This window comes from Streptomyces sp. GbtcB7 (assembly GCF_019091445.1).
Lineage (GTDB): Bacteria > Actinomycetota > Actinomycetes > Streptomycetales > Streptomycetaceae > Streptomyces > Streptomyces mirabilis.
This window is the reverse complement of the sequence record NZ_JAGXJM010000010.1, coordinates 114,088-171,758: the sequence shown is the minus strand read 5'-3', so window position 1 is coordinate 171,758 and position 57,671 is coordinate 114,088. Positions and strand designations below refer to the sequence as shown.

Here is a 57,671-nt window from a genome sequence, read left to right as displayed (position 1 = left end):
TCATCGACGCGGCCTACGCGGAGGACCACGCCGACGACGACCCGGGCGTGCCCGTCGCACCGGACCAACTCGCCTACATCTACTTCACTTCCGGCTCCACGGGTGAGCCGAAGGGCGCGATGTGCGAGCACGCGGGGATGCTCAACCACCTCTACGCCAAGATCGACGACCTGGAGCTCGGCGAGGGACAGGTGGTCGCGCAGACCGCGCCCCAGTGCTTCGACATCTCGCTGTGGCAACTGGTGTCCGGGCTCCTGGTCGGCGGGCAGACCCTGCTGGTGGAGCAGGAGGTGATCCTCGACGTCCAGCGGTTCGTCGACAAGATCGTCGAAGGCCGGGTCGCCGTCCTCCAGGTCGTGCCCTCGTACCTGGACGTCGTCGTGTCCTGTCTGCGGCAGCACCCCCGCGAGCTGCCGGACCTGCGATGTGTGTCGGTCACCGGCGAGGCGTTGAAGAAGGAGCTCACGCAACGCTGGTTCGCCGTCCAGCCCGGGATCAAGCTGGTCAACGCCTACGGGCTGACCGAGACCTCGGACGACACCAACCACGAGGTCATGGACCGGGCGCCGGACCGCATCCTGCTCGGCCGCGCGGTCAACAACGTGCGCGTCCACGTCGTCGACGAACACCTCACCCCGGTGCCGCTCGGCGCCCCCGGTCTGATCGTGTTCTCCGGCGTCTGCGTCGGCCGCGGCTACATCAACGACCCCGAGCGCACCCGGCAGGCCTATCTGGCCGATCCGCACCATGAGGGCGCCCGGCTCTACCGGGGCGGCGACTACGGCCGCTGGCAGCCCGGGGGCAAGCTGGAGTTCCTCGGCCGCCGGGACACCCAGGTCAAGATCCGTGGCTTCCGGATCGAGATCGGCGAGATCGAGAACACCCTGTTGCGGGTGCCGGGGGTGCGCGACGGCGCGGTGGTCGTCGCCGAGCGGACCGATCAGAGCAAGCACCTGGTGGCGTTCTACTCGGGCCCGCGGGCCCTCGACGACGACGTCCTGCCGGCCCGGCTCGCCGAGTCGCTGCCCGAGTACATGGTCCCGTCGGCCTTCCACTGGCGCGAAAGCCTGCCGCTGACCGCCAACAGCAAGATCGACAGGAAGACCCTGCAGGCGCTCGCCGGAGAACTCGACGTCGTCCAGGACGACTACCACGCGCCGAACACACCGACCGAACACCGGCTGGCGGCCGCCTGGGCGAAGGTCCTCGGCGTCCCGCAGGACCGGATCGGACGCCGCGACCACTTCTTCGACCGCGGCGGCACCTCCCTCTCGGCGGTGAAGCTCGCCATCACCCTGGACCGTGCGGTGTCCCTCAAGGACGTCACGCGTCACCCGGTCCTCGCCGACCTGGCCGCGCTGGTCGACGGCAGGTCCGAGCGGCGCCCCGGGCTGCTGCACCCGCTGTCGGAATCGGACGACGCGCGGGGCGGGGCCCTGGTGTGCTTCCCGTACGCCGGCGGCAACGCGGTGAACTTCCAGCCGCTGGCCAGGGCGCTGCCACCCGGCGGGCCCGCCGTCTACGCCGTCGAGCTGCCCGGTCACGACGTCGCCGCCGACCGCGAACCGTTCGCACCGATGACACACGTGGTCGAACAGGTCGTCGACGAGATCGTCCGGCGTGGCCTGACCAGGATCCTGCTGTGGGGCCACTCCTCGGGCGCCGCGCCGGCCGTGGAGACGGCCAGAAGGCTCCAGGAGCGCGGGGTGGACGTCCAGCGGGTGTTCCTCGGCGCGCAACTGCTCGGCGACGCCGCCCGGCGGCGCGCCGCCATCGACGAGCTGACGGAACTGAGCGACGCCGAGATCGCCGCAAAGCTGAGCGCGGCCGGCGGCTACACCGAACTCGGCGAGCTGGACGCGCGGCACGCCGAGCACGTGGGCGCCGCCTACCGGCACGACTGCGTGTCCGCACACCGCTGTTTCGCCGACCTCCTGGACAACCCGCCGACGCCGAAGCTGTCCGCTCCGGTCACCGTGGTCGTCGCCGCCGACGACCCGAGCACGGCGGACCACCCGCACCGCTACCGCGACTGGCAGCTCCTGGCCGAACAGGTCGACCTGCACGAGCTCGCCGACGGCGGCCACTACTTCCCGCGCACCCGTCCGGCCGAAGCGGCACAGGCCGTTCTGCGCGCCGCCGAACTGTTCGCTCCTTCCTGAGCGACAACTGACCAGTGACAACCGACGACTGACAACTGACAACTGACGGATGACAACCAACGAATGACAACCGACGAGTGACCGACCCGAGTGACAACCGACTGAGTGGCTACGGAAAGGAAATCGAGATGTCGTCCACTTCCACGGCGTCGATGGTCGACGTGGAACTGCAGCCCGGCAGACCTCCGCTCCTGCGGCCCGAGGTCACCGGTGGCGCGGCGGGCTGGGCAGCCGCGCACCGGGACGCGCTGCGCGCCGTCGTCGCCGAGCACGGCTGCGTCCTGGTCCGCGGTCTCGGGCTGCGTGACGCGGCCGAGACCGGTGCCGTCTTCTCGAAACTCGGCACCGGCCTGATGACCGAGAAAGAGGTCTTCGCACCCCGACGGACCTACTCCGACGGCGTGTACTCCTCGACGAAGTGGCCGCCGAACCAGCCGATGTGCATGCACCACGAACTGAGCTACACGCTCGAGTTCCCCGGCCTGATGATGTTCGCCTGTCTGAGCGCGCCCACCGACGGCGGGGCGACCGCGGTGGCCGACGCGCCGACCGTGCTCGACGCGCTGCCCGCCGAGTTGACCGAGCGGTTCGAGCGCGAGGGCTGGCTGCTCACCCGCAGCTACAACGACGAGATCGGGGCGTCCGTGGCCGAGGCGTTCGGCACCGAGGACCGTGGTGCCGTCGAGAGCTATTGCCGCGCCAACGCGATCGCGTTCGAGTGGGAGCCGGACGGTGGGCTGCGCACCCGACAGCGCCGCAGCGCCGTGGTGCGCCACCCGGTCACCGGCCGCCGCTGCTGGTTCAACCAGATCGCGTTCCTCAACGAGTGGACGATGGCCCCCGAGGTGCGTGAGTACCTGATGGACGTCTACGGGGCCGACGGGCTGCCGTTCAACACCCGCTTCGGCAACGGCGACCCGATCGGCGAGGACGTCGTGGAGCTGCTCAACAGCGTCTACGAGGCCCACACCGCACGCGAGCCGTGGCAGGCCGGCGACCTGATGCTCGTCGACAACATCCGCACCGCGCACAGCAGGGAGCCCTTCGAGGGACCACGCGAAGTGCTCGTGGCCCTGGCCGACCCGGTGCGTCTGACCGACTGCTCCCCGACCGTCGAGGTGACCGCGTCATGACCACCACCCGTTCCACCACGTCGGAATCCGCACCGGAATCCGCACCGAAGTCCACTCCGGCCGCGCCGATCACCGTGCCGCCGTTCGCGGTGATCCCCGGCTCCCAGGTCCAGCGCGCGCTGCGCGGACGCGAGAAGCAGATCGTGGAGTTGGTCGAGGCCACCTACCGGGTGCACGGCGCCGGTGACTCGGTGAACCCGCCGTCGTACTTCCTGCGGTTCCCCGACCGCACCTCCTCCCGGATCATCGCGCTGCCCGCCTCGATCGGCGGGGAGGTGCGGGTGGACGGCCTGAAGTGGGTCTCCAGTTTCCCGGAGAACGTGCGCGCCGGTATCCCGAGGGCCTCGGCCGTACTGATCCTCAACGACCATGTCACCGGCTACCCGTTCGCCTGCCTGGAGAGCTCGATCATCAGCGCCACCAGGACGGCCGCGTCGGCCGCCGCGGCCGCCGACCGGCTCAGCCGCGACCGGTCGCGACCGACGCGGGTCGGCTTCTTCGGGGTAGGCCTGATCGCCCGGTACATCCACACGTTCCTGGCCGCCACCGGCTGGTCGTTCGACGAGATCGGCGTGCACGACCTGTCCGCGGACAGCGCGGCGGGCTTCCGGTGCTACCTGGAACAGTCGGGCGGCACCGGCCGGATCACCGTGCACGACAACGCCGAGCAGCTGATCCGGGGCAGCGACCTGGTGGTCTTCGCCACGGTCGCCGGGCAGCCGCACGTCGGCGATTTGTCCTGGTTCGAACACAATCCTGTGGTACTGCATGTGTCGCTGCGCGACCTCGCGCCGGAGATCCTGCTCGCCTCGACCAACATCGTCGACGACATCGAGCACTGCCTGAAGGCCGACACCTCGCCGCATCTGGCCGAGCAGCTCACGGGCAACCGGGACTTCGTGCACGGCACGTTGGACGACGTGATGGCCGGGCGGGTGACCGTGCCGGCGGACCGGCCGGTGGTGTTCTCACCCTTCGGCCTCGGGGTGCTCGACCTCGCGGTCGGCAAGTACGTCTACGACGAAGTGGCCCGCTGCGGCGAACTGCACGTCGTCGACGACTTCTTCCACGAACTGAGCCGGTACGGATGAGCCGGCCTCGACCCCGGGCCGCAGAGAACAGCGGCCCCTGACGCAGGGCCCTGTCCGACCCGGATGGACACGGCCTCCCGCCCGAAAAAGCGAAGAAGCCCGCCCACGGTCGGACGGACATTCCGAAAGTGCTCTGCTCCAGATTGAGGAGACCGTCGTGCCCGTCATTTCCGTTCCCCAGGCCTTCAACGAAGAGGATCTCTATGTCGACCTCCGGGCGATCATCGGGCACTCGCTCTTCCTGAAGTGCGAGGGCTTCAACTTCGCCGGCTCCATCAAGATGAAGGCCGCCCTCGAGATGGTGGAGGCCGCCGAGCGGGACGGAGTTCTGAAGCCGGATTCGATCCTGGTCGAGTCCTCGTCCGGGAACCTCGGCGTGGCGCTGAGCATGATCGCGGCGAGCAAGGGTTACCGGTTCCTGTGCGTGACGGACTCCCGCGGCAACCTGTCGACCAGGATGATGATGGAGGCCCTGGGCAGCCAGGTGCACATGATCGCCGGCCAGCAGGAGAGCAACGGCGGCTATCTCGGCGCGCGGATCGAGTACGTGCGTGCGCTGTGCGCCTCCGACGACCGGTATGTGTGGCTCAGTCAGTACACCAACCCGAGCAACTGGAAGGCGCACTACCGCAGGACGGCGCCGGAGATCGCCCGTCAGTTCCCGCAGCTGGACGTGCTGTTCGTCGGGGCCGGCACCACCGGCACCCTGATGGGCTGCGCGCGCTACTTCCGGGAGTGGCACCGGCCGGTGCGGGTCGTCGCGGTGGACAGCGTGGGCTCGGTGTCCTTCGGCGGTCCGCCCGGCCGCCGAATGATTCCGGGCCTCGGGATGAGCATGCGCCCGCCGTTGCTCGACGAGTCCTACGTGGACGAAGTGATACGAGTCGAGGAGAGGGACACCGTCCGTACCTGCCACCGGCTGGCCAGGAGCGGGTTCGTGTTCGGCGGCTCCACCGGCACGGTGGTCAGCGGCGCGACGGACTGGTTGAGCCGGCACGACGCACGCGAACTCACCGCCGTGGCCATCGGTCCGGACCTCGGCGAGCGCTACCTCGACACCATCTACCAGGCCAGCTGGCTGCGGGATCTCTACGGCGACGACGTGCTCAACTCCGAAGAGATCGCCGCCGATTCCTGGGCGCCCTCCCCCACGCCACCGACACGGTGGGGCCGGGCGGTCGACCTCCAGAACGGCGAGCGCAACAAGAACCAACGCCCTCAACTCCAGGACCGTAAGAGCTAGGGCCTGTCTTCGCGGGTGGGCGGGGTCCGGTACGTGCCGGGCCCCGCGGCCCGGGCCGCCCACACCGGTGCGGTACTTCGACGAACTCGGCGGCCACGGGATTCGGTTGTCCGACCAGGGGAGGTATTGGAGGTACGGGAGCGAAATACTGATCACTGTTTTCGGTGACGTTGCCCACTATGTGATGGGGACATCTAGGCAATTCCTACTTTGTCACCGAAAGTTGGGGACGGAAATCCCCACAGAAAGCAATCGCTCCCCATGCGCCGTTCGTCCGACGTTCCCGTACAGCCCCACGCCGTCACCGTCGCCGAAGTGATCCCCGGTGATCTGGTCGCCCTGTCCGAACAGGATGTGGCGGAGAACACCTGGTACGTGGTGATGCACACCCTGCCCGAGACTCCTCACACCATTCGCCTGACATTGCGGCCGCCACTCGGCGGAATTGATCACGACGAGGTATTCGAACGCGGCCACCAAGTGACCACGGCCTGCCGCCGAATGGATGTCGGGGCAATTCCCGAGATCACCTCCACCGACCTCGGCCCGGTGGAATTCCGGGACGGCGACCGCATCACCTCACTGCGCGCCGTGGACCCCCGGGCCGTCGAGGAGTCGTACACCCGCAGATGGGGTCACTGGCACCGGGACCTGGACCGCCGGGCCGAGGATCCCGTCCCCGACGAGGAACTGCGGAACCTGGCCGAACAAATCACCCAAAAGGGGCATATCGTACGGCATTACCCGCGTCCGCGGCGGGCCGCCGAGGCGTACGCACCCCGCCGGGTGGTCGTCACCGGGCTCGGTGCCGTGACGCCGCTCGGTGTCGGGGTCGAGGAGCTGTGGCGGGGCCTGGTCGAGGGCCGGTGCGGGATAAGCGAGTTGGAGGGCGAGGAGTTCGCCGAACTGCCCGTGCGGGTCGCGGGCAGCGTGCCCGTGGACCCCGTCGGACTGCTGCCCCGGCCGCAGGCGCGGCGGATGAACCGGTCCGCCCAGTTCGCGGTGCTCGCCGCCCGGGAGGCCTGGCAGGACGCCGGGCTGGACCCGGCCGGCACGACGGAGAGCGGGCTGGCGCCCGAGCGGGTCGGCGTCTCGGTCGGGGCCATCCTCGGTGACGCCTCCGTGCTCGTCGGCGCCGACCGCAAGCTGCGGGACAAGGGTCCGCGCGCGGTCTCCCCGCTCACCACTCCGATGACCGTGCCCTCGCAGGCCGCCTCCCAGGTGTCGCTCGCGCTGCACATCACCGGCGAGGCCCGCACCGTGACCAGCGCGTGCGCCTCCGGCACCGAGGCCATCGGACAGGCCATCGACCGCATCCGCTACGGCCGGGTGGACGTCGCCCTCGCCGGGGGCGCCGAAGCCGTCGTCACCCCCGCGATCATGGCCTCGTTCGCCGCCATGCGCGCGCTCTCCACCCACGAGCTCGGATCCACCAGCCCCTCCCGGCCGTTCGCCAGCGACCGCGACGGCTTCGTGAACGGCGAGGGCGCGGGCTTCCTGCTCCTGGAGGCCGAGGAGCACGCCCGGGCACGCGGCGCGCGCATCTACTGCGAGGCCGCGGGCTGGGGACTGTCCGCCGACGCCCACCACATGGCCGCGCCCGACCCGTCCGGCAGCGGCGTGGCGCTGGCACTGCGCCGGGCCGTCCACGACGCCGGTGCCCATGTCGTGGACGTCGTCCACGTCAACGCCCATGCCACCGCCACCGTCGACGGCGACCTCGCCGAGGCGAGCGCGCTGCGCGCCGTGCTCGGCGGGAGCGTGCCCGTGACCGCGCTGAAGGGCCACCTCGGCCATCTCCAGGGAGCCGCGGGCGGTGTGGAGGCCGTCGCCACGGTGCTCACCCTCCACCACGGCCTCATCCCGCCCACCATCGGCTGCGACGACCAGGACGACGCGATCGACCTGGACGTGGTGACCAAGCGCCCCCGCCGGCTGCCCGCGCTCGGCGACCTCGCCCTGAGCAACTCGTTCGGGTTCGGCGGGCACAATGCGGTGCTGGCCCTGCGGCGTACGGGGTGAGCCGGACGGGGTGACCCGTACGAGGTGAGCCGTACGAGGTGACGGGGCTCCGGGGCCCGCGGGTGCCCCGGGGCGGTCAGGCCGAGGCGCGCCCCCGCGGGGTGGCCTTCTTCGCGGCCGTCTTCTTCCCCGTCGCCTTCTTGGCGGTCGTCTTCTTGGCCGCTGCCTTCTTCGCGGTGGACTTGGTGGCCGCCGCCTTGCCGGCCGCCTGGCCCGTCGACTTCGCCGTGGACTTCGCGACCGTCTTCTTCGCCGCCGTCTTCCTCGCGGTCGACGTGGACTTCTTCCCGCCGACCTCCTTGGGTGCCGTACGGGCCGACCTGCGGGAGGGCAGCGGGGTGACCTCGGCGGATTCGCCGGTCCGCGCCCCGGCTTCCTCGCCCTCCTCCTCGCCCGTCTCCTCGCCCCGGGACACCTTGGCCGCGCGCACACTCTTCTCCAGGGCGGCCATCAGGTCGAGCACCTTGCCGCCGGCCCGCTCCCCGGCGGGGGGCGCGGCCGGGAGTTCGCCGGACGCCTTGGCGGCGATGAGTTCCTCGACGGCCTCGCGGTAGTCGTCGTGCAGTTCGGTGAGCTCGACCTCGCCGAGGGTGTCCATGAGGGCGTCGGCCAGGTCGAGTTCCTTGTCCCGTACGGTCACACTCGCGTCCGGGGCGACCTCCTCCGTGGACCGGATCTCGTCCGGCCACAGCAGCCCGTGCATGGCGATCACGTCGTCCACCACGCGCAGCATGCCGAGCCGCTCCCGCCCGCGCAGTGCGAACTTCGCGACGGCGACCTTCTGGCTGCGCTTGAGCGCCTCGCGCAGCAGGACGTACGGCTTGGTGGCGGGGACGCCGTTCGCGGCCAGGTAGTACGCCGTGTCCATCTGGAGCGGGTCGATCCGCTCGGCCGGCACGAACGCCACGATCTCGATCGTCCTCGCGGTGGGGATCGGCAGCGCGGCCAGCTCCTCGTCCGTGACGGGGATCAGCGTGCCGTCCGCGTCCTCGTACGCCTTGCCGATCTCACCGGTGGTGACCTCGCGGTCCTCCAGTTCGCAGAACTTGCGGTACCGGATGCGGCCGCCGTCGTCCAGGTGGACCTGACGGAAGGAGATCGAATGGCTCTCCGTCGCGTTCACGACCTTGATCGGGATGCTGACCAGACCGAAGGAGATGGCGCCGTTCCAGATGGATCGCACGTGCGGCACCTTCCTGGTGGTTCTTGCTGACGCGGGTTCTCGGTGACACGGGTTCTTGCTGACACGGGCTCGCGGGGTGCGGTTGAAAGCCAGGCTAGACGGGTGTGCGCGACCTCACATCCGCAAGGGAGCGGCGGGGCGATCTGGGCGCCTTGATGGCGATTTCATGCGACTCTCGTCGTATGACGCCGATCACGGAAGTGGAGGGACGGCGGCTCGCGCTCACCAATCTGGACAAGGTGCTGTACCCCGCGACGGGCTTCACCAAGGGTGAGGTCCTGCACTACTACGCGACGGTCGCGGAACCCCTGCTGGCGCACCTCCACGACCGGCCGGTCTCCTTCCTCCGCTACCCCGACGGGCCGGACGGACAGGTCTTCTTCACCAAGAACGTGCCGCCCGGCACCCCCGACTGGGTCCGGACCGCCGAGGTCCCCCGGACGGAGGGCCCCGCCCGGATGGTGCTGGTCCAGGACCTCCCCTCGCTGATGTGGGCGGCGAACCTCGTCACCGAGTTCCACACGCCGCAGTGGCAGGTGGACGCGCCCGGTCTGGCCGACCGGCTCGTGTTCGACCTCGACCCGGGGGCGCCGGCGACGGTCGTCGAGTGCTGCGAGGTCGCGTTGTGGCTGCGGGAGCGGCTGGCTGTGGACGGGATCGAGGCGTATGCGAAGACGTCCGGGTCGAAGGGGCTGCATCTGCTGGCGACGGTGGTGCGGATGCCGTCCTCGGATGTCAGCGCGTATGCGAAGGAGCTGGCCGTGGAGGCGGAGCGGGCGTTGCCCGCGCTCGTCACGCACCGGATGACCAAGAGTCTGCGGCCCGGGAAGGTGTTCGTCGACCACAGTCAGAACGCCGCGCGCAAGACGACGGCCACGCCGTACACGCTGCGTGCGCGGTCCGCGCCCACCGTGTCCGCCCCCGTCACCTGGGACGAGGTCGCGTCCTGCGGGGACCCGTCCCGGCTCGTGTTCCACGCCGACGACATCGCTCCGCGCCTCCACCGACACGGCGACCTCCTCTCCCCCCTCCTCACCCCGTCCCCCTGACCCAACCAGTCCCTCGCCCCCGCCGCCCCTACCCGTCCCATCCCCCAGGGGCTCCGCCCCTTCAACCCCGCCAGCGGCGCTGCGCCCCCTGGCCCCCCGCAGGGGGGTCCTCAGGGGCGCGAGGAACTGCGCGACAAGCCCCCACCCACCCGCAGCCAAACAGATACCGGCACGCAGCGATCCAGGGCTACGGAGTCACGTTCGTAGCCATGTGTGGCGGTCGCGGGCCATCGCGTGCAGGGCCTCCACGTCCGCCGGCTTCAGGACACCCCCGAGGCGGGCCAGCGAGGACAGGTCGGTGTCCTGCAGGACGCGGACCTCGCGGAGGGGGGCGAGGACATCGAGGTCGGCGGGGCCGGCCACCGCCAGGAGGGCGTGGACCTCGGCGGTCAGCGCGTACGAGGCCCGGTCGGCGTCGGCTCGGACCCGGCGCAGAAGCGGATACGGCTCCCGGCGGCCGACGGTCACCATGGGGTCGGCGACGAGAACCCGCTGCTTGCGGGCGTACAGGGAGCGCAGGGCGAAGATGCCGCCGGGGCCGATCAGCAAGTGGTGGACGCGGTCGCCGCCAGGGAGCGGGATGGAGTGGAGGGTGTGCCAGCCCGCGCCCTCCAGATGGTCCAGGGCCTCCCCGACCGCCTGCTCGGCGGCGAGCGCGCGGCGCCGCGGGTCGGGCCGCAGGCGGCGCGCCGGTCCCGGGTCGCGGTCGAGGTCGATCATCAGCGCCTCGCCGGGCCGGTTCGGCGCGAGGTCGTCGTCCGGGTGGAGGGTCAGTCGGGCCAGTTCCGCGGGGGTCGGGACCGGTGGGGGCCCCACCGTCACCGGGCCGGTCAGGAACGGGCCGAGCGCATCGAGCACGTCCTCCCGCCGCTCCTCGCTGAGCAGATTGACGCGGGCTGCGTCACGGTCGTACCAGGCGACGTTCCTCCCGTCGGTCAGGCACACGTACAGGCGCTCCTGCCCGTGGCGCCAGGTCGGTATGACGCGCAGTCCGTTCATGCACCATCACCCCATGACCATGGGAACAGGCGGGGTGCTCCAGGGGCAAGAACCCGGTTACCTTTGTGAGCAGTTGGGGGAGTTGTGGGAGGCGCTGTTGCGGACTCGCAGAAAGCAACCCGATGTGCCCGCTCCGGACAGCCCGTGGAGCGAGATCGTGCCTGGCCTGTGGATGGGCGGACACGCGTTCGCGGGGCGTGCCGGCGAGCCGGAATTCGCGGTCGTGAGGGATGAGTTCGACCTGGTCCTGACGCTGCTGCGGCTGCCGGGGCACGGCCCCGACCCGGGCGTCGAGCACCATGTGTGGCCGATTCCGGACGGTCCCCTGGACGGGACACAGCTCGCTGGGGTGATCCGGCTCGCGCGGGCCGCGGACGACGCGCTGGAGGACGGGCGCCGGGTCCTGGTGCGCTGCTACCACGGCTACAACCGCTCGGGGCTCGTGGTCGCGCACGCGCTGGTCCTCGCGGGGCACACCTCCGACGAGGCGATCCGCCTGATCCGCAGCCGCCGCTCGCCCTGGGCCCTGCACAACGAACTGTTCGTGGAGTACCTGCGCGCCGGTCTGCCCACGGCCCGCCTCCTGGAGGAACTGGCGGAGTAGCCCCCGGCCCCTGGGCCCCCGGCCCCTGGACCCCCGGCCCCTGGACCTCCGGCCTCCGCCGCCCGCACGTCCGGCACCTCACGGCCTCACGCCGTCGCACCCTCACGGCCTCACGCCTCCACGCCGTCACGCCCTCACCAGCCCCACCGACCCCACCCGCGAACAAAAAGGACTTCCCTACGAATATGGTGTAGGGCGTCGGTTTCGTCGATTTCACGCCGACCTCGCGCACCGAGCCGTCCCCCTGGCCCCGGATCGAGGCCGGCCCGGACGCAGGAGCGCAGTGACCCCCACCCGGCCCAGCCGTCTCGTGCTCGCAGCCCTCGTCGCCCTGCTGGCGGCGGCCGTGGCGGGCTGTGGCGACTCCGGTGCCCTGCGGGGCGCGGGGGCGACGCCCACCGCCGTCGGCCCGGCCCGGCTCTGGCCCGAGCTGCCGCCCGCGTCGACGGCCGCCCTCGACTACGGCGAGGCGGACACCGAGACGGTGACGGGCATCACGGCGCCGGGCGACGACATCCACAAGGTGGACCCGATCGCCGTGTTCCGTGCCGAGGTCGGCCGCCACCCGGACGAGTACAGCGCCGTCCACGCCCCGTACCGTGAGACGGCCCAGCAGCTCAAGTACTGCACAGGCAAGGACACGCTCGGCGGGAAGTGCCCGATCCTCCAGGCGTACTACCGTGATCTCACGGGTGACCGGAAGGACGACCTGGTGCTCGGCATCCGCTTTCCGCAGAACCAGCTGGCGGTGCGTGTGTACACCTTCGAGCACCACAAGCTGGTCCAGATCATGGGCACCGCGGACAGCACGATCAGCGTCGAGGTCGCGGGCCGTGACGTGATCATCCGCTCGCCCTCGACCCTGCCGGGCTACGAGTACCGCACGGTGTGGACCTGGGACCCGCACCAGCACGCGATGCTGGCGACCCGGGACGAGATCCTCCGGGTGGGCACGCCCAGCCCCACCAGGCGCGGCACCATCGCACCCGTCCCCTCGGCACCCCCCGCCCCACCGGTCTCGCCCTCAGCCTCTCCCGCGGCCTCTCCGTCGGCCTCACACTTCGTCTCCCCCTCCGCCTCCCCCGCGCCGTCGTCCGCCGCGAGCACCCCATGAGGCTGCCCTCGCGCCGCGTCCGGCCGCCCCGCCGTCTCCCCCACTGGGCCGCCACCCTCACCTGGAAGGCCGCCGCCTTCATCACGGTGATGTGCTGCGGTCTGGCCGCCCTGCTCGGCGTCCTCGTGCATGTCTCGGTGACCAACCAGACCGTCGGCGAGGCCCGCGGCCGGGCGCTCGACCGGCTGGCGGAGGTGACGGCGGACTACGAGGCGGGCGACCGGCTGCCGCCGGGCGCGGGGCTGGATCTCCCGGGCCTTCCGGCGCCGCTGCGCGAGCTGGCGACGGACGGGCACCGCGGCACGATGGTCGGGGACAACGACCCGCACCCCACCATGTGGGCGGCCGGACCCGCGAGCGGCGGGCGGGCGCTCGCCGTGCAGTTCGACTACTCGCAGGGCGCGCACGCCATCGACGCCCTGGACCGGTCGATCGTGTGGTCCTCGGCGCTGGCGATCGGCGCGACCCTGCTGGTGGGAGTGTTCGCGGTGACGCGGGTGACCCGTCGGCTGCACGCGACGGCACAGGTGGCCCGGCGGATCAGCGCGGGCGACCTGGACGCGCGCGTCAACGATCCCCGTACGGCCGTGGCCCCCCGTGCGCGGTACCCGGCCGGCCCCCAGGACGAGGTAGCGGCGGTCGCCGGGGCCCTCGACACGATGGCGTCCTCGCTGCAGAGCAAGCTGATGAGCGAGCAGCGCTTCACCGCGGACGTGGCGCACGAACTGCGCACCCCGCTGACCGGGCTGCACGCGGCGGCGGAGTTGCTGCCGCCGGGCCGGCCGACGGAGCTGGTCCGCGACCGGGTGGCCACGCTGCGGACGCTCACCGAGGACCTGCTGGAGATCTCCCGACTGGACGCCGGGTGGGAGTTGCTGGAGCTGGACTCGGAGCCGCTGGCCCCGCTGGCCGAGCGGGTGGTGCGGGCGTCGGGCACCGAGACCGAGGTGCGGGTCGTGGGTGACGTCCGGGTGGAGACCGACCGGCGCCGTCTGGAGCGGGTGCTCGGCAATCTGGTGGCCAACGCGCACAAGCACGGGGCGGGCCCGGTGGTGCTGACCGTCGACGGCCCGGTGGTGACGGTGCGGGACCACGGCGGCGGCTATCCGGAGTACCTGCTGGAGCACGGGCCGCAGCGGTTCCGAACGGAGGGCGGCTCGAAGGGCCACGGGCTGGGGCTGACGATCGCGCTCGGCCAGGCGGAGGTGCTGGGCGCGCGGTTGGTCTTCGCCAACGCTCCCGAGGGCGGTGCGATCGCGACACTGACGCTTCCTCAGGACGAGCGGGGCGCGCCCGGACCGACCGGTGGGGAAGGGCCGACCGGGGCACGCTGAGCGTCCTGGCGTCCCCGATGGCTCAGTGCGGCCTGCGCGTGCCCGAGCTCGCTCCTAATGTGGCGATTAGTCAGATTTACCACCTTTCCGGAGGAGCCCCCATGTCCCTGCGCCACACCCTTGCCCGCACCGGGATGGTGCTCGCCGCCGGCACGCTCATCGCGGCCGCGGGCGCCGGACCCGCCCTCGCCGCCGGCAAGCCCACCGCGACCACAGGCACCGGACCCGGCATCATCGACGAGTCCGGGACCTTCGCCCGCGACTGGGACAGCCGCGACTGGGACAACGGCGACTGGGACAACGGCGAGGACCCCTACTTCGACGACGACGGTCTGGGCGACAGCTTCGACGACCCGTACTTCGACGGACGGTTCGATGACCACCGCCGCTTCGAGGGCCGGATCATCTCCCGCAACGGCCTCGCGCTGCACAACCGACCCGACCGTCGCAGCCGGATCATCCGTATCGCGCCGTTCGGCGAGCGGGTCCACATCTACTGCAAGACCAGGGGCGAGCGCGTCGGCGGCAACCCGATCTGGTACCTGATCACCGACGGCACCTGGTCCTGGGGCTCGGCGCAGCACATCGACAACATCGGCCCGTCCCCGCGCTGGTGCTGACGCCGGGTCGCGCCCACCGGATCCGCCCGTGTGTCATCACCTAACGGGACATCAGGTTCGGCGCTTGCTACGTTCCGGACATGATTCAGCCCGGATTGCCCGGAATTCCCGGTACGCGGGGAACGACCGTGGCAGCGGACCCGCCCACCTCCGCTGTCCGCCTGCCCCGGCGCCGTGGCATCGAGTTCACCCTGATCGTCATGGCCGTACTGCTGTCCGTGTTCGGCTACTGCGCGGTCGGATACGCCCGGCACAGCACCCTCCCGCCCGGCGCCGCGGTCTACGGCGCCGGGCTCGGCGTGCTCGCACTCCTCGCGCATGTCGCGGTGCGGCTGCGGGCGCCGTACGCCGATCCGCTGCTGCTGCCCATCGCCGTCCTGCTCAACGGCCTGGGCCTGGTGCTGATCTACCGCCTGGACCTGGAGACCCCGGGCGACCGGGCCGCCCCTATCCAGCTCATCTGGTCGACGCTCGGCGTCGCGCTCTTCATCGCGGCCGTCCTCTTCCTGCGCGACCACCGCGTCCTGCAGCGCTACACCTACGTCTCGGTCGTCACGGCGCTGGGCCTGCTGGTCCTGCCCATCCTCTTCCCCGCCGTGAACGGCGCCCGGATCTGGATCCGGATCGCCGGGTTCTCCATCCAGCCGGGCGAGTTCGCGAAGGTGCTGCTCGCGGTCTTCTTCGCCGGCTACCTCGCGGCCAACCGCAACGCGCTCGCCTACGCGGGCCGCCCCGTCTGGCGGTTCAAGCGGCTCCAGCTCCCCACCGGCCGGGTCCTCGGCCCGATCGTCGCGATCTGGCTGCTGAGCGTGCTGGTCCTGGTCCTGGAGCGGGACCTCGGCACCTCGTTGCTGTTCTTCGGCCTCTTCGTGATCATGTTGTACGTCGCCACCGGCCGCACCGGGTGGATCGCCGTGGGCCTGCTGCTCGCCTGTGTGGGCGCGGTCGCCGTCGGCTGGCTGGAACCGCACGTCCACAGCCGGGTGCAGGACTGGCTGCACCCCTTCGCGACGATCGAGGCGGGCCAGGGGCCGAACCAGCTCGCCCAGTCCCTGTTCGCGTTCGCCGCGGGCGGGATGCTGGGCACCGGCCTCGGGCTCGGCCACTCCATCCTCATCGGATTCGCCGCCAAGTCGGACTTCATCCTGGCCACCGCGGGCGAGGAACTGGGTCTCTTCGGACTCTGTGCGATCTTCCTCCTCTACGGCCTCCTCGTGGAACGCGGCTACCGCGCCGGCCTCGCCCTGCGCGACCCCTTCGGACGGCTCCTCTCCATCGGCCTCGCCTCGATCGTGGCGCTCCAGGTCTTCGTGATCGCGGGTGGCGTGACCGGTCTGATCCCGCTGACCGGGATGGCGATGCCGTTCCTCGCCCAGGGCGGCTCCTCGGTCGTCACCAACTGGATCATCGTGGCGCTGCTGATCCGCGTCAGTGACTCGGCACGCAGCCAGTACGACGGGACGGCGGCGCCATGACCAAGTACATCCGCCGGGCCGCCGCGCTCTGCGCCGTGCTGCTGCTGGCGCTCCTCGTCAACGCCACCCGTGTCCAGGTCTTCCAGGCCGGGGCGTACGACGACAACCCGGCCAACCGCCGCCAGACGATCGCCCGTTACGGCCAGCCGCGCGGTGACATCCTCGTCGGGGGCCGGCCGGTCACCGGCTCCAGGGACAGCGGCCAGCAGCTCCGCTACGAACGGACCTACACGGACGGCCCGTTGTACGCGCCCGTGACCGGCTTCGCCTCGCAGGTGTACGGGACGACGTTCCTGGAGAACTCCGAGGACGGCATCCTCTCCGGCAGCGACCCGCTGCTCTCGCCGTTCCCCCTGTGGAACGACGCCACCCGCGCCCAGAACCCCGCCGGCAAGGTGGTCACGACGATCGACCCCGCCGCACAGCGCGCCGCGTACCGGGGTCTCGGTTCACGGCGCGGGGCGGTGGCCGCCATCGAGCCCTCCACCGGCAGGATCCTCGCGCTGGTCTCCACCCCGTCGTACGACCCCGGGGAGCTGTCCGGGACGGGCAAGGCGGTCACCCACGCCTGGGAGCGGCTGAACGGCGCGGCGGACAAACCGATGCTCAACCGGGCGATCCGGCAGACCTATCCGCCCGGGTCGACGTTCAAGGTGGTGACGGCCGCGGCGGCCCTCGACGCGGGGGTGGTGACGGACCTCGACACGTCGACCACCTCCCCGGACCCGTACCGGCTGCCCGGCACCACGACCCGGCTGACGAACGAGCTCGAGGGCTGCGAGGACGCCTCGCTGCGGTACGCCTTCGAGTGGTCCTGCAACACGGTCTTCGCCAAGCTGGGCGTGGACGTGGGACTGAGCGACATGACCCGCACGGCGGCGGACTTCGGTTTCAACGACCGCCTGCGGATCCCCTACTCCGTCGCCCCCAGCAACTTCGACACGACGCTCGACAAGGCGCAGCTCGCGCTCTCCTCCATCGGTCAGTTCAACACCCGGGCCACTCCCCTCCAGATGGCGATGATCTCGGCGGCCGTCGCGGGCGGCGGGTCCGTCAAAACGCCCTATCTGGTGGAGAAGACGACCACCCGGAGCGACAGCACGGTGTCGACGACCGGTCCACGCACGCTCCACCAGGCGATGAACCCGGCGACCGCCATGCGGATGCGCGAGCTGATGACGGACGTGGTGACGGAGGGCACCGGCAGCAACGCCGCGATTCCCGGAGCGACGGTCGGCGGCAAGACCGGGACCGCCCAGCACGGGATCGACAACCTGGGGATGCCGTACGCCTGGTTCATCTCCTGGGCCCAGGCGGACGGCGCGATGGAGCCCGCGGTGGCGGTCGCGGTCGTCGTCGAGGACGCGGCGGCCGACCGCGGGGACATCAGCGGGGGCGGGGACGCGGCGCCGATCGCGAAGGCGGTGATGGAGGCGGTACTCAGGTTCTGAGACGGAAGTCGGGGCGCCCTGCGGGAATGAACACCCCCGCCTGAACGCACGTACCCATACGGGCGTATTTATGGGGAGGGGAACCCACCCACGAGATTCCAGCCCGTGCCCTGCCGGAGGTACCTCGCCCGTGAGCATCACCAAAGCGGCCCCGCCCGGGGCCGACCACCGCGACGCGGACGCACCGGACGGTCCACGGGAACAGACGGACGCACCGGACGGTCCGAGGGAGCAGGCGGCCGCATCCCACGGCTGGCAGTTCAACTCGCCGCTCGTCCTGGTCATGCTGCTGCTCGTCCTGGTGGTGGCGCAGGGGCCGATCCGCCGGGCGCTGTCGGCGCCGGTGATGCAGAGCTGGATGACCGTGTTCGTCGCGGTGGTCTGCCAGGCGCTGCCCTTCCTCGTCCTCGGTGTGCTGCTGTCGGCGGTCATCGCGGTGTTCGTGCCGCCGGCGTTCTTCGCCCGGGCGCTGCCGAAACGGCCCGCGCTGGCCGTGCCGGTCGCCGGGATGGCCGGGGCGGTGCTGCCCGGCTGCGAGTGCGCGTCGGTACCGGTGGCGGGAGCGCTGGTACGACGGGGGGTCACGCCCGCGGCGGCACTGGCGTTCCTGCTGTCGGCGCCCGCGATCAACCCGATCGTGCTGACGGCCACCGCCGTCGCGTTCCCCCGCAACCCCGAGATGGTCCTCGCCCGGTTCGTGGCGAGCCTGCTCGTGGCCTGCGTGATGGGGTGGCTGTGGCAGCGGCTGGGGCGGGCGGACTGGATGCGGCCACCGGCCCGGCCCTCGCACGAGGGGCTCGGCAAGGGCGCCGCGTTCTGGGATTCCGTACGGCACGACGTGATGCACGCCGGCGGGTTCCTCGTCATCGGGGCGATGGCGGCGGCCACGCTGAAGGCCGTCGTCCCGGCGACCTGGCTGCACGCCGCGGCCGCCAACCCGGTGGTGGCGATCCTCGCCCTCGCGGTCCTCGCCGTGCTGCTGTCCATCTGCTCCGAGGCCGACGCGTTCGTCGTCTCCTCGCTGACCCAGTTCTCGCTGACCGCGCGGCTGGCCTTCCTCGTGGTGGGACCGATGATCGACCTGAAACTCTTCGCCATGCAGGCGGGCACGTTCGGCCGCGGGTTCGCCCTGCGGTTCGCGCCCGCCACCTTCGCCCTTGCCATCCTCGGCTCGGTCCTCGTCGGGACGGTGCTGCTGTGAACCGGCAGGCACAGGCGGCGGTCCTGTTCCTCGTCGGCGCGGCGGTCCTGCACGCCGGACTCACCGACCTCTACCTGCGCTACGTCAAGGCGGGGTTGCGGCCGTTGCTGCTGGCCGCCGGGGTCGTGCTGATCATGGCGGCGGTGGCGACGGTCTGGTACGAGCGACGGGGCCGGGGTGAAACCGGCGACGGCGACGGGCACGGGCACGTCCACCGCGAACCCCGGGTCGCCTGGCTCCTCGTCCTCCCCCTCCTCGCCCTGATCCTGGTCTCCCCGCCCGCGCTGGGCTCCTACAGCGCCATGCACGCCGGTACGGCCCTGCAGGCGCCCCTCGCCTACCCGTCCCTGCCGGCCACCGACCCGCTCCCGCTCGGCGTCGTCGACTACGCGGGCCGCGCCGCCTACGACCACGGCCGCACCCTGGCCCACCGGCGGGTCGAAGTCACCGGCTTCGTCGCCCTCGCCCAGGACGGCACCCCGTACCTGGTCCGGATGGCCCTCAACTGCTGTGCCGCCGACGCCCAACCGGTCAAGATCGGCCTGACCGGCCACATCCCGCCCGTCCTTCAGCCCGACACCTGGCTCCAGGTCACCGGCACCTACACCGCCAAGCAGACCAAGGACCCCGTCAACGACGGCCGCATCCCGTTCCTCGACGTCACCGCGGCCAAACCGGTCCCGACCCCGCACGACCCGTACGACGAGAGCTGGAACAACTGAGGCGGACCCGGGCGGCCTAGCCGGCGCCGGGTACCGCCTCGCGGCGACTCAGCCATTCCTCGGGTACGTGCCCCACTCCCGTACGGGCGCCCACGATGCCGCCCGTGATGGCGCAGGTCGTGTCGACGTCGCCGAAGCCCTCCGCCGTGCTCCACAGGGCCGAGGTCAGGTCGTCGGGATGGCGGGCGGCGCACCAGACGGCGAAGGGGACGGTGTCGTCGGCGCGGACGCTCCCCCAAGCTCTCGGCTTCGCTCGAGCAGGGGGGACCCCCATCCGTTGCCGAGGCTGCCCTCGCCGTCGAAGAGTCCGCGTGCCAGTTCCGCCCAGCGGTCCGGCTCCTGGAGGAGGCGCGGGAGCAGTTGGTGCATGCCGTAGCCGTAGCCCCGGGTCGGCGTCGTAGCCGAGGGCGAAGGCCTGGGCCAGTTCCGGTTGCCGGATCTCGCCGTGTTCGTCTAGGACACGGAAGATGCCGAGTGCCATGGCCGTGTCGTCGGTCCAGTGCCAGTCCGGTTCCTCAGGGGTGCGCCGGGCGCGGATCTCCTCGTACGCCTGGGGGCGGTCCCGGAAGACGGGGAACCAGCGTTCGCCGAAGGCGTCGCCCAGGGCCGACCCCTCCAGGCTGCGGCGGGCCCGAGGGGGCGTGGTCGTCCAGGGCAAGGCTCGTTCTACGAGCCCTCACCCTTCTCGATCATCTCCGCCACCTCCGCCACCCGTTCCCTCTCCTCCGCCGCGAACCGCTCCGCGTCCAACCGCTCGGCGACCTCCTCGTCCTGGGCCATCAGGAGGTCGAGGTTGGAGTCGCCCATCTCGAAGACGCCCATGTCGACGTACGCCCGCTGGAGGCGTTCGCCCCACAGGCCGATGTCCTTGACGCACGGGACGATGCGGCTGAAGAGCAACTGGCGGAAGAGGCGCAGGAATTCGGACTGTTCGCTGTATTCCTCGGCCTCGGCCTTGGGAATGCCGAAGTTCTCCAGGACCTCGACGCCGCGCAGCCGGTCCCGCATCAAGTAGCAGCCCTCGATGACGAATTCCTCGCGCTCGCGGAGTTCGGCGTCGGAGAGTTGTGTGTAGTAGTCGCGCAGTGCCATCCGGCCGAAGGCGACATGGCGGGCCTCGTCCTGCATCACGTAGGCGAGGATCTGCTTGGGGAGGGGCTTGTCGGTGGTGTCCCTGATCATGCCGAAGGCCGCCAGGGCCAGGCCCTCTATGAGGACCTGCATCCCGAGGTACGGCATGTCCCAGCGGGAGTCCTGGAGGGTGTCGCCGAGGAGCGACCGCAGGTTGTCGTTGATCGGGTAGAGCATCCCGATCTTCTCCTGCAGGAAGCGGGCGTAGATCTCGGCGTGGCGGGCCTCGTCCATGGTCTGGGTGGCCGAGTAGAACTTCGCGTCCAGGTCGGGGACCGACTCGACGATGCGCGCGGCGCAGACCATGGCCCCCTGCTCACCGTGCAGGAACTGGCTGAACTGCCAGGACGCGTAGTGCTTGCGCAGCTCGCCCTTGTCCCGGTCGGTCATCTTCGCCCAGTACGGGGTCCCGTAGAGGGTCATCGACTCGTCGGGGGTACCGAGAGCGTCGTGGGGGTCGACCTCCAGGTCCCAGTCGATTCTCTTCTGACCGTCCCACTGTTTGTCCTTGCCCTTCTGGTACAGGGCGAGGAGACGGTCGCGACCGTCGTCGTACTCCCAGCTGAAGCGTGCCGCCCCTGAGGCCGGTACCTGCCAGAGGGGGTCTCCCGGGTCCTTGGCGTACAGCTCGTGCGTCGGCATACATCGCAGGCTCACACGAGGTAGACGCGTCGTCAACAAGTCGCGCGCAAGGGATTGACGAGCTTGCTGACAGGCAGTCTCATAAGTCGTGACCGCCGGTAACCCGGATGGATCACGTACTGGATCCCGTACGACGAGGTGGGAACAGCCATGACGACCGTGACGGAAGTGGATGTGCTGCGCGATGCGCTCGGTCTGCTCAAGGACCGGGAGCAGGTCGCCGAGCGGCTGCTCGACTCCTCCGCCAAGCACTCCTTCGACCCGGACAAGGAGCTGGACTGGGACGCGCCCTTCGAGGAGGGCAAGTGGTTCTGGCCGCCGGAGCTGGTCTCGCTGTACGACACCCCGCTGTGGAAGCGGATGGGCGAGGAGCAGCGGGTTCTGCTCTCGCACCACGAGGCCGCCGCGCTGGCTTCGCTGGGGATCTGGTTCGAGATCATTCTGATGCAGTTGCTGGTGCGGCACATTTACGACAAGGCGGCGACGAGTGCGCATGTGCGCTACGCGCTGACCGAGATCGAGGACGAGTGCCGGCACTCGAAGATGTTCGCCCGGCTGATCTCGCACGGTGGAACGCCGTACTACCCGGTGAGCCGGACGCATCTGAATCTGGGGCGGGTCTTCAAGACCATCTCGACCACGCCCGGGTCCTTCACGGCGACTCTGCTCGGCGAGGAGATCCTCGACTGGATGCAGCGGCTGACCTTTCCGGACGAGCGGGTGCAGAACCTGGTACGGGGGGTCACACGCATCCACGTGGTGGAGGAGGCACGGCACGTGCGGTACGCGCGGGAGGAGCTGCGGCGGCAGATGGTGACGGCGCCGCGGTGGTCGCAGGAGTTCACGCGGGTCACGTCGGGAGAGTTCGCCCGGATCTTCTCCGTCGCCTTCGTCAATCCCGAGGTCTACACGAACGTCGGCCTCGACCAGCGGGAGGCCGTGGCGCAGGTACGGGCGAGCGGGCACCGGCGGGAGGTCATGCAGACCGGCGCCAAGCGGCTGACCGACTTCCTGGACGACATCGGGGTGCTGCGGGGGGTCGGACGGCGGCTGTGGAAGGCGTCGGGACTGCTGGCCTGAGGGCCGCCGGGGGCTCCGGTGGTGGGTCGGGGCCGTGGCGGTGCGTCGAGCCCGTCGCCGCCGGATCAGACGTGGGCCGGGCAAGGGAGCCGCTGCTCGATCCGAATGTGAGCGACGGGCTTGCGACCCACCGCCGCGGCCCCTTCCGTGCGCGCGGCCGTGGCTGGGAAGGGGCTCGTGTCCTGGCCGTTACGCTGCCGATATGACCTCGCAGGCTCCCACCCCCGCATACCGTCGGCTGAGTGTCGAGGAACGGCGCTCGCAGCTCCTCGAAGCGGCGCTGTCCCTCTTCGCGCACCGGGCACCCGAGGAGGTCTCGCTCGATGACGTGGCGGAGGCGGCGGGCGTGTCACGGCCTCTGGTGTACCGGTACTTCCCGGGCGGCAAGCAGCAGCTGTACGAGGCTGCCCTGCGGTCCGCCGCGGAGGATCTGGAGCACTGTTTCGCGGAGCCCCCCGAGGGGCCGTTGAGCGAGCGGCTGGCCCGGGCTCTGGATCGGTACCTGGCGTTCGTGGACCAGCACGACGCCGGGTTCACCGCGTTGCTTCAGGGAGGCAGTGTCGTCGAGACCTCCAGGACGACGGCCATAGTGGACGGCGTGCGGCGGGCGGCGGCAGAGCACATTCTGGATCATCTGAGCGTGAAGGATCCGGGGCGACGGCTGCGGATGACCGTGCGGATGTGGATCACGGCGGTGGAGGGCGCCTCGCTGAGCTGGCTGGACGGGGGCAAGGAGCCGCCGTTGGACGAGCTGCGGGACTGGCTCGTGGAGCAGTTCGTGGCGATGCTCGTGGTCAGTGCCGCACGTGATCCGCAGACCGCCGGCGTGGTGCAGGCCGCGCTCGTCCTGGAGGGGCGGGAAGGGGCCCTGGGGAAGCTGGCCCGGGAGGTTCTTCCGGTGATCGGTGATGCCGCGCGACTGCTGTGACGGGTGCGTTTGTGACACTGGTGCCGTGAAGAGCGAAGACACCCCCTTCGAGGGCGGCCCGCTGGACGGGCGCGTGCTGCCCGTCCTGCTCGGTCTGACCGGACACCCGCCGAAGGTGTACCGGGTTCCGGTTCCGGATGCCGACGGCGGCCCGCCGACCGTGCTCGTCTACCGGCGCGTCCAGGCGCGGGTGAGCAAGCGACTGGGACTGCATCAGGCGTGGAAGTACGAGTACGACCCCTCGGGCGACGCGGGGAGCGGGCGCAAGTGGCCCTGGTCCAAGCCCGGCGGCAGGAGTGCGGGAGCCACGCCGGAGTCCCACGCCGACGAGTGAGGTTCTTGGGCCGAACCGGTCAGGCGAGCGCGCGCTCGGAATGCGCCGACCCGATCCTTCCGATACGAGGTGGAGGTACCACCCCGGCACCGGAGGTGATGACGTGTCAGGAAGACTTCTGCGTCTGGCTTGTACGGCCGCGATGGCGACGGGGGCGTTGTTTGTGGCCGCCCCCGCGGTGGCCGTGCCGGACCCCGGGCCCCAAGGGCGGCCCGTGGCTCAATTGCTGACGGATCTTCAGCGGCTGTACCGGGACGCCGAGCGCGCCAGCGAGACGTACAACGCCACGGCGGAACAGCTGAAGAAGCAGAAGACCGAGGTCGCCCGGCTCGACGGGGGCCTCGCCAAGGCCCGCCTCTCGCTGCTCGACAGCCGCGACGCGGCGGGGCGGCTCGCCCGGCAGCAGTACCAGAACAGCAGCGAGATCTCGTCGTACGTACGGCTGCTGCTCGCCCGTGATCCGCAGCACGCGTTGGACGAGGGTCATGTGATCGGGCAGCTGGCGCGGCAGCGGGTCGAGACCGTGGACCGGCTGGTGCGCACGGAGAAGAGGGCCGATGGGCTGGCGCGGGAGGCGCGGAAGGCACTCGACGGTCAACTCGGCCTCGCCGAGCGGCAGAAGAGGGAGCGCGACGAGGTACGGGGGCGACTGAAGGGCGCCGAGGAACTGCTCGCCTCACTCAGCACCGATCAGCTTGCCGAGATGGCCCGGCTGGAGAAGTCGGGCGTGAGCACGGCACAGCGGGAGCTCGTGACCTCGGGGGCGCTCAGCAGTGCGCGGCCGCCGTCGCGGGAGGGCGAGGAGGCGGTGCGGTACGCCGTGGAGCAGCTCGGAAAACCGTACGAGTGGGGGGCCGTGGGGCCGAGGTCGTACGACTGCTCGGGGCTCACTTCGCAGGCCTGGGATCACGCCGGACGGCCCATCCCCCGCACCAGCCAGGAACAGTGGGCCCAGCTGCCCCGCATTCCGCTGAGCAAGCTGCGCCCCGGGGACCTTGTCCTCTACTTCCCCAAGGCCACGCATGTCGCCCTGTATGTGGGGGACGGGCTGGTCGTGCAGGCCCCGAGGCCGGGAACGAAGATCAAGGTCTCCCCCCTTGCCACCAACCCGCTGTTGGGCGCGGTCCGTCCGGACCCGGACGGCAAACCCCTTCGCCGCTACACACCCCCGAGCATTCGGGAGGGGTCCAAGGTGAGCGCCCCATCAAGGGCGCGGGGAACCGCGCGACCAGCCGCAGACTCCCCGCACCCGAAGTGACAGGTTCAGGCCCCGGCCACGGAAGCCAGGTACGCCTCCGTCTTCTCGGGCGCATAGAAGAAGTTCTCGAAGTCCGCCGGGTCGTTGAACCCGTTGGCGAAACGATGTGCCACCGCCGGAATCTGCCCCCCGGCCCCGATCAGGTTGAGGACGTGCTCCGGCGGCACGCCCAGCATGGCGTTCGTCCACTTCGTCACGTGCTGGGCCGTGTCCCAGTACCGGTCGAACGCGGACCGCATCCACGCCTCGTCGAACTCCTTGTCCTCGTGCTCGAGGATCGCGCCGAGGTACGCCGCCGCGCACTTGGAGGCGGAGTTGGAGCCCTGGCCGGTGATCGGGTCGTTGGCGACGACCACGTCGGCGACGCCCAGGACCAGGCCGCCGCCGGGGAGGCGGCCGATCGGGTTGCGGACGGTGGGGGCGTAGCGTCCGGACAGTGTTCCGTTCGCGTCGGTCAGTTCGACCTTGGTGGCCCGGGCGTACTCCCACGGCACGAACTTCTCCATGAGTTCCAGGGTCAGGGAGAGGTGTTCGGCAGGGTCCTTGATGCCGTTGAAGGCGTCGACCGGGCCGCCGGGTATGCCCTCCCAGAAGAGGATGTCCGCACGGCCGGAGGTGGTGAGGGTCGGCATGACGAAGAGCTCGCCGACGCCGGGGACCAGGTTGCAGCGGACCGCGTCGTAGTCGGGGTGCTCGGGGCGCGGGCCCAGACCGTGGACGTAGGCGACGGCGAGGGCGCGCTGCGGCTCCGCGTACGGGGAACGGGCGGCGTCCCGGCCGAACATGGAGACCAGCTCGCCCTTGCCGGCCGACACCAGGACCAGGTCGTACGTACGGGCGAAGTAGTCCAGGTCGGAGACCGCGGCGCCGTGGATGACCAGTTGGCCGCCGCGCTGGGCGAAGGTCTCCATCCAGCCGGCCATCTTCACCCGCTGGTCGACCGACTGCGCGTAGCCGTCGAGCCTGCCCACCCAGTCGATCGCCCGCTGGGTCGGACCGGGGTCGTGCGAGCCGGGGGCGGCGACCGAGACGCCGAGTCCTTCGATCTTCGGGGCCTGGGACTCCCAGAAGTTCAGCTGGAGATCGCGCTCGTGCTGGAGTGCCGTGTGGAACATGCACTGCGTCGACATGACGCGGCCGGTGCGGATCTCGTCCGCCGTCCGGTTCGACATCAGGGTGACCTCGTACCCGTGCGACTGGAGGCCGAGGGCAAGCTGGAGTCCGGACTGACCGGCTCCGACGACGAGTATCTTCCGCATGCGCGTCCTAACTCCGTGTACGTCTTATTCGGGGCTCGCGTCGAGCGCGTGCCCCACCAGCGCGAGCAGGGTCTCGACGACCGAGATCCGGCGCCTGGCATCCATGATCATGACAGGTATGTGTGGAGGCACCGTGAGAGCGTCGCGCACGTCGTCGGCGTCGAACCGCTCGCTGCCGTCGAAGTGGTTGACCGCGACGACGTACGGCAGTCCGCAGCTCTCGAAGTAGTCGAGCGCCGGGAAGCAGTCCTTGAGGCGGCGGGTGTCGGCGAGGACCACGGCGCCTATCGCGCCGCGCACCAGGTCGTCCCACATGAACCAGAACCGCTGCTGGCCCGGCGTCCCGAAGAGGTACAGGACCAGGTCGTCGTCGAGTGTGATGCGGCCGAAGTCCATGGCCACGGTCGTGGTCACTTTGTCCGGGGTGCCGGTGAGGTCGTCCGTCTCCTCGCTGGCCTGGGTCATCAGCGCCTCCGTCTGGAGGGGCGTGATCTCGGAGACCGCGGTCACCAGCGTGGTCTTGCCCACGCCGAAGCCGCCCGCCACCACGATCTTCGTCGCGATCGGGGCGCGGGTGCGGTCGGTCTGCCAGGCCTGGAGGTTCTCGTCTGACTCGGGCAGCGGCACCGGGGCCAGAGGCATCGGAGCCGAGGCGGGGGAGGCCGTTCTCGGCGCACCCTCAGAGACGACGGAGTCCATTCAGCACCCTTTCCAGCAGAGCGCGGTCCGGCTGTCCCGGGCCGTGACCTGTTCCGTACACACGGATCTTTCCCTGGTCCGCCAGGTCGCTCAGGAGGACGCGGACCACGCCCAGCGGCATCCTGAGGAGGGCGGCGATCTCGGCCACCGTACGCATCCGGCGGCAGAGTTCGACGATGGCCTGCATCTCGGGCATCACCCGGGTCGCGAGGGAGCCGTTGGTCAGCTCCTTGCGCTCCTCGGGGGCCTCGAGCGCCGCCACGAACGTCTCGACCAGCAGCACGTGCCCGAAACGGGTACGGCCGCCGGTGAGCGAGTACGGGCGCACGCGGGCCGGTTTGCGGTCCCCGCCACGTATGGGGAGCTTGGGCGCGGAGGAAGAACTCACTGGGCACTCCCCGTCGGCTTGGCTTCGAGTGACTGGCGTAGCTCGCTGCGGAGTTCGGGCGTCAGGACGTGCCCGGCGCGGCCGACGAACAGCGCCATGTGGTACGCCACCACGCTCATGTCGCAGTCCGGGGCGCCGTGCACCCCGAGCAGCGAGCCGTCGCTGATCGACATGACGAAGAGGCTGCCCTCGTCCATCGCGACCATCGTCTGTTTGACCCCGCCCGCGTCCATCAGCTTGGCGGCGCCGATGGTGAGGCTGCCGATGCCGGAGACGATGGTGGCGAGGTCCGCGGAGGATCCCTTGGGGCCGGTGGGGCGCGCCTCCGCCCCGGTGCGGACCTCCGCGTTCCTCCCTGGGTCGGAGGACAGCAGCAGCAGACCGTCGGAGGAGACGACCGCGACCGACTGGAGGCCCGGCACCTCCTCGACGAGGTTCGTCAGCAGCCAGTGCAGATTGCGGGCTTCACTGCTCAGGCCGAAGGTACTGGGCGCGGTCAACTGCTTGCCTCCTCGACTGTGCCCCCCGATGCGTCTACTGCGTCCTGCTGTCGCACCGCGTCCTGCGCTTGGTCCTGCGCGGTGTTGCGTGCGGTGTGGTGCGGGGTGGGCGTCTGGGCCGTCTGTTCGGCGATCTCGGCCTCCACGTCGCGGCGGCCCTCCGTCGCGCCCCGGTGGAAGCCGCCGAGCCTGCGCCGCAGCGCCTCGGCGTCCACACCGCCGACGCGCGGCCGGGGAACCGGTGCGGGCGCCGAGATCTTCGGCGTCCGCTTGGGCAGTCCCTTGTCGGTGACCCGCTCCGTCTCCTCGTCCGACACCCGCTCGTGGGAGTCGGGGCCGATGGCGTAGGGGTCGGCAGTGGGGGCGGACACTGCGGGTTCGTGGGCCGGAGCCACCGGCTCGTCCGGCGGTACCAGCGGTGCCAGCAGCTCCATGGTGGTCTCGGAGGGCGTCGGCTCGGGGGCGTATGCCGCCTCCTGCGCGGCGGCGTCCGACCGTACGGCCTCCCCCGCGGCGGCGTCCGCGCGTACGGCCTCCTCCGCGGCGGCGATCAGCGGGTCCTCGTCACCGGCGGGAGCGGTGGGAACGGCCGGGCCCGCCGGGCCCCGTGCCGTGAGGGCCGAACGGCCGTGCAGCACGTTCGAGTTGGCCTCCGCGTCGGCGCCCGGGAGGACGACCGAGGGAGCGGCCCCGGCGACCGGGGAGGCCGAGGGGACCGTGACGGCGGGGGCGGTCGCGAGCAGCGTCTTGGGGAGGACGACCACGGCCGCGGTGCCACCCTGCTTCTGCTCCCGCAGCTGTACGCGGACACCGTGCCGGTGGGCGAGCCGGGCCACCACGTACAGGCCGAGCCCGAGTCCCTCGCCGCTCTCCTGGTCGTAGGCGTCCTCCGGGTCGAACGCGGAGAGGCGGCCGTTGAGCTGGGCCATCCGGTCGGCGGCCATGCCGATGCCCTCGTCCTGCACGGAGAGCATCACCTCGCCGTTCTCCAGCAGCCAGCCGGAGACCTCGACGGGCAGGTCGGGTGGCGAGAACGAGGAGGCGTTCTCCAGGAGTTCGGCCACCAGGTGCGAGAGGTCGTCCGCGGCGAACCCGGCGAGGTGCGCGTGCGGCGGCAACACGGCGATACGGACGCGCTCGTACCGCTCGATCTCGCTGACCGCGGCCCGTACGACGTCGACCAGCGGGACGGGGCCCGCGTGGTGCTGGACGTGCTCGTGGCCGGCGAGGACGAGCAGGTTCTCGCTGTGGCGCCGCATGACGGTCGCGAAGTGGTCCAGCTTGAAGAGCGTGCCGAGGCGGTCCGGGTCCTGCTCGCGCTCCTCCAGGCCCTCGATGACCCCGAGCTGCCGCTCGACCAGGCCGAGGGTGCGCAGCGCGAGGTTGACGAAGGTGCCGTGGATGGTGCCGCGCACCTGCTCCAGGTGGGCCGCCGCGTCGGCGAGTTCCGCGCGCAGCCTGTCGCGCTCGTCGGCCATCAGCTGGCGCTGCCCGATGAGGTGCTTGCGGTCCGCTTCGAGGGTGGTCAGCCGTTCGTGGAGCGCGGCGGCGTGCGCGTGCAGCGCGTTGACGGAGCGGACCACCTGGGCGAACTCGTCGTTGCGGCCGGTGAACTTGACCGGCTCCTGCGCTCCCGGGTCCGCGGCGAGGCGGGCCGAGCCCAGGCGCAGCACGGCCAGCGGGCGGGTGAGCGTACGGGCCATGGCCATCGAGACGCCGACCGCGACCAGCAGCAGGGTGCCGATGAGGGCGATCCGGATCTCCAGCGCGGTGACGTCGTCGTCCCGCAGCCGCTCCAGGTCCTTGGTGCGGTGGTCGTTGAGCGAGGCCTCGGCGCCGCGCATCAGCTCGACGCGGGCGGAGAGCGCCGCGTCCACCTTGTTCGTGCTGGAGTCGAGCTCGGAGTCGGAGAGCGTCGGCTGGTCGGTGAGGTCGGTGAGGTACTTGTCCGCGGTCGTGACGTCGGGTCCGGTGACCGTGGAGTCGTACGAGGCCTTGGCGTCCTTGGGGGCCGTCTCGCGGAAGTCCGCGAGGGCCGCGTCCGAGCGGAGCCGGGCCTGCTGGGCGGCGGCGCTGAGCGCGTCGCGCTGCTTGGTGTCGGCGGGGGACGAGCCGCTGGTGGTGGACGCCAGGCCGGTGACGGGGTTGATGACCGTCTGGGTGGTGCGCGGGATGTTGAGGGCCGCGAGGAGCAGTCCGCGGGCGGCGGCGGACTGCTGGACCGCGGAGTCCAGCTCGGCGAGGGCGTGCGCGCCGGAGCCCGCACGGGGCGGCAGCTGCTCGGCCAGGTCCTCGGCGAGGGCGTGGAGTTCGGTGATGACGTCGGAGTACGCCTCGTGCGCTTCGAGAGCGGTGCTCTTGCCGGTGAGCGCCGCTCTGCGGGCGGTGCCGATGCCGTCCAGGTCCTTCAGGAGGACGGCGGGCGCGTCCTCGTCCGCCCGCACCTCGTCGACCTGCCGGTCGACCCGGGCGCTGCGCTGCTCGGAGGGCGCCTTGGACTTCGGCCGGCCCGCGGCGATGTACGAGGTGACCTCGTCGCGCTCGTCGGCCAGCGAGTGGGCGAGCGTCAGCGCCTGCTGGGTCCGCCCGGCGAGCGTCACCAGGTTCTGGGAGTCGTTCAGCTGCTCGGAGGCCGCGAGGACCGTGGGGGCTCCGGCGCCGGCGATGGCGGCCGCGACGACCGCCACGGCGACGATCAGCCGATTGCGCACGTGAGCGGAGCGGCCCTTGCCCGCAGGGGTCTGCCCTGCGGCACCCGGCGTGCGCTCCGCGCCCCCTTCGGAGGCCGACTGCCCGGCTCCGGAGGCCGCCTGCTTGCCTGTGCGCCGAGACCGCATCTTCTGCACCGGTGCTCGCATTCCTGACTCGTGTACCCAAGGGCCCGGGTGACGTTCCGTCAACTGGGCGTCCGCCCTCCCCAAGCTCTCGACTTCGCTCGAGCAGGGGGTGTCCCATCGGCTCCCGACCCTCCCAGTGCCGGTGGGCAGTGGTCCCGCATCGTCCGGCCCGCCACCCGAAGGAGTGAACCCCGGACGGGAGTTGGCGGGCAAGTTCCTCTGGCGCGTGCGGCCCCCCTGCGCGGCGGGCCGGTTGGACGTCTGCGGCGCGCTTTGGCAGTATTCGCCGCCACGCCTTGCCGGAGTCGATCATTCCATGCCAAACCCGGCGACTGAGCTGCTGGTCCGCACCGGTCCTGCGACCGTTGCCAGCCTTTCGCGGACCTTGTGAAGGGCTCGTGCAGACTGGCTGGATGCGCACCGAACTCGTCTCCGAGCCGGGCGACCCGGCCCGCCCCAATGAGGACTTCGCATCGGTCGGCCTTCCGGCGTCAGGACAAGGAGGATCACTGGTCGTCCTCGACGGCGTGACTCCCCCGCCGGGCGACGACGGCTGTCTGCATTCCGTCCACTGGTTCTCCGCACGCCTCGGCGGAGCCCTGACCGAACTGTCCGTTTCCCGCCGGGATCTACCCCTGTCGGAGATCCTTTCCCGGTCCATCCGGCGCACTTCCGAGGCCCACTCCGGCACCTGTGACCTTTCTCACCCGCGCACGCCCCAGGCAACCGTGGTCCTCGCCCGCTGGTCAGCCGACCTCGTCGAGTACCTGGTCCTCTCGGACTCGGCCCTTTTGCTGGAGTCCCCAGCGGGCGAGGTGACACCAGTCCTGGACGACCGCCTCACCCGTGTCCCCCGCGCCTCTCTCGCCTCGGACGCGATCGCCGACGCGACCATCCGCAACAAGGAGGGGGGCTTCTTCACGGCCGCCGCCGATCCGTCGGTCGCGGCCCGGGCGGTGACGGGGACCGTGCCCCGGGCCGAGGTCCGTGCCCTGGCCGCCCTGACGGACGGCGCGACCCGCTGGGTGGAGAAGTTCGGGGAGGGCGACTGGGGCGGTCTGTTCACCGTCGTCCGCAAGGAGGGCGCCCAGGCCCTCGTGGACCGCGTGCGGACGCTGGAGCGGGCCGACGCCGAGGCGCGGGTACGGCTGAGGCGCAGCAAGACGCACGACGACGCGACGGTGGTCTTCGTGGAGTGGTGAACGGGGCGGATCGGAGTGTTACTTCTCCATGCCCCGGTTCAGCTGGTGGAGCAACCGGGCCAGTTCGGCGACCTCGCGCGGGTCCCAGCCCGCGAGTTCACGGACGTACCGTGCCCGGCGCGCCTCCCGCACCGCACGGAACCGGTGCCGGCCCTCGTCCGTGAGGCGGACGAGCCAGGCACGCCCGTCGACGGGATCGGGCTCACGGGCGACCAGACCGAGCTCCTCCAGGGCATGGAGCTGACGGGACATCGTGGCCTTGCCGACGCCGATGTACGCGGCCAGTTCGGTGGCGCGCTGGCGGCCGCACTCGTCGAGGCGGAAGAGGAGCCCGTACGCGGAGGACTCCAGGTCGGGGTGGACCTCGCGGGCCATCTCGCCGGAACTGGCCCGGGCGCGCCGCAGCAGCAGGGTCAGCTCCCGCTCCAACGCGGGGAATTCCTGGTCCACGCCCGCCTCCTCCTACTTCTCCATGCCGAGGTTCAGCTGGTGCAGCAGCCGCGCCAGCTCCGCGACCTCGCGAGGATCCCAGTGGGCGAGCTCGCTCACGTACCGGGCGCGCCGCGCCTCGCGCACCTGGCCGACCCGGCCGCGGCCCTCCTCGGTGAGGTGGACGAGCCAGGCACGGCCGTCGGCGGGGTCGGGCTCACGGGCGATGAGGCCGAGCTCCTCCAGGGCGCGCAGCTGGCGGGACATGGTGGCCTTGCCGACGCCGATGTACGCGGCCAGTTCGGTGGCGCGCTGGCGGCCCCACTCGTCGAGGCGTACGAGGAGTCCGTACGCGGCGGACTCCAGGTCCGGATGGACCTCACGGGCCATCTCGCCCTGGTTGGCGCGGGCACGGCGCAGGAACACGGTCAACTCGCGCTCCAGGGAGAGGAACTCCGGGTCCGGGCCGCCGTGCGCGGCGGGCTGGTCCACACCCCTGCCCGACCCGTCGAGGCCGGCCGGACGCCGGCCTCCGTTCCTGTCCTCGCGCACGTCTGCCCCTCACCCGGTTTCCCGACTCTGAAAGTTTCCGCCAAAGGTGGCCATAGCCACAGCTCCGTAAGTATTTCTCAGGCGTAGACCAACGGCAGCCCACGGCCCCTCTTCCCAGCGCGTTCTCCCCGTGCGTAGCTTCGTGAACAGGCACCCAATGGCATGCCCATGCCGCCAGGTCGACGAGGACCTGGCCCCCCACTCACGGCACACATGCCCGCACCACTCACGGCACGGATGTCCGCACCATTCCCCCCACCTGGCTCCATCGAGCCCTTCGGAGGCACGTCATGCCCGTGCACAGATCCGGAACGCCGCACCGCCCGCGCCTGCTCGCGCTGGGAACCCTGCTCGCCGCCTTCTCCCTCCTCTCCGCCCTCTCCGCCCCGCCCTCCTCCGCCGCCGACACACCCGCCCGGGGCTCCGCCCGCATGGGCATGGGCGTCCTCGCGCACGACGGCCAAGCCGGCACGCCCAACACCGGTGACGCCACCCAGACGGAAGGCGTGGACGTCAGCGGCTACCAGGGCAACGTCGCCTGGTCGACCCTGTGGAGCAGCGGGGTCAAGTGGGCCTACACCAAGGCCACCGAGGGGACGTATTACACGAACCCCTACTTCGCCCAGCAGTACAACGGCTCGTACAACGTCGGCATGATCCGCGGCGCGTACCACTTCGCGACCCCCGACACGACGAGCGGCGCCACCCAGGCCAACTACTTCGTGGACCACGGCGGCGGCTGGTCCGGCGACGGCAGGACGCTGCCGGGCACGCTCGACATCGAGTGGAACCCGTACGGGGCCGCCTGCTACGGCAAGACACAGAGCGCGATGGTCAGCTGGATCAGCAGCTTCCTCGCCCAGTACAAGGCCCGCACCGGCCGGGACGCCGTGATCTACACGGCGACCAGCTGGTGGAGCGACTGCACCGGCAACTACGGCGGCTTCGCCTCCGCCAACCCCCTGTGGATCGCGCGGTATGCGTCCGATCCGGGGACGCTGCCTTCCGGGTGGCCGTATTACACCATTTGGCAGTACACGTCGTCCGGGCCGACGGTCGGTGACCACGACAAGTTCAACGGCGGGCTGGACCGGGTGCGGGCACTGGCCAACGGCTGACCGATGGCAGATGACAGATGACAGATGGCGGCTGACATCTGACAGATTTCAGATTTCAGACGACCAATGTCGGCCGACAGCCGACACAAACGGCTGACGGCACGGCGAAGGCCCGGGCCTCCCTCACGGGACCCGGGCCTTCCCTTCCGGCAGCGTCCGTCACGCCGCTACCGGAACCTCCGACGTCGCGCCGTTCATCGCCGGCGACAGCGCCAGTTCCAGGACCTGACGGACGTCCGTGACGGCGTGGACGTCCAGCTTCTCCAGCACCTCGGCCGGGACGTCGTCCAGGTCGGCCTCGTTGCGCTTCGGGATGATGACCGTGGTGACACCCGCCCGGTGCGCGGCGAGCAGCTTCTGCTTCACCCCGCCGATGGGCAGGACACGGCCGGTCAGTGAGACCTCACCCGTCATCGCCACGTCCGTGCGGACCAGTCGGCCGGACAGGAGCGAGGCCAGCGCCGTCGTCATGGTGACGCCCGCGCTCGGACCGTCCTTGGGGACCGCGCCCGCCGGGAAGTGGATGTGCACGCCCCGGTCCTTCAGGTCGCCGACCGGCAGTTCCAGTTCGGCGCCGTGCGAGCGGAGGAAGGAGAGCGCGATCTGCGCCGACTCCTTCATCACGTCACCCAGCTGACCGGTCAGGGTCAGACCGGCCGCGCCCGTCTCCGGGTCGGCCAGCGACGCCTCCACGAAGAGGACGTCACCGCCCGCGCCCGTCACGGCCAGACCGGTGGCGACACCAGGCACCGCGGTGCGGCGCTCGGCCGGGTCCTGGGCGGACTCGGGCACGTGGTGCGGCCGTCCGATGAGCCCGCGCAGATCGGCGTCGGTCACCGTGAAGGGCAGCTCCCGCTCGCCGAGTTCGTGCTGCGCCGCGACCTTGCGGAGCAGGCGTGCGACGGCCCGCTCCAGGTTGCGTACGCCCGCTTCCCGGGTGTACTCCCCGGCGAGCTTGCGCAGCGCGCTCTCGTCGAGCGCGACCTCCTCCTTCTCCAGACCGGCCCGCTCCAGCTGACGCGGCAGCAGGTGGTCACGGGCGATGACGACCTTCTCGTCCTCGGTGTACCCGTCGAGCCGGACCAGTTCCATACGGTCGAGCAGCGCCTCCGGGATGGCTTCGAGCACGTTGGCCGTCGCCAGGAACACCACGTCGCTGAGGTCGAGCTCGACCTCCAGGTAGTGGTCCCGGAAGGTGTGGTTCTGGGCGGGGTCGAGGACTTCGAGCAGCGCCGCGGCGGGGTCGCCGCGGAAGTCGGAGCCGACCTTGTCGATCTCGTCCAGCAGGACCACCGGGTTCATGGACCCGGCCTCCTTGATGGCGCGGACGATCCGGCCGGGCAGCGCGCCGACGTACGTACGCCGGTGGCCGCGGATCTCGGCCTCGTCCCGTACGCCGCCGAGCGCGACCCGGACGAACTTGCGGCCCATGGCGTGCGCGACGGACTCGCCGAGCGAGGTCTTGCCGACACCGGGCGGACCGACGAGCGCTAGCACGGCACCGCCGCGCCGCCCGCCGACGACGCCGAGACCACGCTCGGAACGCCGCTTGCGCACGGCCAGGTACTCGGTGATGCGCTCCTTCACGTCCTCCAGACCGGCGTGCTCGGCGTCCAGGATGCCCTTGGCGCCCTGGATGTCGTACTCGTCCTCGGTGCGCTCGTTCCACGGCAGTTCCAGGACGGTGTCGAGCCAGGTCCGGATCCAGCCGCCCTCGGGCGACTGGTCGCTGGACCGCTCCAGCTTGTCGACTTCCTTGAGCGCGGCCTCGCGGACGTTCTCGGGGAGGTCGGCGGCCTCGACGCGGGTCCGGTAGTCGTCGGACTCCTCACCCTCCTTGGCGTCGCCGTTCAGCTCGCGCAGCTCCTTGCGGACGGCTTCGAGCTGGCGCCGCAGCAGGAACTCGCGCTGCTGCTTGTCGACGCCTTCCTGGACGTCCTTCGCGATGGACTCGGCGACATCCTGCTCGGCGAGGTGCTCACGCAGCTGCTCGGTGGCGAGCTTCAGCCGGGCGACCGGGTCGGCGGTCTCCAGCAGCGTGACCTTCTGCTCGGTGCTCAGGAACGGGGAGTAACCGGAATTGTCGGCAAGGGTGGACACGTCGTCGATGGCCTGCACGCGGTCCACGACCTGCCAGGCGCCGCGCTTGCGCAGCCAGCTGGTGGCGAGGGCCTTGTACTCCTTGACCAGTTCGGCGACGTGGCCGGGCAGCGGGTCGGGCACGGTCTCGTCGACCCGGGTGCCCTCGACCCACAGGGCGGCACCAGGACCGGTCGTCCCGGCGCCGATCTTCACGCGCCCACGGCCGCGGATCAGCGCGCCCGGGTCGCCGTCGGCCAGTCGGCCGACCTGCTCGACGGTGCCGAGCACGCCCGTGCTCGGGTACGCCCCGTCGATGCGTGGCACCAGCAGCACCTTCGGCTTGCCGGGCTCCGACCGCGCGGCGGCCTGGGCGGCCTCCACCGCGGCGCGTACATCGGCGTCGTTCAGGTCCAGCGGAACCACCATCCCGGGCAGCACGACCTCATCATCGAGCGGCAACACGGGCAGGGTGAGCGGTGTGGACGTCGAAGCCATTATCTCTCCCTAGGCAGTCAAGTTGAGCTATGCCGACTCAATGCACGTGAGCCCCGGATTGTTCCCCAGGGTCTGTTCGCTGTGAGCGATCGCTCTCCACGGAGACATCCGCGCAGGTCAGCGGGGTAACGCCACGCTTCCCTCTTGGCCGGCGCCACTCCGCCGCAGATCCGCGGCGCACGCCTGTGGTGCGGTCAACGCCGTCGGGCCGCCGTCCCTTCCCGTGCGACCGCGCCCGGTCGACGCGGTCACGAGAGTGCAAGAGCACCGCCACACCACCGCAATCGCATGCACAGCCGGCTCCTTCACACTGCAGGCTCATTCACAGGCTGTGCGCTGCTCTCCGTGGACGACGCGATGCGGGACTTCCGCGACAAGCTGCGCTCCCTCGGGCAGCTCGACAACACCCTGGTGCTGTACACGAGCGACCACGGCCTGCTCTGGGCCGACCACGGCTGGCTGCGCAAGTCGGTGCCGTACCGGCCGAGCCTGGAGGTGACGTTCTACCTGTCGTGGCCGGGCGGCGGGCTCGGCACGGCCAGGACCGACGACCGGCTCACGGCGCACGTCGACATCGCGCCCACCCTTCTCGACGCGGCCGGCATCACCCCGGACACCCCGCACGACGGCCACTCGCTGCTCGGCACCCGGGACCGCGACCACGTGCTCGCCGAGTGGTGGTGGAACCGTCAGGACAAGCAGCCGATCCACAGCTGGGCGACGTACATCGGCAAGACCGAGCAGTGCACGGAGTACTACGGCCTCCGCCTGGACCGGCAGGGCCGGCTGCCCGGCGGGGTGAACCGCGGCGAGGTCCTCTTCCGCGAGTACTACGACCTGCGCGCCGACCCGTACCAGCTCACCAACAGGCTCCACGGGGCGAGTGCGGAACAGGAGCGCCGCCTCGGCGTCCCGGAGCCGGCCCGACGGCTGACGGCGGCCCGGGTCACCTGACCCGACCGGACCGGACCGGGCCCGCCCCGAACACCCCGACCGCCCGCGGTGCTAGGCGGCGACGGTGCCGGGCGTCTGAGCGGTGTGTACGGCGGCGGAGGCGGCGGGGCTGGAGGCCGCCTCCGTACGGGCGCGGCGCCAGCCCCGGACCAGCGGCCAGGTCGACACCCCGATCGCCAGGGACATCACATGCCCCCAGTCCGTCATCGGGTCGGCGAATTCGAGCAGGTCCCCGACGACCATCGAGCCGAAGACGACCAGCAGTGGCCAGCGCAGCCAGGGCCTCAGCAGCCCGGCGAGCGCGCCGACGCTCGTGGCGACGCCGAAGCTGATGCCGTAGTCGAGGCGGTGCAGGGAGCTGTCAGGGAGGTCTCCCGCCAGCACGGAAAGGCCGACGGGCACCTCGGTGGCCAGGGTCGCCACGACGTGCCCGAGCAGGAAGACTCCGGCGGCCCGCAGGCCGCCTATCCGCCGCTCCAGCGCGGTCAGCACCAGCACGAACCCGATGGCGTACGGCGAGGTGATCCCGCCCGCCATCCACAGCGCGCTGGCCAGCAGCACCAGCACCGGTTCGCGTACGAGGTGCGCGACATCGGTGCTGGACCCCTGCTGCAAGGCGTGGACGAGGGAGGGGTCCGCGTAGTCGGTGACCATCGCGGTGACGGTGAGCACGACCGCGTAACCGAAGGTGAACGGCGTTCCGGTGGGGGTGGGCAGCAGCCGCCAGGGACGGAGCGACCGGAGCCGGGCGAGGGCGCGGGAGACGGGTGGAGCGGGAGGGGCGAGTACAGGGGGTGTCGCCGGGCGGGGGGCGGGCGGCACGGTCGTGGCGCCGCGTTGTCGCGGCACCCCGTCCAGGAGAAGCGTGCCCGTCTGTGGGTCCTTGAGCGCGGCATCGGCCGAGGAGGCCGTCGGGGCCGTGGTCGTCGCCACTGCCGTCGCCGTCGCGGTCGTGCTCCGGTCCAAGGTGAGGGGCTCCTTCCGTCCCGCCCCACCCTTGGGGGCTCGCGGCGCCGCTGTCTATGACCGACGCCACGTGGGAGGCGATTCATAGCAACCTGATAAGCGCGTACGGCGTCCGGGGGCGCCATGTCCGCATACGCGTCCGAGTCAGTCCGTGCGCGTGTCCGAGTCGGTCCGTGCGTGCGTCCGAGCCGGTCCCGTATGCGCGTCCGACGGCAGCCCCGTGCCCGAGACGGTGATCGAGCGCAGCAGCCGGTCGAGGTAGGCCCGCATCCGGGCGGCCATGTCGACGCCCGTGGGGTCGAGGGCCCACTGCAGCTGGATGCCGTCCATGACGGCGGCGAACTCCTCGGCGAGCGCCTCGCAGTCGGTGTCGGGCTTCAGTTCGCCGCTCGCGACCGCCTCGCGCAGCGCGCCCGCGCTGACCTCGACGAGATCGGCGTAGCGCTTCACGAAGAACGCGTGGGCGGGGTGGCCGGGATCGCCCGCCTCGGCGAGCAGGACGTTGAACATCTTGGTGCGTCCCGGGCGCCGGCCGTTGTAGTCGGCGAGTCCCACCAGCGCCGCGAAGAACTCGGCGGCCGAGTGCGCCTCGACCGCGAAGAACCGCTCGACGTCGTGCTCCTCGCTGCGCCGCAGTACGCAGACGAGCAGGTCCTCCTTGCTGCGGAAGTGGTGCAGCAGGCCGCCCTGGGTGATGCCGACGTCCTTGGCGATCCGGGCCAGCGAGGAGGCGTGGAAGCCCCACTGGGCGAAGTGTTCGACGGCGACGTCGAGGATGCGCAGCCGGCGTTCGTCCCCGACGGCGTAGGTGCCCCGGACGGTGCCCGGAACCTTGCGCTCCGCCTCCACGCTCTCCTCCGACCTCCGGTTTCGGACCATGCCCGCCACCATAGCCGCCGCACAGACTGCCGCTCGGGCCGTTTCCGACCGGCGGTTACACGAGTCAATCCGCCCTACTTTCAAGCCACGCGCAGCGTGATTCTGGCCACATGAACAAAACCTAGTACCCACTCGGTTTTGATGTTTCCCTGTGGTCGCCGGCGCGGCAAGGAAGCCGCGCCTCGTCCCCATGGAGAGCCGCCATGGCCGTCACTCCCGACTCCTCGCTCGGTGCCCGCTCGCCCGAGCCGCTGCACGACGCGCCTTCCCCCCAGGCCCCTGCGAACGCCCCCGCCAAGCTCGTCCTCGGCCTCGCCCTCGCCCAGTTCGGCGCCTATCTCGCCGTCCTCACCCCGGTCATGGTCACCCTCGCCCTGCGGGTCAGCCAGATCGTCCCGGAGGGCGACCGCGGTGCCGCCCTCGGCCAGGTGCTCTCCGTCGGCGCTCTGCTCGCGATGCTCGGCAACCCGGTCTTCGGCGCCCTGTCCGACCGCACCACCAGCCGCTTCGGGCGCCGCCGGCCCTGGCTGGTCGGCGGCATGACCGCGGGCCTCGCCGGGCTCATGGTCGTCGCCCTGGGCGGCAACGTCCTGACGCTGATGCTCGGCTGGGCCCTCGCGCAGCTCGGCATCAACGCCGCCCTGTCCGCGCTGACCTCCTGCGTCCCCGATCTGATCCCGCCGCACCAGCAGGCCCGGGTCTCCGGCATCGTCGGCATGACGACGTCGTTCTCGATGATCGCGGGCTCGGTCCTGGCCAATGTCTTCAGCGGCTCGATGGCGCTGGCGTTCCTCGTCCCCGGCGTCATCGGGCTCGCCGCGGTCGGCTATCTGGTCGCGGTGATGAAGGACCGCCCGGCCCGCGCCGGCGCCTTCGAGCCGTACAGCCTCCGCGAGTTCCTGCGCAGCTTCTGGGTCGACCCGCGCAAGCACCCCGACTTCGCCTGGAACTTCGCCGGCCGCTTCCTGGTCTTCACCGGCGCCTCCTGCGTCACCAGCTACCAGGTCTACTTCCTGATGGACCGCCTCGGCTACAGCGACGACGCCGTCTCCGGCAAGGTCCTCGTCGGCACCCTCGCCATGGTCGTCGCGACCGTGACCGGCTCGCTGCTCGGCGGCCAGCTCTCCGACCGTTCGGGCCGCCGCAAGCCGTACGTCCTCGGCTCCTCGCTCGTCATGGCCCTCAGCCTGGCGCTGCTCGCCGCCGCGCAGTCCTTCGGGATGTACGTCGTCGCCGTGATCGTCTTCGGTCTCGGCGAGGGCCTCTACCTCTCCGTCGACATGGCGCTCGCCGCCGCGGTGCTGCCCAACCCCGACGAGTCGGCCAAGGACATGGGCGTCCTCAACATCGGCAACGCCCTGCCCCAGTCCCTCGTCCCGATCGCCGCCCCCGCGCTCCTGGCGATCGGCGGGGGCGGCAACTACGGGGCGCTGTTCCTCTTCGGCGCGATCGCCGCCGTACTGGGCGCACTCGCCGTCCAGTTCATCCGCTCCGTCAAGTGACGCCCTTCAAACAGCCCCCTTCTTTAAGAAGCCCGTCAAGCAGCCGCCTCGAGCAAGAAGGAAGCAAGGAATCCGGGATGCCCTCAGGGAAGACCACCGCCACGTACCGCGATCCGCACCGCCCCGTCGACGAGCGCGTCGAGGATCTGCTCTCCCGCATGACGCTGGAGGAGAAGGCGGGGCAGCTGTTCCACTCCATGCTCTCCATGAACGCGGACGGCACCTTCGCCACCGACGGGCCCTTCGTGCACGCCCCCACCCCCGAGCTGATCGAGGGCAGGGGACTGACCCACTTCAACCTCATCGGCCAGTACGGCGTGCGCGAGACGGCCCAGTGGGTCAACCGGGTCCAAGAGCTGGCCGCGAGCACCCGTCTGGGCATCCCGGTCACCCTCTCCACCGACCCGCGCCACGCGTTCACCGACAACCCGGGCGCCTCCTTCGGCTCCGGCGCCTTCTCCGCCTGGCCCGAACCCCTGGGCCTGGCCGCGATCGGCGACCCGGCGCTGGTGGAGCGCTTCGGGGACACGGTCCGCCGCGAGTACCTGGCGGTGGGCTTCCGGGTCGCGCTGCACCCGCAGATCGACCTGGCCACCGAACCGCGCTGGTCGCGCCAGAGCGGCACGTTCGGATCCAGCGCGGAGCTGACGAGCGAGCTGGTACGGGCGTACGTACGCGGTCTCCAGGGGACGAGGCTCGGACCGGACTCCGTCGCCGCCATGGTCAAGCACTTCCCCGGCGGCGGACCGCAGAAGGACGGCGAGGACCCGCACTTCGCGCACGGCAAGGAGCAGATCTACCCGGGCGGCATGCGTGAGTACCACCTCCAGCCCTTCAAGGCGGCCGTGGAGGCGGGCTGTTCCCAGGTGATGCCGTACTACGGGCAGCCGATCGGCACCGACTGGGAGGAGGTCGGCTTCGGCTTCAACCGCGATGTCCTCACCGGTCTCCTGCGCGAACGCCTCGGCTTCGACGGCATCGTCTGCACCGACTGGGGCCTGCTCACCGACGCGCCCGTGCTCGGCGAGCTGTTCCCCGCGCGGGCCTGGGGCGCCGAGCACCTGACCGTCGCCGAACGCGCGGCGAAGGCGCTGGACGGGGGCAGCGACCAGTTCGGCGGCGAGCAGTGCCCCGAGGTGATCGTGGAACTGGTCCGCTCGGGCCGCGTCACGAAGGAGCGCATCGACGAATCCGTACGTCGACTCCTGCGCGAGAAATTCACACTCGGCCTCTTCGAGCACCCCTACGTGGACCCCGACCGGGCGGAGGAGACCGTCGGGGCGGGCGAGTTCACCGCGCTCGGCGAGGCCGCCCAACGCCGCTCGCTGACCGTCCTGACCAACCACGGACTGCTGCCCCTCGAGGGCCGCCCGAACCTGTACGCGCGGGGGATCTCCGAGCAAGTGGCCGCCGCGTACGGCAACGTCGTCCCCGATCCGGTCGACGCGGACCTCGCGGTCCTGCGGCTGCGCACGCCCCACGAGGAGCGCCCCGGTCTCTTCGAGTCCTTCTTCCACTCGGGGTCGCTGGCCTTCCCGGAGGACGAGCTCAAGGAGATCCTGCGGCTGCTGGACGCGGTGCCCACGCTGGTGTGCGTCAACCTCGAACGACCCGCCGTCCTCCCCGAGATCGCCGCGAAGGCGGCCGCGCTGGTCGCCGACTACGGCGCGAGCGACACGGCGCTCCTGGACGTCGCCTTCGGACGGGCTCGGGCCCAGGGGCGACTGCCGTTCGAACTGCCGCGCTCCATGGCGGCGGTCGAGGCGTCACGGCCGGACGTCCCCGACGACACCGAAGACCCCGTGTTCCCGTACGGGCACGGACTGAACCTCTGCCCCCCTGAGGGTTAATTCGGCTGCCCATCCTGGTGAAAGTGCCAGGATGGGAGTCATGACTGCCTCGTACGACATCCCTGTAGTCATCGATCGCCGGGAAGGCCCCTACGGCGAGGTCGTGTTGCGGCGCCACGGCGCGCTGCTGCAGATCATCGCCAACGGGTGCTTCCTGATGGACACCTCCGACGGCCGCTCGGAACGGCTGCTCGTCGACGCCGCGCTGGACGCCCTGGACGGGCGGGCGGAGCCGAAGGTGCTGATCGGGGGGCTCGGTGTCGGGTTCTCCCTGGCACACGCCGCCGCCGACCCGCGCTGGGGGCACATCACCGTCGTCGAACGCGAAGGGGCCATCATCGACTGGCACCGTGACGGACCGCTGGCGGAACTCTCCGCGGCGGCGCTCGCCGACCCCCGGACCGAGATCGTGAGATCCGATCTGCTCGCTCACGTCAATGAGACTTCCGACACGTACGACGCGCTGTGCCTCGACATCGACAACGGGCCCGACTGGACCGTCACCGAGGACAACACCGGGCTGTACGGACCGGCCGGACTGGCAAGCTGCGCAAGGGTGTTGAAGCCGGGCGGGGTGCTCGCCGTGTGGTCGGCGCGACCCTCTCCGGAATTTGAAGGAACGCTGCGGAATGCCGGATTCCACCAGGTGCGTACCGAAGAGATCCCCGTTGCCCGGGGCGTTCCGGACGTCGTCCATCTCGCGGTCGGGCCTGGATAGCCGAGCGAAGGTGACTGCCCGTACCCTGCTTCCCTGGCGCAGATCATTCAAGCGTCAAGCGCAGTCATGGGATCACCCCACGGATTCCGGAAAGCACACCTCAGGGGCGGGCGATGGAGCAGACACACACCTCGCACAACGGCACGGCGGCCACGCCAGGCGCTCAGCGCCGGGTGCTGGTGGTCGAGGACGACCCGACGATCGTCGACGCCATCGCGGCCCGCCTGCGAGCCGAGGGATTCCTCGTGCAAACCGCGGGCGACGGACCGGCCGCCGTCGACACAGCAGAGGCCTGGCAGCCCGACCTGCTGATCCTCGACATCATGCTGCCCGGCTTCGACGGCCTGGAGGTCTGCCGACGCGTGCAGGCCCAGCGCCCGGTGCCGGTGCTGATGCTCACCGCGCGCGACGACGAGACCGACATGCTGGTCGGGCTCGGCGTCGGCGCCGACGACTACATGACCAAGCCGTTCTCGATGCGCGAGCTGGCCGCGCGCGTGCACGTCCTGCTGCGCCGGGTCGAGCGGGCCGTGGTGGCCGCCTCGACGCCGCGCAGCGGGATCCTGCGCCTCGGCGAGCTGGAGATCGACCACGCGCAGCGCCGGGTACGGGTGCGCTCGGAGGACGTGCACCTCACGCCCACCGAATTCGACCTCCTGGTATGCCTCGCCAACACTCCGCGCGCGGTACTCTCCCGCGAGCAGTTGCTGGCCGAGGTCTGGGACTGGGCGGACGCCTCGGGCACTCGGACCGTGGACAGCCACATCAAGGCGCTGCGCCGGAAGATCGGTGCCGAGCGGATCCGTACCGTCCACGGCGTGGGCTACGCCCTGGAGACCCCGACTCCCTGAGCCGGGTCTCCGCAGGGACCAGGAACCTCATGTAGGGGGCTGATGTCATGAGCGGGCTCGGTGAATCGGGCAGAACCACGGGCGTCGTGAGCGGTCCCGGTGAGCCGGGCCGCGGCGAGGGGTTCTGGGGCTCCGTACGCCCCTTTTCGATCAAGACCAAGCTGGGCGCGCTGGTCGTCATCTCCGTGCTCATCACCACGGGTCTGTCGATGATCGCGGTGCACACCAAGACGGAGCTCCGCTTCATCACGGTCTTCTCGATGATCGCCACACTGCTGATAACGCAGTTCGTGGCCCATTCGCTCACCGCGCCGCTGGACGAGATGAACACGGTCGCCCGCTCCATCTCGCACGGCGACTACACCCGCCGGGTGCGTGACGACCGGCGGGACGAACTGGGCGACCTGGCCCAGACGATCAACCTCATGGCCGACGAACTGAAGGCCCAGGACCGCCAGCGCAAGGAACTCGTGGCGAATGTGTCGCACGAGCTGCGCACCCCCATCGCGGGCCTGCGCGCGGTCCTGGAGAACGTCGTGGACGGTGTCTCCGCCGCCGACCCCGAGACGATGCGTACGGCCCTGAAGCAGACGGAGCGGCTGGGCCGGCTGGTCGAGACGCTGTTGGACCTCTCCAGGCTGGACAACGGCGTCGTACCCCTGCGCAGGCGCCGTTTCGAGGTGTGGCCGTACCTGTCCGGCGTGCTCAAGGAGGCCAACATGGTCGCCTCCGTGCGCGCGGGCATCGCCTCGGGCTCCGGCAGTCACACCCGCACCGACGTCCATCTGCACCTCGACGTGTCCCCGCCGGAGCTGACCGCGCACGCGGACCCGGAGCGGATCCACCAGGTCGTGGCGAACCTCATCGACAACGCGGTCAAGCACAGCCCGCCGCACGGCCGGGTGACGGTCAAGGCGCGGCGCGGCGACTACCCGGAGTCACTTGCCCTGGAGGTCCTGGACGAGGGCCCCGGCATTCCGCAGTCGGAGTGGCACCGGGTCTTCGAGCGCTTCAACCGCGGCGGGGTGCCCTCGCCGCACGGCCCGGGCAGCGACGGCGGTACGGGCCTCGGGCTCGCCATCGCCCGTTGGGCGGTCGATCTGCACGGCGGCCGGATCGGCGTGGCCGAATCCCAGCGGGGCTGCCGGATTCAGGTCATCCTTCCAGGGCTTCCTTCTCTGCCAAGTTGACGTAAAGTTCGAACCGGAGCCACAAGATCCATCGTCGTCCCGTGCTCGTGGACACGTGTGATCAGGCACAGGGCCGTGTGAGTCGTACCGCGACCCTGGATCGACGTACCCATTCCGGACCGAAACCCCGCTTGTTTCCCGCCATTTCCTTCCTCGAAACACGCTTTCCGATGTGACTTACACGACGTTGGACCAGCCCGGCCTGACCTTCTCGGCCATGGGGGCGTAGCCTTAATTCCCGCTGTCCATCACCTTGTGAAGCGGAAGAGGGCGGTTGCCGCCGTGTCGCCACAGTCCCCCAGTAACTCGAGCATCTCGACCGATGACCAAGCCGCCGGGAAGAACCCCGCGGCCGCGTTCGGTGCGAACGAATGGCTCGTCGACGAGATCTATCAGCAGTACCTCCAGGACCCGAATTCGGTAGACCGAGCCTGGTGGGACTTCTTCGCCGACTACAAGCCGGGGGCTCCTGCCGCCTCGGCTTCGGCGGGTACTGCGGCCGCGGGGGCCGCAGGGACCACCACCCCGTCAGCGACGCCTCAGGCCGCGCCTGCCGCTCCGGCAGCCCCTGCCGCGCCCGCAGCGCCCGCAGCCCCGGCTCAGGCCGCTCCTGCGCCCGTCCAGGCCGCCGCTCCCGCGGCATCGAAGCCCGCTGCCGCCGCCCCGGCCCCCGTGAAGGCCGCTCCGGCCGCCGCGAAGCCGAAGGCCGAGCCCGCGACCGAGGGCCCCGAGGGTCCCGAGTATGTGACGCTGCGTGGTCCCGCCGGTGCCGTCGCGAAGAACATGAACGCCTCCCTGGAGCTGCCCACGGCCACGTCCGTGCGCGCGGTCCCGGTGAAGCTGCTCTTCGACAACCGCATCGTCATCAACAACCACCTGAAGCGCGCCCGGGGCGGGAAGATCTCCTTCACCCACCTCATCGGCTACGCGATGGTGCAGGCCATCAAGGCCATGCCATCGATGAACTGGCACTACGCGGAGAAGGACGGGAAGCCCACCCTCGTCAAGCCTCCGCACGTCAACTTCGGCCTCGCCATCGACCTGGTGAAGCCGAACGGCGACCGCCAGCTCGTCGTCGCCGGCATCAAGAAGGCCGAGACGCTGAACTTCTTCGAGTTCTGGCAGGCCTACGAGGACATCGTCCGCCGCGCCCGCGACGGCAAGCTGACGATGGACGACTTCACCGGTGTCACGGTCTCCCTGACCAACCCCGGCGGCCTCGGCACCGTCCACTCCGTCCCGCGTCTGATGCCCGGCCAGTCGGTCATCATGGGCGTCGGCTCCATGGACTACCCGGCGGAGTTCCAGGGCACCTCCCAGGACACCCTGAACAAGCTCGGCATCTCGAAGGTCATGACGCTCACGTCGACCTACGACCACCGGGTGATCCAGGGCGCCGCCTCCGGCGAGTTCCTCAGGATCGTCGCGAACCTCCTCCTCGGCGAGAACGGCTTCTTCGACGAGATCTTCGAGGCCCTGCGCATCCCCTACGAGCCGGTCCGCTGGCTCAAGGACATCGACGCCAGCCACGACGACGACGTCACGAAGGCCGCGCGCGTCTTCGAACTGATCCACTCCTACCGGGTCCGCGGCCACGTCATGGCCGACACCGACCCGCTGGAGTACCGCCAGCGCAAGCACCCCGACCTCGACATCACCGAGCACGGCCTCACCCTGTGGGACCTGGAGCGCGAGTTCGCGGTCGGCGGCTTCTCCGGCAAGTCGATGATGAAGCTGCGCGACATCCTCGGCGTGCTGCGCGACTCGTACTGCCGCACCACCGGCATCGAGTTCATGCACATCCAGGACCCGAAGCAGCGCAAGTGGATCCAGGACCGCGTCGAGCGCCCGCACTCCAAGCCGGAGCGCGAGGAGCAGCTGCGCATCCTGCGCCGCCTGAACGCTGCGGAGGCCTTCGAGACCTTCCTGCAGACGAAGTACGTCGGCCAGAAGCGCTTCTCCCTGGAGGGCGGCGAGTCCGTCATCCCGCTCCTCGACGCCGTCATCGACAGCGCCGCGGAGTCCCGCCTGGACGAGGTCGTCATCGGCATGGCCCACCGCGGCCGCCTGAACGTCCTCGCCAACATCGTCGGCAAGTCGTACGCGCAGATCTTCCGCGAGTTCGAGGGCAACCTGGACCCGAAGTCGATGCACGGCTCCGGCGACGTGAAGTACCACCTGGGCGCCCAGGGCACCTTCACCGGCCTCGACGGCGAGCAGATCAAGGTCTCGCTGGCCGCGAACCCCTCCCACCTGGAGACGGTCGACCCGGTCATCGAGGGCATCGCCCGCGCCAAGCAGGACATCATCAACAAGGGCGGCACGGACTTCACCGTCCTGCCGGTCGCCCTGCACGGTGACGCGGCCTTCGCGGGCCAGGGTGTGGTCGCCGAGACGCTGAACATGTCGCAGCTGCGTGGCTACCGCACCGGCGGCACGGTCCACATCGTCATCAACAACCAGGTCGGCTTCACCGCCGCCCCGGAGTCCTCCCGCTCCTCCATGTACGCCACCGACGTGGCCCGCATGATCGAGGCGCCGATCTTCCACGTGAACGGCGACGACCCCGAGGCCGTCGTCCGCGTCGCTCGCCTGGCCTTCGAGTTCCGCCAGGCGTTCAACAAGGACGTCGTGATCGACCTCATCTGCTACCGCCGTCGCGGGCACAACGAGTCGGACAACCCGGCGTTCACGCAGCCGCTGATGTACGACCTGATCGACAAGAAGCGCTCGGTGCGCAAGCTCTACACCGAGTCCCTGATCGGCCGCGGCGACATCACCCTCGAAGAGGCCGAGCAGGCGCTGCAGGACTTCCAGGGCCAGCTGGAGAAGGTCTTCACCGAGGTCCGCGAGGCCGTCTCGCAGGGGGCCGAGGTGCAGATCTCGGACCCGCAGGCGCAGTTCCCTGTGGCCGTGCAGACCGCGGTCTCCCAGGAGGTCGTCAAGCGGATCGCCGAGTCCCAGGTCAACATCCCCGACAACGTCACCGTCCACCCGCGTCTGCTGCCGCAGCTGCAGCGCCGGGCAGCGATGATCGAGGACGGCACGATCGACTGGGGCATGGGCGAGACCCTCGCCATCGGCTCCCTCCTCCTGGAGGGCACCCCGGTCCGGCTGTCGGGCCAGGACTCCCGCCGCGGCACCTTCGGCCAGCGCCACGCGGTCCTGATCGACCGGGTCACGGGCGAGGACTTCACCCCGCTCCAGTACCTCTCCGACGACCAGGCCCGCTACAACGTCTACGACTCCCTGCTCTCCGAGTACGCGGTCATGGGCTTCGAGTACGGCTACTCGCTGGCCCGCCCGGACGCCCTCGTGATGTGGGAGGCGCAGTTCGGCGACTTCGTCAACGGCGCGCAGACGGTCGTCGACGAGTACATCTCGGCCGCGGAGCAGAAGTGGGGCCAGACGTCCGGCGTCACCCTCCTCCTCCCCCACGGCTACGAGGGCCAGGGCCCGGACCACTCCTCGGCCCGCATCGAGCGCTTCCTCCAGCTGTGCGCGCAGAACAACATGACGGTCGCCCAGCCGACGCTCCCGTCGAACTACTTCCACCTCCTGCGGTGGCAGGTGCACAACCCGCACCACAAGCCGCTGGTCGTCTTCACCCCGAAGTCGATGCTGCGCCTCAAGGCCGCCGCGTCGAAGACGGAGGAGTTCACCACGGGCGCCTTCCGCCCCGTCATCGGCGACGACTCGGTCGACGCCGCGGCGGTCCGCAAGGTCGTCTTCTGCGCCGGCAAGCTGTACTACGACCTCGAGGCCGAGCGGCAGAAGCGCGGCGTCACGGACACGGCGATCATCCGCATCGAGCGCCTGTACCCGCTCGCGGGTGCCGAGCTCCAGGCGGAGATCGCCAAGTACCCGAACGCCGAGAAGTACCTGTGGGCCCAGGAGGAGCCGGCGAACCAGGGCGCGTGGCCCTTCATCGCCCTCAACCTGATCGACCACCTGGACCTGGCCGTCGGCGCCGACATCCCGGGCGCCGAGCGGCTGCGCCGCATCTCCCGCCCGGCCGGCTCGTCCCCGGCCGTGGGCTCGGCGAAGCGGCACCAGGCCGAGCAGGAGCAGCTGGTGCGTGAGGTGTTCGAGGCGTAGCCCTCGACCCACTCACGTCCGGTGAAGGGCCCGGTCTCCGAGAACACCGGAGGCCGGGCCCTTCCCTGTGCCACCGTTCCGGCGGTGATACGGGGTCCGAGGCCCTCCGGGCGCCCCGTGCGCCCACTTATCCTTTTCTCAGCGTTCCCCTTCACTTTCACCGACGGAGCACCATCCATGTACTTCACCGACCGTGGCATCGAGGAACTGGAGAAGCGGCGCGGCGAGGAGGAGGTCACCTTCGAGTGGCTCGCCGAGCAGCTGCGTACGTTCGTCGACCTCAATCCGGACTTCGAGGTGCCGGTGGAGCGGCTGGCGACGTGGCTGGCGCGGCTGGACGACGAGGACGACGAGGAGTAGGTCCCCGACGCCGGGAGCGGGTGGGCGTCAGTCGAAGGCGCGCAGCCGGTCGTACGCGAGGCCGAGCGCCCCGTGGAGCATCAGGAGCGTCCCGGCGACGATCCAGCCTGCGCTGTGGCGCCGTACGCCCCACACGGTGAGCGGCAGCCCGGCGGCCAGCTGCCCGGTCGCGAGGACACGGGCCCGGCGCCCGCGCAGCCAGGAACCCCCACCGGCGCCTTCCACCGCCTCCAGCTCCGCCCGGACCGCCGCACGCCACCCGTTCCACTCGATCTGCTCGGCACCGGGCTGGGTCCGGGCCACCTCGAGGAGCCGGTCGGCCGGTTCCCCGGGGCCGAGCCCGGCCGGCAGCAGCACCCCCGCGCGCGTGAGGACGGCGAGCAGTCCCCGCAGGCGCGCGCGGGCGTCCGCCCCGGACACCGGCCTGGTCAGCGGGTCGAGCGCCTGCATGTCGAGGACCGGGTCGAGGCCGAGCCGCGCGGCGAAGGTGCGCATCGCCTCGTCCTCACCGACCGGGGTGCCGTTCGCCAGCCATTCGTAACCCACGCTGCGCCGGAAGCCCGCCGCGAGGGTGAGCCCGCTGCGGTCCTCGTCCCACCACAGGGCCAGTACGGGCCAGGAGGCGCTGACGGCCAGGGCGGTGGCCCACCCCGTGACCACGCGGTCGACGGGCTCGGCGCCGTGCAGCCAGGGCTCCCCCTCGGGCACGAGCACGCTCCACTCGGGGCCCGCCCCGGTGAGCAGCATCCGCTCCCGCAACAGCTGGGCGGCCAGACCGACGGACTCGTGCCCTGCCCGGCAGAGCAGCAGGGCGCCGGCGGCCTTGGCCTGGGACGAGTCGGGCGTCGTGGACATGGGCACACCGTAGATCGACGGCGACTCGAATTACCCGTTTTGCCCGTCAAGTCCCCACCACTCACCCGCAAGCCCCCATCGCGAGGGCACGACTTCCTCCAAACGAGTGCCTTGACTTTCCGCATCCGCGATATATCGTGAATAGCGGAAGACGCGATATGGCGCGTCGAGTCCAGATTACGTCGAGTCCAGACGCGCGCCCGGTCTGGTCGGGTCGTTGGGAGGTCTGCACCATGTCCGAGTGGTCCGTCGCAGAGCCGAGGAAGCTCACCTTCGACGACCCCGTGACGGCGCTTCATGTGCGCGTCGTCAACGGAACGGTGAACGTCGTGGGGACCGACGAGGGTTCCGCCCGCCTGGAAGTCTCCGAGCTGGAGGGCCCGCCACTGCTCGTGACCCAGCAGGACGGCACGCTCACCGTGGCGTACGAGGACCTGCCCTGGAAGGGCTTCCTCAAGTGGCTCGACCGCAAGGGCTGGCGCCGCAGCGCCGTCGTCACGCTGGCCGTCCCGGCCGGCACCCCCGTCGAGGTGGGCGTCGTCGGCGCCGCCGCCGTGGTCTCCGGGATGGAGAACAGGGTGGCGGTCAAGGGCGTCACGGGCGACACGACCCTCGTGCGGATCGCCGGCCCCGTCCGCGTGGAGACCGTCTCCGGCAGCCTGGAGGCCCAGGCCGTCACCGGCGACCTCCGCTTCAACTCCGTCTCCGGCGACCTGACCGTGGTCGAGGCCTCGGGCTGCTCCGTGCGCGCCGAATCGGTGAGCGGTTCGATGATCGTGGACCTCGACCCCAGGGGCACCCCCACCGACGTCCAACTGTCGAACGTCTCGGGGGAGATCGCCATCCGCCTCCCGCACCCCGCGGACGCCGAGGTGGAGGCCAACACCGCCAGCGGCACGGTCTCCAGTGCCTTCGAGGACCTCCGGGTCAGCGGCCAGTGGGGCGCCAAGAAGATCACCGGCCGACTGGGCGCGGGCAACGGCAAGTTGAAGGCGATGACCGTCTCCGGCTCCATCGCCATGCTCCGCAGGCCGACGGCGGAGGACGAGCCCCACGAGAACGGGTCGTCCGCTTCTCCGGAGACCCCGACCGACAAGAAGGTGCTCTGACATGCCTCCCGTCTTCGCCCACGGCCGCCTGCGCCTCTACCTGCTGAAGCTGCTGGACGAGGCCCCCCGCCACGGGTACGAGGTGATCCGGCTCCTGGAGGAGCGCTTCCAGGGGCTGTACGCACCCTCGGCGGGCACCGTCTACCCCCGGCTGGCGAAGCTGGAGGCGGAAGGGCTGGTCACCCACACCACCGAGGGCGGCCGCAAGGTGTACGCGATCACGGACGCGGGCCGCGCCGAACTGGCCGACCGCAGCGGCGAACTGGCCGACCTGGAGCTGGAGATCCGCGATTCGGTCGCGGAGCTCGCCGCGGAGATCCGCGCCGATGTGCGGGGCGCGGCGGGCGATCTGCGCCGAGAGATGCGGGCCGCGGCGACCGAGGCGAGGCGCACCGGCAAGAGCGGTGCCAGCACCGGCACTGGCACCGGAGAACGCGAAGGTCCCGCAGGTGAGTTCGGGGACTTCGGAGACTCCCATGACAAGGAGTCGTGGCGGGTCGCCAAGGAGGAGATGCGGCGGGTCAAGCAGGAGTGGAAGGAACAGAACCGGCGCGCGAAGGACGAGAGCCGCCGGGCCCGCGACGAGGCGCAGCGCGCGCGGCGCCAGGCCAAGGAGGCGCAGGAGGAGATGCAGCGCATGGCCAAGCGGGTCCAGGAGCAGGTCCAGGACCGCTTCGCGCGCGGCGACTGGCCGAACGGGGTCCGTGAGGGGCTGAGCGAACTGGCCAAGGAGTTCGGCGACTTCGGGAAGACCTTCGGCAAGGACTTCGGTAAGGACTTCGGCTTCGGCCGCGCGGGTACGGCGGCCACCGGGTCGGCGAAGCCCGAGTACGCCGAGTACACGGACACTCCGGAGGACTTCCCCGCCGACTACGCGCCCTCCTGGGCCCACGAGGACTCCACCGGCGACCCGGCCCGTGACCTCGAACGCCTCCTGGACCGCTTCCGCGACGACATCCGCGACGCCGCCCGCGACCACGGGGTGACGGAGGACCAACTCCGCTCGGCCCGCCGCCACTTGTCGACAGCCGCGGCGCACATCGGGGCCGCGTTGCACACGCCGAAGAGCTGACGCCCATCGCCGCCCGGGGCCTTCCGAGGCCCGAGGGGATCCCCCGGGCTCCGGCCGGGGGATCTCGGAGAAGCCCCCGGCGAAGCCCCCGGTTCCGACCGCTCACTCACCCCGCCTTGGCCTCCCCGCCGCCGTACAGCACGCGCGTGACCGCCTCATAGGTGACCCCGTGGTCGGCGAGCACCTCCGCCGGCACACCGGGCCGAGCGGTCAGGGCCATCAGCAGATGCTCGTCGCCGATGTGCCGGTCATGACGGGCGAGCGCCGCACGAAGGGACCGCGTCAGCACGTCCTTGGCCCCCGGGGCGAACGGCCGACGCCTGGAACGGCGACCGCCGCCACCCCCGTTCCCCGATCCCAGCGCCCCGACCCCGTGGGCCTCCTCCACCCGGGAGACGATCTCCGAGAGGTCGATCCCGAGCCCGGAGAGCGCCTCCGTGTCGGCGCGGGAGAGCCCGCCCCGTCGGCGCGCCTCGGCAAGCGACCGTTCCATGGAGTCGCGACGACCGGCCGCCCCGAGCGAGGCCAGCGCGAACGAGCCGCGGCTGCCCTCCCGATCGAGGAGGGCGAGCAGCATGTGCTCGTCGTCCACCGCCTCGGCACCCGTGCGTTCGGCGTGCCCGACCGCTCCCGCGACCACGGCCCGGGCGTCCTTCGTGAACCGCTCGAACATCACTGCCTCCCGTATTTCTTGTGCACGGCCTGCCTGCTCACTCCGAGTTCCGCGGCGATCTCCTGCCACGACCAGCCCTGATTGCGCGCGCTGCGCACCTGTACCGCCTCCAACTGCTCCAGCAGCCTCCGCAGCGCGGAGACCGCCCGCAGTCCGATCCGCGGATCGCGATCACCCGCACGCTCGGCGAGATCCGTTGCTTCGGTCATGCTGTCAATCTAAGTTGACAGCAGGGTGGCCGTCAACCCCAGTTGACAAGCGGCACGCGAAACGGCGGGCCCGAATCCTCCCGAGCCCGCCGCGACCACCCTGCGCTGCACCTCGGCCCGAACGGCCGAGGATTCCCTCAATCCCTCACCCTCATCCCACCGTAAGAACGATCTTCCCGAACTGATCGCCCGCCGCCAGCCGCTCGAACCCTTCCCGGGCCCGGTCCAGCGGAAGCACCTCGTCGATGACGGGTCGCACACCCGTGGCGGCGCAGAAGGAGAGCAGATCCTCCAGCTCGTCCTTGGTGCCCATCGTGGAGCCGACGACCTTGAGTTCCAGGAAGAAGATGCGGGTGAGCTCGGCGTGCGAGGGGCGGTCGCCGCTCGTCGCGCCCGAGATGACCAGCGTGCCGCCGGGCCGCAACGACTTGATGCTGTGCGACCAGGTGGCGGCGCCGACCGTCTCGATGACCGCGTCCACGCGCTGCGGCAGCCGTGCGCCGGACTCCAGGGCCTCCACGGCGCCCAACTCGACCGCCCGCTTGCGCTTGGCCTCGTCGCGACTGGTGGCGAAGACCCGAAGACCGGCGGCCTTGCCGAGCACGATCGCGGCGGTCGCCACGCCGCCGCCGGCGCCCTGGACGAGGACGGAGTCGCCGGGCCGTACTCCGGCGTTGGTGAAGAGCATGCGGTACGCCGTCAGCCATGCGGTCGGCAGACAGGCGGCCTCCTCGAAGGAGAGTTCCTTGGGCTTGGGGATGACGTTCCACGTCGGGACGGAGACCTGTTCGGCGAACGTGCCCTGGTAGCGCTCGGTGAGGATGGAGCGGGGCTCCTTCGGGCCGACCCCGTGTCCCGTCTGTCCGATGACCGAGTGCAGCACGACTTCGTTGCCGTCCTCGTCGACGCCGGCCGCGTCGCATCCGAGGATCATCGGCAGCTTGTCCTCGGAGAGACCGACGCCGCGCAGGGACCAGAGGTCATGGTGGTTCAGGGACGCGGCCCTGACGTTCACGGTGGTCCAGCCCGGCCTCTGCTCGGGGGCCGGGCGCTCCCCCAACTCCAGGCCGGTGAGCGGCTGGTCACGGTCAATGCGGGCGGCGTAGGCAGCGAACATGACCTTGACGATAGGCTCCGCCCCCGCCCGGCGGAACCACGTCCCCCTGTGACACACGTCCCGCCACCCTCACGCTCCACGTCACACCGGTCCGCTCCGACCACGAGCGAAGGCAGTCGCCGACCTCCCACCCGGGGCTCCGCCCCGATTCCCCACCTGTCCGCATGCATTCGGCTGCGGGTGGGCGGGGGCCGGTCGCGCAGTTCCCCGCGCCCCTGAAGACTCCGCCCCACGCCCAGAGCCGCCCAAGCCGAACCAGGCGTCGACAGGCAAACCCCTCGCCGCGGTGCAGGGGGCAGCCTCGCGGGGACGCGCCCTCGCCGCCCCCGGCGGCCCGAGGTAGGGGGTGCAGCCCCATCCCCCACATCCCCCATCCCCCGCTCCCCGCCCCGCCGGGGGCGGCGAGGGCGCGGCCCTGGCGGGGGTCCGGGGCGGAGCCCCTGCGGGGCCGGAGGGGCGGAGCCCCTGGGGATGATGGGGGACCCCCCTGCTCGAGCGAAGTCGAGAGCTTGGGGGAGGGTAGGGGCGGCGGGGGCGAAGGAACGGGACCCGTACGGACCAGTCCGGGACAGAAAACAGGGCCCCGCCGGGAGCAACCCGACGAGGCCCTGGAATCACGCGGCCGCGTCAGCGGCGGGCAACGCCCTCGGCCCGAGCAGCCGCGGCCACCGCCGCGGTCACCGCAGGAGCCACCCGCTCATCGAACGGCGACGGAATCACATAGTCCGCGGCAAGGTCGTCCCCGACGACCGCAGCCAACGCCTCCGCCGCCGCGATCTTCATCCCCTCGGTGATCCGAGACGCCCGCACCTGCAACGCCCCCGCGAAGATCCCGGGAAACGCCAGCACGTTGTTGATCTGGTTCGGGAAGTCCGACCGCCCGGTGGCGACCACGGCCGCGTACTTGTGGGCGATCTCGGGGTGCACCTCGGGATTCGGGTTGGCCATGGCGAAGACGAAGGCCCCCTCGGCCATCGACGCCACCGCCGGCTCCGGCACCGTACCCCCGGACACGCCGATGAAGACGTCCGCACCCGCGAGCGCCGACTCCAGCGACCCCGTGAGCCCCGCCTTGTTGGTGATCCCGGCGAGCTCCCGCTTGACGTCGGTCAGGTCGTCCCGGTCCGCGGAGACGATGCCCTTGCGGTCCGCGACCGCGACGTCACCGATCCCCGCCTCCAGCAGGAACTTGGCGATGGCGACCCCGGCCGCCCCCGCCCCCGAGATCACCGCACGCAGATCACCCAGCGTCCGCCCGGTCAGCTTCGCGGCATTCCGCAGCGCCGCCAGCGTCACGATCGCGGTCCCGTGCTGGTCGTCGTGGAAGACGGGAATGTCGAGCCGCTCCTGGAGCTTGCGCTCGATCTCGAAGCACCGCGGCGCCGAGATGTCCTCCAGGTTGACGCCCCCGAACGAGGGAGCGAGCCGGACCACGGTCTCCACGATCTCGTCGACGCCCGTGCAGTCCAGCGCGATCGGCACGGCATCCACCCCGCCGAACTGCTTGAACAGGATGGCCTTGCCCTCCATCACGGGAAGGGAGGCCTCCGGGCCGATGTCACCGAGTCCCAGCACCGCCGTACCGTCCGTCACCACAGCGACGACGGACGACTTCCACGTGTAGTCGTGGACGAGCTCGGGCTGCTCGGCGATGGCGCTGCACACCTTCGCCACGCCGGGCGTGTACGCCAGGGACAGGTCGTCCTTGTCACGGACGGGCACGGTGGCCTGCACGGCCATCTTGCCGCCACGGTGCAGCGCAAAGGCAGGGTCGAAGTCGAGGGAGTCGACGGAACCGTCGGAACCGACGGTGTCGACGGAGCCGGCGGAATTGACCGGCTCCACGTCGCCTTCAAGACCCGTACTGCTGTCGCTGCGAGGATTGACGATCTCCGCTGCCACTTTGTTTTACCCCTTAAGTCTTCATTGATTTGAGGGTGACCACTCCTGGTTGAGGGGTGGGCGGGCACCGCGTAACCCTGCCGCCGTGGTGGTGCGTACGGGCGGATACGCGACGGGCGCGCCGCACACGCGCCCTGAGCCCCGGATGAGGGGTGTTGAGAACCTTCTTACCGGACGGACCAGGTCGGCGACGAGTCCATACCGCGAAGCTCACACGCCGGTGACATGACTCATACCTGGATATGTGGACAAGTCCAGGACATGACCTCAAGACACTACAAGTGCGGAGTAGTGGCGGCCCGCATCATGAGATGCGCCGAAGATCTTCCGGCCGGAAGGAGGGATTCCCGCACAAGGTCCGGCCCTGATGGAGCCGTCCGTGGCGGTTCGGGGGTCACCCGTTATCCGATTTTGACATAGCGAGTCCCCTGAAGCGCGCGGTCCGAATGGCAAGATGCCGTCATCACACGAGGTCGCGACACCCAAAGGTGTGTGTTCTCGTCGACCCATCGGCAACTCCCTCATCCGCCGGAGGAACCCACCATGACCGCAAGCTCCACCCGTCGTACGACCGCCGCGCAGTCCCGTATAGCAGCGGTCGGTGCGATCGCGGTCGCCGGGGCCCTGGTTCTCACCGGCTGCGGTGACCAGACCAAGAAGGACTCCAACAGCTCTTCCTCGAGCGCCGCCTCAGCTCCGCTGGCCTCCAAGCTGCCCGCGTCGATCCGTGACGCGGGTGTCATCAAGGTCGGCTCCGACATCGCGTACGCGCCCGTCGAATTCAAGGACAGCTCCGGCAAGACCGTGGGTATCGACCCCGATCTGGCGGACGCGATGGGCAAGCAGCTCGGGGTGAAGTTCGAGTTCCAGAACGGCACCTTCGACACCCTGATCACGGGTCTGCGCTCCAAGCGGTACGACATGGCGATGTCCGCGATGACGGACACCGCGGACCGCCAGAACGGTGTCGACGCCGACACCGGCAAGAAGGTCGGCGAGGGCGTCGACTTCGTCGACTACTTCACCGCG

At 70.7% G+C, this 57,671-nt stretch carries 50 protein-coding genes (2 of these 50 only partly in view); 31 read left to right on the top strand and 19 right to left on the bottom strand.

Going from position 1 to position 57,671, the window contains the following annotated elements:
- The 5 genes from KVT44_RS18475 to KVT44_RS18455 form a co-directional block, all read left to right on the top strand.
- A protein-coding gene (locus tag KVT44_RS18475) for an amino acid adenylation domain-containing protein (RefSeq protein ID WP_217567820.1) crosses the window boundary here: on the top strand, positions 1-2,162 show its 3' portion. The gene continues 1,087 nt to the left of window position 1, outside the view; the window shows 2,162 of its 3,249 coding nt (coding positions 1,088-3,249); the start codon falls outside the window, past its left edge; it ends in the stop codon at positions 2,160-2,162.
- Between the two features lie 128 nt (positions 2,163-2,290).
- A complete protein-coding gene (locus tag KVT44_RS18470) occupies positions 2,291-3,295 on the top strand; it encodes a TauD/TfdA family dioxygenase (RefSeq protein WP_190172765.1) in 1,005 nt (334 codons plus the stop codon).
- Positions 3,292-4,386: a 2,3-diaminopropionate biosynthesis protein SbnB gene (sbnB, locus tag KVT44_RS18465; protein WP_190172766.1), complete on the top strand. Its 1,095-nt coding sequence runs from the start codon at positions 3,292-3,294 to the stop codon at positions 4,384-4,386. The genes KVT44_RS18470 and sbnB overlap by 4 nt, the downstream gene beginning before the upstream one ends.
- Before the next feature lie 157 nt (positions 4,387-4,543).
- A complete protein-coding gene (gene sbnA, locus KVT44_RS18460; protein WP_099920667.1) occupies positions 4,544-5,629 on the top strand; it encodes a 2,3-diaminopropionate biosynthesis protein SbnA in 1,086 nt (361 codons plus the stop codon).
- A 261-nt stretch (positions 5,630-5,890) separates the two neighbouring features.
- Entirely contained in the window at positions 5,891-7,651 is a 1,761-nt protein-coding gene (locus KVT44_RS18455) for a beta-ketoacyl synthase (protein ID WP_217567819.1), read from the top strand.
- 76 nt (positions 7,652-7,727) lie between these two features.
- Here KVT44_RS18455 and KVT44_RS18450 read toward each other — a convergent pair whose 3' ends face one another.
- Complete coding sequence (locus KVT44_RS18450) at positions 7,728-8,843, bottom strand: Ku protein (RefSeq protein ID WP_217567818.1); 1,116 nt, start codon at positions 8,841-8,843, stop codon at positions 7,728-7,730.
- A gap of 173 nt (positions 8,844-9,016) precedes the next feature.
- On the opposite strand from KVT44_RS18450, the gene ligD reads away from it, so the two are divergent.
- On the top strand, positions 9,017-9,883 hold the full coding sequence (ligD, locus tag KVT44_RS18445; protein ID WP_190172769.1) for a non-homologous end-joining DNA ligase: 867 nt from the start codon (positions 9,017-9,019) through the stop codon (positions 9,881-9,883).
- Between the two features lie 195 nt (positions 9,884-10,078).
- Here ligD and KVT44_RS18440 read toward each other — a convergent pair whose 3' ends face one another.
- Positions 10,079-10,882, bottom strand: coding sequence for a nuclease-related domain-containing protein (locus tag KVT44_RS18440; RefSeq protein WP_217567817.1), 804 nt, complete (start codon positions 10,880-10,882; stop codon positions 10,079-10,081).
- A gap of 97 nt (positions 10,883-10,979) precedes the next feature.
- Between KVT44_RS18440 and KVT44_RS18435 the strand changes: the two genes are divergently transcribed.
- From KVT44_RS18435 to KVT44_RS18400, 8 genes are all read left to right on the top strand, one after another.
- A complete protein-coding gene (locus tag KVT44_RS18435) occupies positions 10,980-11,486 on the top strand; it encodes a dual specificity protein phosphatase family protein (protein ID WP_079065052.1) in 507 nt (168 codons plus the stop codon).
- A 283-nt stretch (positions 11,487-11,769) separates the two neighbouring features.
- Positions 11,770-12,600 carry a hypothetical protein gene (locus KVT44_RS18430; RefSeq protein WP_190172771.1) on the top strand — a complete coding sequence of 277 codons (831 nt, stop codon included), beginning with the start codon at positions 11,770-11,772 and terminating at the stop codon, positions 12,598-12,600.
- Complete coding sequence (locus tag KVT44_RS18425; RefSeq protein WP_217567816.1) at positions 12,597-13,934, top strand: HAMP domain-containing sensor histidine kinase; 1,338 nt, start codon at positions 12,597-12,599, stop codon at positions 13,932-13,934. Before KVT44_RS18430 ends, KVT44_RS18425 begins: the two co-directional genes overlap by 4 nt.
- A gap of 101 nt (positions 13,935-14,035) precedes the next feature.
- Complete coding sequence (locus KVT44_RS18420) at positions 14,036-14,554, top strand: SH3 domain-containing protein (RefSeq protein WP_229889374.1); 519 nt, start codon at positions 14,036-14,038, stop codon at positions 14,552-14,554.
- Positions 14,555-14,634: 80 nt separating this feature from the next.
- Positions 14,635-16,029: an FtsW/RodA/SpoVE family cell cycle protein gene (locus tag KVT44_RS18415; protein ID WP_190172773.1), complete on the top strand. Its 1,395-nt coding sequence runs from the start codon at positions 14,635-14,637 to the stop codon at positions 16,027-16,029.
- Positions 16,026-17,480, top strand: a complete 1,455-nt coding sequence (locus KVT44_RS18410) for a penicillin-binding transpeptidase domain-containing protein (RefSeq protein ID WP_217567814.1) — start codon at positions 16,026-16,028, stop codon at positions 17,478-17,480. Before KVT44_RS18415 ends, KVT44_RS18410 begins: the two co-directional genes overlap by 4 nt.
- A 130-nt stretch (positions 17,481-17,610) precedes the next feature.
- Positions 17,611-18,681 (top strand): permease, encoded by a 1,071-nt coding sequence (locus KVT44_RS18405; protein ID WP_308314040.1) that lies wholly within the window; start codon positions 17,611-17,613, stop codon positions 18,679-18,681.
- Complete coding sequence (locus tag KVT44_RS18400) at positions 18,678-19,403, top strand: TIGR03943 family protein (protein ID WP_217567812.1); 726 nt, start codon at positions 18,678-18,680, stop codon at positions 19,401-19,403. The genes KVT44_RS18405 and KVT44_RS18400 overlap by 4 nt, the downstream gene beginning before the upstream one ends.
- 16 nt (positions 19,404-19,419) lie before the next feature.
- Here KVT44_RS18400 and KVT44_RS18395 read toward each other — a convergent pair whose 3' ends face one another.
- Together KVT44_RS18395 and KVT44_RS18390 are read right to left on the bottom strand one after the other, a co-directional pair.
- Positions 19,420-20,061: an ADP-ribosylglycohydrolase family protein gene (locus tag KVT44_RS18395; RefSeq protein WP_308314039.1), complete on the bottom strand. Its 642-nt coding sequence runs from the start codon at positions 20,059-20,061 to the stop codon at positions 19,420-19,422.
- A gap of 8 nt (positions 20,062-20,069) precedes the next feature.
- A complete protein-coding gene (locus KVT44_RS18390) occupies positions 20,070-21,176 on the bottom strand; it encodes a ferritin-like domain-containing protein (RefSeq protein ID WP_217567811.1) in 1,107 nt (368 codons plus the stop codon).
- A 150-nt stretch (positions 21,177-21,326) separates the two neighbouring features.
- Between KVT44_RS18390 and KVT44_RS18385 the strand changes: the two genes are divergently transcribed.
- The 4 genes from KVT44_RS18385 (at position 21,327) to KVT44_RS18370 (ending at position 24,776) form a co-directional block, all read left to right on the top strand.
- Positions 21,327-22,256 (top strand): diiron oxygenase, encoded by a 930-nt coding sequence (locus tag KVT44_RS18385; protein WP_217567810.1) that lies wholly within the window; start codon positions 21,327-21,329, stop codon positions 22,254-22,256.
- A gap of 202 nt (positions 22,257-22,458) precedes the next feature.
- Entirely contained in the window at positions 22,459-23,184 is a 726-nt protein-coding gene (locus KVT44_RS18380) for a TetR/AcrR family transcriptional regulator (protein ID WP_099920682.1), read from the top strand.
- A gap of 25 nt (positions 23,185-23,209) precedes the next feature.
- Positions 23,210-23,518: a hypothetical protein gene (locus KVT44_RS18375; RefSeq protein ID WP_217567809.1), complete on the top strand. Its 309-nt coding sequence runs from the start codon at positions 23,210-23,212 to the stop codon at positions 23,516-23,518.
- A 103-nt stretch (positions 23,519-23,621) separates the two neighbouring features.
- Positions 23,622-24,776, top strand: coding sequence for an NlpC/P60 family protein (locus tag KVT44_RS18370; RefSeq protein WP_190172778.1), 1,155 nt, complete (start codon positions 23,622-23,624; stop codon positions 24,774-24,776).
- A 5-nt stretch (positions 24,777-24,781) separates the two neighbouring features.
- Here KVT44_RS18370 and KVT44_RS18365 read toward each other — a convergent pair whose 3' ends face one another.
- The 5 genes from KVT44_RS18365 to KVT44_RS18345 are packed head-to-tail and all read right to left on the bottom strand — an operon-like array spanning position 24,782 to position 30,459.
- A complete protein-coding gene (locus tag KVT44_RS18365; protein ID WP_217567808.1) occupies positions 24,782-26,035 on the bottom strand; it encodes a styrene monooxygenase/indole monooxygenase family protein in 1,254 nt (417 codons plus the stop codon).
- 24 nt (positions 26,036-26,059) lie between these two features.
- Positions 26,060-26,677: an ATP/GTP-binding protein gene (locus KVT44_RS18360; RefSeq protein ID WP_075028889.1), complete on the bottom strand. Its 618-nt coding sequence runs from the start codon at positions 26,675-26,677 to the stop codon at positions 26,060-26,062.
- A gap of 37 nt (positions 26,678-26,714) precedes the next feature.
- Positions 26,715-27,122 (bottom strand): DUF742 domain-containing protein, encoded by a 408-nt coding sequence (locus tag KVT44_RS18355; RefSeq protein ID WP_075028888.1) that lies wholly within the window; start codon positions 27,120-27,122, stop codon positions 26,715-26,717.
- Entirely contained in the window at positions 27,119-27,622 is a 504-nt protein-coding gene (locus tag KVT44_RS18350; protein ID WP_099920685.1) for a roadblock/LC7 domain-containing protein, read from the bottom strand. The genes KVT44_RS18355 and KVT44_RS18350 overlap by 4 nt, the downstream gene beginning before the upstream one ends.
- Positions 27,619-30,459, bottom strand: coding sequence for a nitrate- and nitrite sensing domain-containing protein (locus KVT44_RS18345; RefSeq protein WP_254649550.1), 2,841 nt, complete (start codon positions 30,457-30,459; stop codon positions 27,619-27,621). The genes KVT44_RS18350 and KVT44_RS18345 overlap by 4 nt, the downstream gene beginning before the upstream one ends.
- Positions 30,460-30,872: 413 nt before the next feature.
- On the opposite strand from KVT44_RS18345, the gene KVT44_RS18340 reads away from it, so the two are divergent.
- A complete protein-coding gene (locus KVT44_RS18340; RefSeq protein WP_217567806.1) occupies positions 30,873-31,661 on the top strand; it encodes a protein phosphatase 2C domain-containing protein in 789 nt (262 codons plus the stop codon).
- Positions 31,662-31,679: 18 nt separating this feature from the next.
- On the opposite strand, the gene KVT44_RS18335 is transcribed toward KVT44_RS18340, so the two are convergent.
- Positions 31,680-32,111 (bottom strand): MarR family winged helix-turn-helix transcriptional regulator, encoded by a 432-nt coding sequence (locus tag KVT44_RS18335; protein WP_099920688.1) that lies wholly within the window; start codon positions 32,109-32,111, stop codon positions 31,680-31,682.
- Between the two features lie 12 nt (positions 32,112-32,123).
- Positions 32,124-32,582 carry a MarR family winged helix-turn-helix transcriptional regulator gene (locus KVT44_RS18330; RefSeq protein ID WP_229889381.1) on the bottom strand — a complete coding sequence of 153 codons (459 nt, stop codon included), beginning with the start codon at positions 32,580-32,582 and terminating at the stop codon, positions 32,124-32,126.
- A gap of 350 nt (positions 32,583-32,932) precedes the next feature.
- Here KVT44_RS18330 and KVT44_RS18325 point away from each other — a divergent pair, with 350 nt between their 5' ends.
- Positions 32,933-33,760: a lysozyme gene (locus tag KVT44_RS18325; protein ID WP_217567805.1), complete on the top strand. Its 828-nt coding sequence runs from the start codon at positions 32,933-32,935 to the stop codon at positions 33,758-33,760.
- A 159-nt stretch (positions 33,761-33,919) separates the two neighbouring features.
- Here the strand turns inward: KVT44_RS18325 and lon are convergent, their stop codons facing one another.
- Complete coding sequence (lon, locus tag KVT44_RS18320) at positions 33,920-36,337, bottom strand: endopeptidase La (protein ID WP_217567804.1); 2,418 nt, start codon at positions 36,335-36,337, stop codon at positions 33,920-33,922.
- A gap of 345 nt (positions 36,338-36,682) precedes the next feature.
- Here lon and KVT44_RS18315 point away from each other — a divergent pair, with 345 nt between their 5' ends.
- Entirely contained in the window at positions 36,683-37,291 is a 609-nt protein-coding gene (locus KVT44_RS18315) for a sulfatase-like hydrolase/transferase (protein WP_308314038.1), read from the top strand.
- 51 nt (positions 37,292-37,342) lie between these two features.
- On the opposite strand, the gene KVT44_RS18310 is transcribed toward KVT44_RS18315, so the two are convergent.
- Complete coding sequence (locus tag KVT44_RS18310) at positions 37,343-38,257, bottom strand: rhomboid-like protein (protein WP_254649549.1); 915 nt, start codon at positions 38,255-38,257, stop codon at positions 37,343-37,345.
- Between the two features lie 144 nt (positions 38,258-38,401).
- A complete protein-coding gene (locus KVT44_RS18305) occupies positions 38,402-39,136 on the bottom strand; it encodes a TetR/AcrR family transcriptional regulator (RefSeq protein WP_254649548.1) in 735 nt (244 codons plus the stop codon).
- Between the two features lie 203 nt (positions 39,137-39,339).
- Between KVT44_RS18305 and KVT44_RS18300 the strand changes: the two genes are divergently transcribed.
- The 7 genes from KVT44_RS18300 (at position 39,340) to KVT44_RS18270 (ending at position 49,705) form a co-directional block, all read left to right on the top strand.
- Positions 39,340-40,638, top strand: a complete 1,299-nt coding sequence (locus tag KVT44_RS18300) for an MFS transporter (RefSeq protein ID WP_217567801.1) — start codon at positions 39,340-39,342, stop codon at positions 40,636-40,638.
- Between the two features lie 77 nt (positions 40,639-40,715).
- Positions 40,716-42,488, top strand: coding sequence for a glycoside hydrolase family 3 N-terminal domain-containing protein (locus tag KVT44_RS18295; RefSeq protein WP_217567800.1), 1,773 nt, complete (start codon positions 40,716-40,718; stop codon positions 42,486-42,488).
- A gap of 40 nt (positions 42,489-42,528) precedes the next feature.
- Positions 42,529-43,206 (top strand): spermidine synthase, encoded by a 678-nt coding sequence (locus KVT44_RS18290; RefSeq protein WP_190172784.1) that lies wholly within the window; start codon positions 42,529-42,531, stop codon positions 43,204-43,206.
- A 113-nt stretch (positions 43,207-43,319) separates the two neighbouring features.
- Complete coding sequence (locus KVT44_RS18285; RefSeq protein WP_054236710.1) at positions 43,320-44,057, top strand: response regulator transcription factor; 738 nt, start codon at positions 43,320-43,322, stop codon at positions 44,055-44,057.
- Positions 44,058-44,104: 47 nt separating this feature from the next.
- Positions 44,105-45,247, top strand: coding sequence for a HAMP domain-containing sensor histidine kinase (locus KVT44_RS18280; RefSeq protein WP_254649547.1), 1,143 nt, complete (start codon positions 44,105-44,107; stop codon positions 45,245-45,247).
- 282 nt (positions 45,248-45,529) lie between these two features.
- A complete protein-coding gene (locus KVT44_RS18275; protein ID WP_217567799.1) occupies positions 45,530-49,345 on the top strand; it encodes a multifunctional oxoglutarate decarboxylase/oxoglutarate dehydrogenase thiamine pyrophosphate-binding subunit/dihydrolipoyllysine-residue succinyltransferase subunit in 3,816 nt (1,271 codons plus the stop codon).
- 177 nt (positions 49,346-49,522) lie between these two features.
- Positions 49,523-49,705: a DUF6104 family protein gene (locus tag KVT44_RS18270; protein WP_005312030.1), complete on the top strand. Its 183-nt coding sequence runs from the start codon at positions 49,523-49,525 to the stop codon at positions 49,703-49,705.
- A 27-nt stretch (positions 49,706-49,732) separates the two neighbouring features.
- Here KVT44_RS18270 and KVT44_RS18265 read toward each other — a convergent pair whose 3' ends face one another.
- Positions 49,733-50,560, bottom strand: a complete 828-nt coding sequence (locus KVT44_RS18265) for a hypothetical protein (protein WP_217567798.1) — start codon at positions 50,558-50,560, stop codon at positions 49,733-49,735.
- A gap of 233 nt (positions 50,561-50,793) precedes the next feature.
- On the opposite strand from KVT44_RS18265, the gene KVT44_RS18260 reads away from it, so the two are divergent.
- Positions 50,794-51,669: a DUF4097 family beta strand repeat-containing protein gene (locus tag KVT44_RS18260; RefSeq protein WP_217567797.1), complete on the top strand. Its 876-nt coding sequence runs from the start codon at positions 50,794-50,796 to the stop codon at positions 51,667-51,669.
- 1 nt (position 51,670) lies between these two features.
- Entirely contained in the window at positions 51,671-52,741 is a 1,071-nt protein-coding gene (locus KVT44_RS18255) for a PadR family transcriptional regulator (protein ID WP_217567796.1), read from the top strand.
- A gap of 106 nt (positions 52,742-52,847) precedes the next feature.
- Here KVT44_RS18255 and KVT44_RS18250 read toward each other — a convergent pair whose 3' ends face one another.
- The 4 genes from KVT44_RS18250 to KVT44_RS18235 all read right to left on the bottom strand — a co-directional run bounded on the left by KVT44_RS18250 (position 52,848) and on the right by KVT44_RS18235 (position 56,642).
- Positions 52,848-53,414, bottom strand: a complete 567-nt coding sequence (locus tag KVT44_RS18250) for a Clp protease N-terminal domain-containing protein (protein ID WP_099920700.1) — start codon at positions 53,412-53,414, stop codon at positions 52,848-52,850.
- Positions 53,414-53,623, bottom strand: coding sequence for a helix-turn-helix domain-containing protein (locus tag KVT44_RS18245; protein ID WP_010984411.1), 210 nt, complete (start codon positions 53,621-53,623; stop codon positions 53,414-53,416). The genes KVT44_RS18250 and KVT44_RS18245 overlap by 1 nt, the downstream gene beginning before the upstream one ends.
- 151 nt (positions 53,624-53,774) lie before the next feature.
- Positions 53,775-54,740, bottom strand: coding sequence for a zinc-binding dehydrogenase (locus KVT44_RS18240; RefSeq protein WP_099920701.1), 966 nt, complete (start codon positions 54,738-54,740; stop codon positions 53,775-53,777).
- A gap of 627 nt (positions 54,741-55,367) precedes the next feature.
- On the bottom strand, positions 55,368-56,642 hold the full coding sequence (locus KVT44_RS18235; protein WP_054228111.1) for an NADP-dependent malic enzyme: 1,275 nt from the start codon (positions 56,640-56,642) through the stop codon (positions 55,368-55,370).
- Between the two features lie 543 nt (positions 56,643-57,185).
- Between KVT44_RS18235 and KVT44_RS18230 the strand changes: the two genes are divergently transcribed.
- Positions 57,186-57,671, top strand: the 5' portion of a protein-coding gene (locus KVT44_RS18230) for an ABC transporter substrate-binding protein (protein ID WP_190172790.1). The gene runs 471 nt beyond the window's last position; 486 of the gene's 957 nt are visible here — the first part of the coding sequence; its start codon is at positions 57,186-57,188; its stop codon lies beyond the right edge, outside the window.

What these genes read in the sequence shown, in the direction of transcription:
- KVT44_RS18470 (WP_190172765.1), top strand. Translation starts at nt 2,291, where the DNA reads ATGTCGTCCACTTCCACGGCGTCGATGGTCGACGTGGAACTGCAGCCC.
- sbnB (WP_190172766.1), top strand. Translation starts at nt 3,292, where the DNA reads ATGACCACCACCCGTTCCACCACGTCGGAATCCGCACCGGAATCCGCA.
- KVT44_RS18455 (WP_217567819.1), top strand. Translation starts at nt 5,891, where the DNA reads ATGCGCCGTTCGTCCGACGTTCCCGTACAGCCCCACGCCGTCACCGTC.
- ligD (WP_190172769.1), top strand. Translation starts at nt 9,017, where the DNA reads ATGACGCCGATCACGGAAGTGGAGGGACGGCGGCTCGCGCTCACCAAT.
- KVT44_RS18440 (WP_217567817.1), bottom strand. Translation starts at nt 10,882, where the DNA reads ATGAACGGACTGCGCGTCATACCGACCTGGCGCCACGGGCAGGAGCGC.
- KVT44_RS18425 (WP_217567816.1), top strand. Translation starts at nt 12,597, where the DNA reads ATGAGGCTGCCCTCGCGCCGCGTCCGGCCGCCCCGCCGTCTCCCCCAC.
- KVT44_RS18420 (WP_229889374.1), top strand. Translation starts at nt 14,036, where the DNA reads ATGTCCCTGCGCCACACCCTTGCCCGCACCGGGATGGTGCTCGCCGCC.
- KVT44_RS18415 (WP_190172773.1), top strand. Translation starts at nt 14,635, where the DNA reads ATGATTCAGCCCGGATTGCCCGGAATTCCCGGTACGCGGGGAACGACC.
- KVT44_RS18410 (WP_217567814.1), top strand. Translation starts at nt 16,026, where the DNA reads ATGACCAAGTACATCCGCCGGGCCGCCGCGCTCTGCGCCGTGCTGCTG.
- KVT44_RS18390 (WP_217567811.1), bottom strand. Translation starts at nt 21,176, where the DNA reads ATGCCGACGCACGAGCTGTACGCCAAGGACCCGGGAGACCCCCTCTGG.
- KVT44_RS18385 (WP_217567810.1), top strand. Translation starts at nt 21,327, where the DNA reads ATGACGACCGTGACGGAAGTGGATGTGCTGCGCGATGCGCTCGGTCTG.
- KVT44_RS18380 (WP_099920682.1), top strand. Translation starts at nt 22,459, where the DNA reads ATGACCTCGCAGGCTCCCACCCCCGCATACCGTCGGCTGAGTGTCGAG.
- KVT44_RS18365 (WP_217567808.1), bottom strand. Translation starts at nt 26,035, where the DNA reads ATGCGGAAGATACTCGTCGTCGGAGCCGGTCAGTCCGGACTCCAGCTT.
- KVT44_RS18360 (WP_075028889.1), bottom strand. Translation starts at nt 26,677, where the DNA reads ATGCCTCTGGCCCCGGTGCCGCTGCCCGAGTCAGACGAGAACCTCCAG.
- KVT44_RS18345 (WP_254649550.1), bottom strand. Translation starts at nt 30,459, where the DNA reads ATGCGGTCTCGGCGCACAGGCAAGCAGGCGGCCTCCGGAGCCGGGCAG.
- KVT44_RS18340 (WP_217567806.1), top strand. Translation starts at nt 30,873, where the DNA reads ATGCGCACCGAACTCGTCTCCGAGCCGGGCGACCCGGCCCGCCCCAAT.
- KVT44_RS18325 (WP_217567805.1), top strand. Translation starts at nt 32,933, where the DNA reads ATGCCCGTGCACAGATCCGGAACGCCGCACCGCCCGCGCCTGCTCGCG.
- lon (WP_217567804.1), bottom strand. Translation starts at nt 36,337, where the DNA reads ATGGCTTCGACGTCCACACCGCTCACCCTGCCCGTGTTGCCGCTCGAT.
- KVT44_RS18305 (WP_254649548.1), bottom strand. Translation starts at nt 39,136, where the DNA reads ATGGTCCGAAACCGGAGGTCGGAGGAGAGCGTGGAGGCGGAGCGCAAG.
- KVT44_RS18300 (WP_217567801.1), top strand. Translation starts at nt 39,340, where the DNA reads ATGGCCGTCACTCCCGACTCCTCGCTCGGTGCCCGCTCGCCCGAGCCG.
- KVT44_RS18295 (WP_217567800.1), top strand. Translation starts at nt 40,716, where the DNA reads ATGCCCTCAGGGAAGACCACCGCCACGTACCGCGATCCGCACCGCCCC.
- KVT44_RS18290 (WP_190172784.1), top strand. Translation starts at nt 42,529, where the DNA reads ATGACTGCCTCGTACGACATCCCTGTAGTCATCGATCGCCGGGAAGGC.
- KVT44_RS18285 (WP_054236710.1), top strand. Translation starts at nt 43,320, where the DNA reads ATGGAGCAGACACACACCTCGCACAACGGCACGGCGGCCACGCCAGGC.
- KVT44_RS18280 (WP_254649547.1), top strand. Translation starts at nt 44,105, where the DNA reads ATGAGCGGGCTCGGTGAATCGGGCAGAACCACGGGCGTCGTGAGCGGT.
- KVT44_RS18270 (WP_005312030.1), top strand. Translation starts at nt 49,523, where the DNA reads ATGTACTTCACCGACCGTGGCATCGAGGAACTGGAGAAGCGGCGCGGC.
- KVT44_RS18265 (WP_217567798.1), bottom strand. Translation starts at nt 50,560, where the DNA reads ATGTCCACGACGCCCGACTCGTCCCAGGCCAAGGCCGCCGGCGCCCTG.
- KVT44_RS18260 (WP_217567797.1), top strand. Translation starts at nt 50,794, where the DNA reads ATGTCCGAGTGGTCCGTCGCAGAGCCGAGGAAGCTCACCTTCGACGAC.
- KVT44_RS18255 (WP_217567796.1), top strand. Translation starts at nt 51,671, where the DNA reads ATGCCTCCCGTCTTCGCCCACGGCCGCCTGCGCCTCTACCTGCTGAAG.
- KVT44_RS18250 (WP_099920700.1), bottom strand. Translation starts at nt 53,414, where the DNA reads ATGTTCGAGCGGTTCACGAAGGACGCCCGGGCCGTGGTCGCGGGAGCG.
- KVT44_RS18245 (WP_010984411.1), bottom strand. Translation starts at nt 53,623, where the DNA reads ATGACCGAAGCAACGGATCTCGCCGAGCGTGCGGGTGATCGCGATCCG.
- KVT44_RS18240 (WP_099920701.1), bottom strand. Translation starts at nt 54,740, where the DNA reads ATGTTCGCTGCCTACGCCGCCCGCATTGACCGTGACCAGCCGCTCACC.